The 57,671-nt window shown below is 44.9% G+C and carries 38 protein-coding genes and 1 pseudogene (1 of these 39 only partly in view); 16 read left to right on the forward strand and 23 right to left on the reverse strand.

What is annotated here, in order from left to right; translation table 11 throughout:
- The 9 genes and pseudogenes from D0T51_RS12300 to D0T51_RS07415 form a co-directional block, all read right to left on the reverse strand.
- Positions 1-168: pseudogene (locus tag D0T51_RS12300) on the reverse strand (glycosyltransferase family 2 protein); the annotation flags it as partial.
- 83 nt (positions 169-251) lie between these two features.
- On the reverse strand, positions 252-1,016 hold the full coding sequence (locus D0T51_RS07380) for a glycosyltransferase (protein WP_163727334.1): 765 nt from the start codon (positions 1,014-1,016) through the stop codon (positions 252-254).
- 54 nt (positions 1,017-1,070) lie between these two features.
- Positions 1,071-1,715 carry a viroplasmin family protein gene (locus tag D0T51_RS07385; RefSeq protein ID WP_163727337.1) on the reverse strand — a complete coding sequence of 215 codons (645 nt, stop codon included), beginning with the start codon at positions 1,713-1,715 and terminating at the stop codon, positions 1,071-1,073.
- A gap of 15 nt (positions 1,716-1,730) precedes the next feature.
- Positions 1,731-2,360 (reverse strand): DUF3256 family protein, encoded by a 630-nt coding sequence (locus D0T51_RS07390; RefSeq protein WP_163727340.1) that lies wholly within the window; start codon positions 2,358-2,360, stop codon positions 1,731-1,733.
- Between the two features lie 193 nt (positions 2,361-2,553).
- Entirely contained in the window at positions 2,554-3,705 is a 1,152-nt protein-coding gene (locus D0T51_RS07395) for an MFS transporter (RefSeq protein WP_163727343.1), read from the reverse strand.
- A gap of 12 nt (positions 3,706-3,717) precedes the next feature.
- Positions 3,718-4,581: a carbohydrate kinase gene (locus D0T51_RS07400; RefSeq protein WP_163727346.1), complete on the reverse strand. Its 864-nt coding sequence runs from the start codon at positions 4,579-4,581 to the stop codon at positions 3,718-3,720.
- A gap of 6 nt (positions 4,582-4,587) precedes the next feature.
- The gene (locus D0T51_RS07405; protein ID WP_203583342.1) at positions 4,588-6,150 is read right to left on the reverse strand and encodes a glycoside hydrolase family 32 protein; all 1,563 of its coding nucleotides are present in this window, start codon (positions 6,148-6,150) and stop codon (positions 4,588-4,590) included.
- Positions 6,151-6,177: 27 nt separating this feature from the next.
- Positions 6,178-7,905 (reverse strand): RagB/SusD family nutrient uptake outer membrane protein, encoded by a 1,728-nt coding sequence (locus tag D0T51_RS07410; protein WP_163727349.1) that lies wholly within the window; start codon positions 7,903-7,905, stop codon positions 6,178-6,180.
- Positions 7,906-7,930: 25 nt separating this feature from the next.
- Complete coding sequence (locus tag D0T51_RS07415) at positions 7,931-11,050, reverse strand: TonB-dependent receptor (RefSeq protein WP_163727352.1); 3,120 nt, start codon at positions 11,048-11,050, stop codon at positions 7,931-7,933.
- 198 nt (positions 11,051-11,248) lie between these two features.
- Here D0T51_RS07415 and D0T51_RS07420 point away from each other — a divergent pair, with 198 nt between their 5' ends.
- The gene (locus tag D0T51_RS07420) at positions 11,249-13,969 is read left to right on the forward strand and encodes a substrate-binding domain-containing protein (protein ID WP_203583343.1); all 2,721 of its coding nucleotides are present in this window, start codon (positions 11,249-11,251) and stop codon (positions 13,967-13,969) included.
- Between the two features lie 78 nt (positions 13,970-14,047).
- On the opposite strand, the gene D0T51_RS07425 is transcribed toward D0T51_RS07420, so the two are convergent.
- The 3 genes from D0T51_RS07425 to D0T51_RS07435 all read right to left on the reverse strand — a co-directional run bounded on the left by D0T51_RS07425 (position 14,048) and on the right by D0T51_RS07435 (position 18,177).
- The gene (locus D0T51_RS07425; RefSeq protein WP_163727355.1) at positions 14,048-14,944 is read right to left on the reverse strand and encodes a DMT family transporter; all 897 of its coding nucleotides are present in this window, start codon (positions 14,942-14,944) and stop codon (positions 14,048-14,050) included.
- Between the two features lie 17 nt (positions 14,945-14,961).
- Entirely contained in the window at positions 14,962-15,729 is a 768-nt protein-coding gene (gene truA, locus D0T51_RS07430) for a tRNA pseudouridine(38-40) synthase TruA (RefSeq protein ID WP_280778844.1), read from the reverse strand.
- A 120-nt stretch (positions 15,730-15,849) separates the two neighbouring features.
- The gene (locus D0T51_RS07435) at positions 15,850-18,177 is read right to left on the reverse strand and encodes an FtsX-like permease family protein (RefSeq protein ID WP_163727359.1); all 2,328 of its coding nucleotides are present in this window, start codon (positions 18,175-18,177) and stop codon (positions 15,850-15,852) included.
- A 186-nt stretch (positions 18,178-18,363) separates the two neighbouring features.
- Between D0T51_RS07435 and D0T51_RS07440 the strand changes: the two genes are divergently transcribed.
- Together D0T51_RS07440 and D0T51_RS07445 are read left to right on the forward strand one after the other, a co-directional pair.
- Complete coding sequence (locus tag D0T51_RS07440) at positions 18,364-20,505, forward strand: HRDC domain-containing protein (RefSeq protein WP_163727362.1); 2,142 nt, start codon at positions 18,364-18,366, stop codon at positions 20,503-20,505.
- A 136-nt stretch (positions 20,506-20,641) separates the two neighbouring features.
- Positions 20,642-21,007, forward strand: a complete 366-nt coding sequence (locus D0T51_RS07445; RefSeq protein WP_163727364.1) for a hypothetical protein — start codon at positions 20,642-20,644, stop codon at positions 21,005-21,007.
- 256 nt (positions 21,008-21,263) lie between these two features.
- Here the strand turns inward: D0T51_RS07445 and D0T51_RS07450 are convergent, their stop codons facing one another.
- A complete protein-coding gene (locus tag D0T51_RS07450) occupies positions 21,264-25,694 on the reverse strand; it encodes a translocation/assembly module TamB domain-containing protein (protein ID WP_163727366.1) in 4,431 nt (1,476 codons plus the stop codon).
- 137 nt (positions 25,695-25,831) lie between these two features.
- Between D0T51_RS07450 and tsaD the strand changes: the two genes are divergently transcribed.
- Both tsaD and D0T51_RS07460 read left to right on the forward strand, forming a co-directional pair.
- Positions 25,832-26,851 carry a tRNA (adenosine(37)-N6)-threonylcarbamoyltransferase complex transferase subunit TsaD gene (tsaD, locus tag D0T51_RS07455; protein ID WP_163727368.1) on the forward strand — a complete coding sequence of 340 codons (1,020 nt, stop codon included), beginning with the start codon at positions 25,832-25,834 and terminating at the stop codon, positions 26,849-26,851.
- A gap of 5 nt (positions 26,852-26,856) precedes the next feature.
- On the forward strand, positions 26,857-27,366 hold the full coding sequence (locus D0T51_RS07460) for a CinA family protein (RefSeq protein ID WP_163727370.1): 510 nt from the start codon (positions 26,857-26,859) through the stop codon (positions 27,364-27,366).
- A gap of 2 nt (positions 27,367-27,368) precedes the next feature.
- Here the strand turns inward: D0T51_RS07460 and galB are convergent, their stop codons facing one another.
- Positions 27,369-29,873, reverse strand: coding sequence for a beta-galactosidase GalB (gene galB / locus D0T51_RS07465; RefSeq protein WP_163727371.1), 2,505 nt, complete (start codon positions 29,871-29,873; stop codon positions 27,369-27,371).
- Between the two features lie 219 nt (positions 29,874-30,092).
- Between galB and D0T51_RS07470 the strand changes: the two genes are divergently transcribed.
- Positions 30,093-32,798, forward strand: coding sequence for a PAS domain-containing hybrid sensor histidine kinase/response regulator (locus tag D0T51_RS07470; RefSeq protein ID WP_163727374.1), 2,706 nt, complete (start codon positions 30,093-30,095; stop codon positions 32,796-32,798).
- 225 nt (positions 32,799-33,023) lie between these two features.
- Here the strand turns inward: D0T51_RS07470 and D0T51_RS07475 are convergent, their stop codons facing one another.
- Entirely contained in the window at positions 33,024-33,671 is a 648-nt protein-coding gene (locus D0T51_RS07475; RefSeq protein WP_163727377.1) for a DUF5715 family protein, read from the reverse strand.
- Between the two features lie 153 nt (positions 33,672-33,824).
- Between D0T51_RS07475 and D0T51_RS07480 the strand changes: the two genes are divergently transcribed.
- From D0T51_RS07480 to D0T51_RS07495, 4 genes are all read left to right on the forward strand, one after another.
- Complete coding sequence (locus D0T51_RS07480; RefSeq protein ID WP_163727380.1) at positions 33,825-34,658, forward strand: ATPase; 834 nt, start codon at positions 33,825-33,827, stop codon at positions 34,656-34,658.
- A gap of 9 nt (positions 34,659-34,667) precedes the next feature.
- Positions 34,668-35,498, forward strand: a complete 831-nt coding sequence (murQ, locus tag D0T51_RS07485; protein WP_163727383.1) for an N-acetylmuramic acid 6-phosphate etherase — start codon at positions 34,668-34,670, stop codon at positions 35,496-35,498.
- 67 nt (positions 35,499-35,565) lie between these two features.
- Entirely contained in the window at positions 35,566-36,204 is a 639-nt protein-coding gene (locus D0T51_RS07490; protein ID WP_163727385.1) for a hypothetical protein, read from the forward strand.
- Entirely contained in the window at positions 36,201-36,782 is a 582-nt protein-coding gene (locus tag D0T51_RS07495) for a uracil-DNA glycosylase family protein (RefSeq protein ID WP_163727387.1), read from the forward strand. The genes D0T51_RS07490 and D0T51_RS07495 overlap by 4 nt, the downstream gene beginning before the upstream one ends.
- 46 nt (positions 36,783-36,828) lie before the next feature.
- On the opposite strand, the gene D0T51_RS07500 is transcribed toward D0T51_RS07495, so the two are convergent.
- The 6 genes from D0T51_RS07500 to D0T51_RS07525 all read right to left on the reverse strand — a co-directional run bounded on the left by D0T51_RS07500 (position 36,829) and on the right by D0T51_RS07525 (position 46,987).
- Entirely contained in the window at positions 36,829-37,590 is a 762-nt protein-coding gene (locus D0T51_RS07500) for a glycerophosphodiester phosphodiesterase family protein (protein WP_163727390.1), read from the reverse strand.
- Positions 37,591-37,703: 113 nt separating this feature from the next.
- The gene (locus D0T51_RS07505; RefSeq protein ID WP_163727393.1) at positions 37,704-39,443 is read right to left on the reverse strand and encodes a RagB/SusD family nutrient uptake outer membrane protein; all 1,740 of its coding nucleotides are present in this window, start codon (positions 39,441-39,443) and stop codon (positions 37,704-37,706) included.
- A 47-nt stretch (positions 39,444-39,490) separates the two neighbouring features.
- Positions 39,491-42,826 carry a TonB-dependent receptor gene (locus D0T51_RS07510; RefSeq protein WP_163727395.1) on the reverse strand — a complete coding sequence of 1,112 codons (3,336 nt, stop codon included), beginning with the start codon at positions 42,824-42,826 and terminating at the stop codon, positions 39,491-39,493.
- Positions 42,827-43,118: 292 nt separating this feature from the next.
- Positions 43,119-43,814, reverse strand: coding sequence for an MIP/aquaporin family protein (locus tag D0T51_RS07515; protein ID WP_163727398.1), 696 nt, complete (start codon positions 43,812-43,814; stop codon positions 43,119-43,121).
- 66 nt (positions 43,815-43,880) lie between these two features.
- Complete coding sequence (glpK, locus tag D0T51_RS07520; protein ID WP_203583344.1) at positions 43,881-45,365, reverse strand: glycerol kinase GlpK; 1,485 nt, start codon at positions 45,363-45,365, stop codon at positions 43,881-43,883.
- Between the two features lie 29 nt (positions 45,366-45,394).
- On the reverse strand, positions 45,395-46,987 hold the full coding sequence (locus tag D0T51_RS07525) for a glycerol-3-phosphate dehydrogenase/oxidase (protein WP_163727401.1): 1,593 nt from the start codon (positions 46,985-46,987) through the stop codon (positions 45,395-45,397).
- Between the two features lie 240 nt (positions 46,988-47,227).
- Between D0T51_RS07525 and D0T51_RS07530 the strand changes: the two genes are divergently transcribed.
- Entirely contained in the window at positions 47,228-47,992 is a 765-nt protein-coding gene (locus D0T51_RS07530) for a DeoR/GlpR family DNA-binding transcription regulator (protein ID WP_163727404.1), read from the forward strand.
- 136 nt (positions 47,993-48,128) lie between these two features.
- Here D0T51_RS07530 and D0T51_RS07535 read toward each other — a convergent pair whose 3' ends face one another.
- Together D0T51_RS07535 and D0T51_RS07540 are read right to left on the reverse strand one after the other, a co-directional pair.
- Complete coding sequence (locus tag D0T51_RS07535) at positions 48,129-49,205, reverse strand: metallophosphoesterase (RefSeq protein WP_163727407.1); 1,077 nt, start codon at positions 49,203-49,205, stop codon at positions 48,129-48,131.
- A gap of 47 nt (positions 49,206-49,252) precedes the next feature.
- Entirely contained in the window at positions 49,253-49,867 is a 615-nt protein-coding gene (locus D0T51_RS07540; protein WP_163727409.1) for a Crp/Fnr family transcriptional regulator, read from the reverse strand.
- 1,019 nt (positions 49,868-50,886) lie between these two features.
- Here D0T51_RS07540 and D0T51_RS07545 point away from each other — a divergent pair.
- The 5 genes from D0T51_RS07545 to D0T51_RS07565 form a co-directional block, all read left to right on the forward strand.
- The gene (locus D0T51_RS07545; RefSeq protein ID WP_163727412.1) at positions 50,887-51,723 is read left to right on the forward strand and encodes an AraC family transcriptional regulator; all 837 of its coding nucleotides are present in this window, start codon (positions 50,887-50,889) and stop codon (positions 51,721-51,723) included.
- Between the two features lie 283 nt (positions 51,724-52,006).
- Complete coding sequence (locus tag D0T51_RS07550) at positions 52,007-52,573, forward strand: DUF3575 domain-containing protein (RefSeq protein WP_163727415.1); 567 nt, start codon at positions 52,007-52,009, stop codon at positions 52,571-52,573.
- Between the two features lie 21 nt (positions 52,574-52,594).
- The gene (locus D0T51_RS07555) at positions 52,595-54,052 is read left to right on the forward strand and encodes a DUF3868 domain-containing protein (RefSeq protein ID WP_163727420.1); all 1,458 of its coding nucleotides are present in this window, start codon (positions 52,595-52,597) and stop codon (positions 54,050-54,052) included.
- 58 nt (positions 54,053-54,110) lie between these two features.
- Positions 54,111-55,817 carry an Mfa1 family fimbria major subunit gene (locus tag D0T51_RS07560; RefSeq protein WP_163727422.1) on the forward strand — a complete coding sequence of 569 codons (1,707 nt, stop codon included), beginning with the start codon at positions 54,111-54,113 and terminating at the stop codon, positions 55,815-55,817.
- A 55-nt stretch (positions 55,818-55,872) separates the two neighbouring features.
- Positions 55,873-57,671 carry the 5' portion of an Mfa1 family fimbria major subunit gene (locus tag D0T51_RS07565; protein ID WP_163727425.1) on the forward strand. It continues 1 nt past the right edge of the window, so 1,799 of the gene's 1,800 nt are visible here — the first part of the coding sequence; the start codon lies at positions 55,873-55,875; its stop codon straddles the right edge of the window (only 2 of its three bases are visible, at positions 57,670-57,671).

Consider the following 57,671-nt stretch of genomic DNA (forward strand, 5'->3'; position numbering starts at 1 on the left):
TCTTTCGGATGCCTCTTTCAATATCTTTGTATTCTCCGGAGTGCTGTAATCGTTGTAAACAGTATATGTATAAGGAATGGTAAACCGGGACGATGTTACCGCCTCCAGGGTTTGTAAAGTCAATTCTATCGAATCTTTTACAGGGGTAATAATATGGATTTTTTTCATTCTATATCAATAGTAAATGACTATATATGTATATGTCGGACACAAAGATAGTATAATTATCTCTGACCTTAAATAGAAAGTTGTTACCCTTCTGTTTTTTCTTGTAATTGCGAAGTCCAGGCTGTGGCTTGTTTCGAATGGTTTATATAATAGGTCTCTTCTTCGGATAATTGTTTTGAATCCATATACCAGGGTAAATGCTCTGCCTGATAGGGATAGGCGGTTCGGTAAGCTTCTATGTATCGGCTTCTGCTCAATCCGGAAAAGGGACGGTAAAGAGCAAATGTCGTATCTATAGGGGCGCGATAGAGTCCATCCGGAGTCAACCTCTGGTAATATTTCCCCTCCCAATCAATCACTTTATCTTTGTGGATATAGGTGTCAGGTATATTATCTATTCTCAGCGAAAAACCGATTTTTCGGGCAAAGGGATGTTTTTTTAATTCTTTCAAGAAGTAGTCGATAAAATCATCTGGGCAGTAAGTGGCCGGAACAACATCCGAATCCGTGTAAATATAATAGTCTTTACAGAATCTTTTTTTTAATTCCGACTTCCAAAGTGCTTTGTATCCTAGATTTTCATTTAGTCTAAAAACGGTAAAGGGACATTTTTCATAATAGGCCAATAGAGGAGGGTAGGTGGACTTATTATCTATTATATAAATATTATTATACCCTCTATCGGTTAAAGCTTCGATTAACTGAAGCATGGTTGTCAAACGATTGAAGTTATTGATGATAATAGGGATCTCTTTTCCTGTTTTAATCGGAGAGATCAGTGTATTCCTCAGAATAAGATAATAAAAAGAGACAACGAAGGCTTGTAGTGATTTAAATATACGTTTCATCTGGATGCATTGTAAATTGTAAGAAGGTTGTTTTTTGTCCTATCCATAGTGTGTTTACTTTCTCCCGAAATCTGCGGGGATTTCTCCCCATGCAGTAGTCTGCCACTTGAGGATCTGGGTGGAATATGTATTTGTCTTTAACCATTTTTCCGCCCGTTCAATCAGATCAAATATGGGTTCATTCTCCGGGATACGTTCTAAAAGTGTTTTTGCTTTTTTCTTTTGTACCCATTTAATGGCATTGACACTGTCTGAATAGACTGGCAAGTCACTGCCTTTCTGTTTCAGAAAGGCCAGTCCATGCACCAACGCCAGGAATTCGCCTACGTTATTCGTCCCTTTCTTCAAGGGGCCGATATGGAATAACTCTTGTTTGGTGGCGGTATAAACTCCCCGATACTCCATGTCTCCAGGGTTTCCACTACAAGCAGCGTCTACTGAAATGCTGTTCCATACAGGTGTGGCAGTGCCGGTAGTAGGGGTGTCGATCGTCAGTTTATGGGTTGCTTTGGGCGAAGATGCTTTTTTTAGGTATTCGTGATAGCCTTTTTCCAATGCATCGTCCGCTTCTTCCCGGCTGTCGAAGGATTTGTATTTGGCTCCTTCATAACCGGCAACCTGTAATTTACAATCCGTCCAATTGTCATAAATGCCAGGGCTGACACCGTTCCAGACAACATAGTATTTCTTTTTAGCCATAGCTCTTCCCTTATTCTATCTGAAATGATATTTCTCCCAGTGGAAGATTTTAGGTTCCTCTTTAATAAAAGGCATTACCTTTTCTCTTTCTTCTTCGGAGAGATATTGGGGAGTGGTGAAAGTTGCTGTCAAAGTGTGTGTGTCCGGATGAAGTTGGTAGTGTATCAACTCCATATCCAACCGGGAAATAATATCGAGGTATTCATCCGTTTTCTCTACATTGTCTTTGATAAACCAGGAAGAAGGTAATGGACTAAAAAGATCGGAAGAGGTTAGTGGTTCCCAGGCTGTGGAGTAGAATGCAACCTGGCTATCCGGCGCAGGGCCGTATACTGTGGTGGAAACACAAACGATATAGGTGTTATTTATCAAGGGCAGTAGTTTCATTTCTACTGTACTCCGGTCTGTGGTCTGTAACAAAAGATAATCGGGGGTAAGCTTTTTCAAGACGGAATATCCGTTCATCATATTTTGTAACCGGGCTTCTTTCCCGGAATTGTATAGGTCAACCAGGTCTTTTCGCCAGGCATTTTCCAATTGGGGTAAATATTGATCGGGGATATTGATAAAAACAGTAGCCATATCCTGGGCTTTGCCACTCCAAAGGATAAGGCTAAGTAGTAATGTGATAATATAGTGTCTCATTTGTTCTTCTTCTTTTATTAACGAGGGGCAATCTGAGCAATCCTCCAGATGGAAAGCCCAATGAATGCTTTTTCATGAACAAAGATAGTATAATAACTATTATCGTGTGCTTTAACAAATGAATATCCTCCCTAAAAACATTAAAAAGTGCCTGAATGGGCACTTCTTAATGTGTTACAAACCCTCTTGACTTTTATCTATTTTTCAATTGAAGAGTGAACGCTAAAAGATAGAACACCCCTATCACCATCACAGAAAGCGCACCCAATTGGCTTTGCATGGCATCGGAAGCCACTCCCATGATCAATGGGAATACCGTTCCTCCGAAAAGTCCCATAATCAATAAGCCGGACACTTCGTTCTTTTTATCCGGACGGTGCAATAATGCCTGCGACATAATCACTGGGAAGATATTCGAATTTCCGAAACCGATCAGACCGATACTGATATAGATCGAAGTTAGATCATGCAGGAAAAATAACCCACCGAATCCAAGGATCATACAGACCACACTGACCAGGAAGAACATTTTCGAGGAATATTTAGCCAGAATAAAAGTACCCAGTAGGCAACCGATCGTTCGGAAGAGAAAATACACGCTGGTGGCATACCCCGCTTCGGAAAGATCCATTCCCAGCCGTTCGATCAGTATCTTCGGCGCTGTCACATTCACCCCGACATCGATTCCCACATGACACATAATGCCCAGAAAAGAGAGTAGGATAATCTTATCACCCAACAGGGCAAAACATTGGGCGAAGGTCGAAGTTTCGCCTTCTTCTTTCGGTTCCTGGATCTGCGTAAAACCCAGGCTGAGAACCGCCAGTACGGCCACTACCATAAAGATGGGGAAAAGATATTTCCAGTCGCCCAGCGAAGCCGCCGCCCAAGCAGCAATGATCGGTGCCAGGAAAGAGGCAATGGCTTTGACAAACTGTCCGAAAGTCATGGTGCTTGCCAATCGCTCATTGCTGACGATATTGGAGATCAACGGGTTTAAGGATGTTTGCATCAACGCATTCCCAATGCCCAATAAAGAGAAGGAGATCAGCATGGACACGAATGAATAACTAAGCATCGGCAACAGGAGGGAAACCGTCGTTACCGCCAAGCTAAGTAAAACCGTTTTCCGCCGGCCGATCTTATTCATCAACATACCCGTCGGCACCGAAAAGATCAGAAACCAAAAGAACACCATCGACGGAAAGATATTCGCCAGTGTATCGGAGAGATTAAAATCCGCTTTCACATAATTGGTGGCGATGCCGACCAGATCCACAAACCCCATCGCGAAGAAAGCGAGCATGATGGGGAGGAGTTTTAGGAGTATGTTTTTCTCTTTCATTCTTTTATATTTTTAGAAATTATAAGCCGGCCAGGCCCCTTGCCGGGTACAGACAAAAGCAGCCACTTCGACCGCCTTTTGATGAGCTTCCCGGAGCGATTTCCCGGTCAGGATCGAATAAACAAATGCACCGGAAAAAGAATCACCGGCACCCACCGTATCGACAACCGTCACACGGGGAGTTGGAATGGTTGATACCTCTTCCGGACTATAAATCGTACTGAATTTGCTTCCGCCGGTCAGAATCAGATAACGAAGGTTGTATTTACGGATAAACCACTGACAGACTTCCTCATCCGTACCTTCCAATTGAAACATAGGGCGAAGCAGCTCCAGTTCTTCATCATTCAGTTTAAAGATATTCGCTTTCTCCAGCGATGCTTCGATCAATTCTTTATGGTAGTAATGCTGACGGATATTAATATCGAAGAAACGTAAAGTCTCTTCTTTGGCATGAGAAAGCAATGTGGAGATGGTCTGGTGGGCTACGGGTGAGCGCTGCGCCAGCGTGCCGAAACAAATGGCATCCGCTTTTTCTACCAGTTCGATCGCCTGTTGAGTCAGTGGCAGATAGTCCCAGGCTACGCCTTCGACGATCGTGTACGTCGGACTTCCGTTGTTGAGCTCGACCAGTACGCTACTGGTCGGATAGGCTACTTTCTCAATATAATTATTGATATGGTTCTTTTCGAGTTCCATAATGATCTCCGTTCCGGACACATCATTCCCAACCGCACTGATGGCACAACCTTCGGCGCCCATCTGTGTGGCATGATACACGAAATTGATCGGAGCGCCACCCGCCTTTTTCTGATCCGGGAATACATCCCAGAGCAACTCGCCGATCCCGACAACTAATGGTTTCTTTGGTGTCATGGTATTCTATTTTAATTCTGTCACTTCAATGGATTGTACCTCTATTTGCCCGTTTTGGGTGAATAGTTCGATGGTATGGAACGGTTCCGACGGATAAAAGAGGTCGGTCATTGCAATCCGGTATCCGGCGGCAAAGAACTCAACCGAGCTGACATCGATGATCAGGTGCCAGTCGACCTGAGGTGTGTTGATAATATAAGGTACCCCATGCAAGCTGGAAAATTTATCCGAGAAAATCTCTCCCGTCGCGTTGGTCCGGTCGACATAGAATATCTTCTCCATATTGTCGTAACCGATCAACATATACTCGCCTTTATCGTTTTTTAGGCTGATACCGTATTTCGCCGGGAAGTTCATTTGGGTGTTGTTCTTCTGATCGAACGCCAGCTTGATCTCTATCGGTGCCTTTTCGAAGGAGAATTGTTCGGATAACAGATAACTGTCGGACACCTTTACCGTTCCCAGCTTGGCACTTTCGCCTTTCAACCATTCGATTTCTTTCACCGGTGTAGAGGTCAATAGATAGAGGTTACCATCTTTCACCAATCCCATCTCCCGGGGGAAGGTAGCCGCACCACTCCAAGGCGCTGTCGGTTCTTTTCCCGCATATTGCCAGTTGTTCATCCAGCCAATCAGGATCCGGCGGTTATCCGGCGCATCCGACCAGGTCACCCCGGCGTAATTGTCTTTCCCGTAATCCATCCACAGGGTTTCTTTCTGATCGGACGTGAACTTTTTACCGTCGAAATCACCCACGAAATACTGCGCTGCCGAACCTCCTGCCGGTCCTCCGGGATTGATATTCACGATCAATACCCATTTCTCTTCTTCCGAATCTTTCACTTTCAAAGGAAACAGGTCCGGACATTCCCACACACCGTCGTGACTGCCTTTGCCTTCGCCGAACTCGCTCAGGTAATTCCAATCCAAACAGTTTTTCGAACCATAAAAACGGATCACTTGCCCGGAGGCAATACTCATAATCCATTGCCCGGAAGCTTCATGCCAGTACACCTTGGGATCACGGAAATCCCGTATACCCGGATTCTTAACGATCGGGTTCTGTTCATATTTTGTCCAATTTCGTCCTTTGTCCGTGCTGAAAGCGATGGCCTGCGATTCGATATCGATCTCACCGGCTTTCTCTTTTTTCATATCATGATACGTAAAAAAGGCGATCAGCGGTGGATTGTCGGCACTGCCTAAACCAGAGGTGTTATTCCAATCGACCACAGCGCTCCCGGAAAAGATATATCCTTTATCATCCGGATAGATCGCTATCGATTGGTGTTGCCAGTGAACGAGGTCTTTGCTAGTAGCATGCCCCCAGTGCATAGGCCCCCATTGAGTATCTTCGGGGTAATGTTGATAAAACAGATGATATTCCCCTTCGTAGTAGACCATCCCGTTGGGATCGTTCATCCAGCCGCTGGCCGGAGAGAAATGTACCTGTGGGCGGTACATTTCCTGAAATTCTTTTGTCTCTTCCTGTGCATCTTTTTGACTACTCTTCCCACTGCAAGCGCAAAGAACACAACAAGCCAATATATATATGTATGATCTCATCATTTACAATTAACAATTTATAATTAACAATTAATCCCACCCATAATTTTGTTCATACAACTTCTTGCTAAAGTTGATCTGCGCTTTCGGAATGGGGAAATACTCATCCCGGTTTTTGGTAAATTTCGCTTCTTGTATAAAAGCACCACGCCGGGTCTTTTCGACTGCAAAATAAGTATTTACTGTTTCAGCTGCAATGCCCCAGCGTACCAGGTCGAAGAAACGATGTCCTTCCTGAGAGAATTCCAGGCGACGCTCGAAACGCAATGCCTTCCGGGCGAAATCCTGTGTCCAAGCCGGACAGTTCACTCCGGGACGATACACATCGACATTGAATTTACCGATCGGATCGCCTTGCACATCCACCAGACGTCCGGTACTGTTCGCCGCGCGTTCGCGGATCGCATTGATCAACGCCAATGCTTCATCCTGACGTCCGAGTTCGATCAATGCTTCGGCTTGCCACAAAACCACATCGTCGTAACGGATCACATCCCGGTTTTTGGAGCTCGACATAAAAGGATCCGCTTTGGCAAAACAAGGACAATCGGGCAATACCGTTTCTTTCATCGACATGAACGGACCGTATGTTTGCGGGCTGCGGTTCCAGTCTTCCTGGAAGATAAATTCCGGATTGTATTTATACGGCAATCCAGGGATGGCAACGGTGTGATTCAGGCGAGGGTCGATATTGTTCATTTGTAAATCATCCGGTGTAGTGATGCTCTTGTCATTAAACGTATCCAACAAAGGTAATCCTTTTTCATCCGTACGGAAGGCGTTTACCATGTTTTGTGTCGGTTGGTGGAAACCGCAACAGCCATATTCCGGATTCATCGGATAATTCAGCATGGCTCCCCAGTCCAAACGACCGCGCAGCGTACCGTCGCTATGAGAATGTTGGATGGCAAAGATCGATTCGCTGCCATTTTCTGTTTCGCAAAGGAAGTTTTCCGCAAAATCTTTGGCCAACGAATAGCGGCCGTCCAGGTTTTTGCAGAGAGTGACCACTTCTTCCAATTTAGTACGGTTGATATTAGTAACATTATGTTTCTCATCCTGTTCGTAAGCCGAATACAACAACGCTTTCGCCAGATAGGCTGTTGCCATTCCTTTATTCGCTCTCCCGGTATCTTCGTTATTATCGGGCAGGTTTTCCATGGCGAAACGGAATTCGGATACGATCTTATCCCATAATTGCGCGTCGGAATATTCAACGTTCGAGATATTGATATACTCTTCGGTCGGGATTGTCTCGTCGACATAAGGCACCTGTTTGTATAAGATCTTCAATTCGAAATAGTAGTGAGCGCGCAGAAAACGCATCTCCGCTTCCCGGATCTTTTTCTTCGGATATTCACTTTCCGAGATCTCGACGATACGCGCTAATGCATCGTTCGCCCGGGCGATATTGATGTATTGTCCGTACCATTTCTGATCCAGGTAACCCAGGTCGTCGCGCATATATACGAAGGTCTCAAACGTATTGAAGTCGCCCATATCGCCCGGGCCGTCACCCCCTTTGTGGGAGTCGCCGCTGCGAAGGTCGCCATAAGGCCAAAGAGCATTCATCCCACGTTGATAATTATCATTGCCAAGTGAAGAGTAAGCGGCAATAACCATTTTCTCAATTTCAGCCGGAGTATTTAACGTTTCCGAGCCGGCCACCCCTTTGGGTGATTCATCCAGGAACGAGTCGCAAGCGGTTGCGGAAAGCAACAAGGCGCAAGATATTGTGATATATTTAAGTGTTTTCATTTCGATTATAAATTTGAATGATCAATTAAAAAGATACATTGATTCCCACCGTGAAAGAGCGGGGCACCGGATAAGCAAACCGGGGAGTTTCCGGATCGACTCCGGTGAAAGCATCTTTACCCCATCCTTTTTTGAATGTCAGCAGATTTTGTCCGGAGATGTATATCCGGGCACTTTCCATACGAGCCGCTTTCAGGAGGTTATCCGGCAGGCGGTATCCCAATTCGAAGTTGGCCAGTTTGAGGAAAGAGGTGTTTTCCACAAAATAATCAGAGGTACGGATCTCGTTGTTCACATCGCTACCGGATACGGCCGGGATGCTGGTGTTGGTGTTGTCCGAACGCCAGCCGTCCAACAGGCGGGTACCGTAGTTCTGTCCTCCGAAGAAACCGAAAAAGTCGGTAAACTCTTTCAGTGAGTTATAGGTATATGAACCCACTTGTCCGTTCCAGAACATAGAGAAATCAAAGTTTTTCCAGGATGCCGAAACATTGAGTCCATACAGGAAGTCCGGATCTTCAACACCTAACCAGGTACGGTCTTCGTCGTTGATTTTTCCGTCGTTGTTCAGGTCTTTATAGCGGATGCGTCCCAGTCCTTTACCCGGCTGTTCGGCATGCGCGTCGATCTCTGCCTGCGAATTGAAAAGGCCGTCGGTGACATAACCAAAGATTGATTTCCAGGGGCGCCCCAGAATCGTCTGGTCATTTCCGTTACCCGGATAAGAATTGATTACGTCTTCGGGCAGTTTGGTGATTTTATTGCGGTAGCTGGCGATATTTCCGGTGATAGAAAGATCCACTTCCCCAATCTTCTGATTGTAAGTCAGGGCAAATTCCAATCCCCAGTTCTCCATGCTGGCACCGTTCACATAACTGTCGCCGCCGAATCCGATAGTCGCGATATAAGGTGGTTTCACCAGGATATCATCCGTCTTTTTCAGGAAGTAATCGATCGATCCGATAAATTTCTGATCGAGAAGGCCAAAGTCGATACCCGCGTTGTGTTGCGTCGTAGCTTCCCATTTGAGGTTCGCGTTGGGGCGTTGTGTGCGGAGGAATCCGGAAGGGAGGGTGCCTTGATTATTACCATAAATATCATAGGCTGTACCCTGATCGCGCTCCCAGGTCGGGTCGGTGTAATAGCGTGCCTGATACAATCCGTAAGCGGCATAGTTGTCGATTTCCTGGTTACCGGTCATCCCCCATCCATAGCGGAGTTTGAGGTCGGATACTACATTCTTCGCACTTTCGAAGAAGGCTTCTTCACTCACTCGCCAGCCTAAAGAGAAAGCAGGGAATGTCCCCCAGCGGTTATTCGTACCGAAACGGGAAGAACCGTCCCGGCGCAGGGTGAAAGAAGCGAGGTATTTATTGTCGTATGCATAGTTGATTTTGCCGAAAAATGAAGAGAGGGCGTATGAGGTGGCGCCACCGCTATTGCGGAAATTCACCTCCCCGGCCGAGAGATACATATAATCCGGTGTTTCTAAGACGAAGCCATCGCGGCCGGCCGACATTTCTTCGAAACGGTATTTCAACATTTCCTGTCCGACCAATAAGTCGAAATTGTGTTTACCCAGATCGAATTTATAATTCAGGGTATTACTCAATATCCAGTTGCCCCCGTAGTTCGCATGCGTATCCAGACGGGCTGTTTCGTCGGAAAGGAATCCCGACTGATAACTTTTTTGCATATTCCGCTGCCAGAAAGCGGTGTAATCGATACCCAGTTTCGAACGGAAGTTCAGTCCTTTCAGGATCTCCACATCGAGGCTGACATCACCGAATAAACGAAATACATCTTTGTAATTATCCTTGTTGTCTTCGATCATACGGATCGGGTTTTGCCGGTCGCTCATATTGCTTGCCGGTCCACCCCAGCCACCTTCCATATCATGGACGGGAACCAAAGGCTGGATCAGGCGGGCGCGATCCTGTAGGTTGGCGGCATCGAGCGCCGATTCGCGTGTTTTCGATAACGAAAGATTTTCGCTGATCGTCACCCGGTCGTTGAATAATTTGTAGTCGCTGTTCAGACGGGCTACGATCCGGTTGAAATAAGAACCTTTGATTGTTCCTTTGTTTCCATAATAATCCGCGGAGAACAGGACACGACCTTTTTCATTCCCGTTGGTAACCGTCAGGTTGTAATTTTGGATAAATCCGGTACGACTGATTTCTTTCACCCAATCGGTATCGGTCGCTTCCATCGCTGCAACACCGCCCACGTAAAGGTATTGAGGCAGATTCACCTTGTCTAACACCTTATGACCATTACTGTCGGCATGCCACTCGAAGGTGTAATTCCCATAGTTCGGGTCGTTGCCATCGGTCATAGCAGCCAGCCATTGGGCTTGTCCGCGCTGTTCCGAATTTAATAAGTCGACCGAACGTTGCCATTGGGCAGCGGTCAATGAAGTACGGAAATCGACATGCGTGCCGCCGGCTTTCCCTTTTTTAGTGGTGACGATCACCACCCCGTTGGCCGCGCGTGATCCGTAGATACTGGCGGCGGATGCGTCTTTCAATACCTGGATCGATTCGATATCGGAGGTAGCAATCTCATTCATAGAACGGCTGCTAGGCACACCGTCGATGATATACAACGGCTTACTATTCCCCAACGTCGAAACACCGCGCACCTTCACATCCACATCACCCGTCGGATTTCCCGTATTGGTGATATGTACGCCCGGCACACGTCCCTGCAAGGACTGCATCGCGTTGCTGGTATTGATGGTTTTGATCTCGTCCATCTTCACCACGGAAACCGCTCCGGTCAGGTCGGCTTTCTTTTGGGAAGAATACCCCGTGACAATCACATCGCCCAGCGTCTGCACATCTTCTTTTAATACAATGTGCAGCGGAGAGCCGCTCTCGATCAATACCTCTTGTGTGATGAAACCAATGTAACTGATCTGGATCGTTGCCCCTTTGGGTACGGAGAGCGAAAAATGCCCGTCCAGATCGGTAACGACACCATTGGTGCTTCCTTTCTCAATAACCGAAGCACCAATAACCGGAAAATCATCTGTTCCGGATAGAACTGTCCCTTTGACAGACAGTTGTTGCGAATAAACTACCTGTGTAATAAAAAGCATCAATGCCCATATACACAATTTACTGATAGGTGATGTTTTCATAAAATAACTATAAAATGTTTGACATGATATTTTGAAACAAAATTAAGGGAGGACGGTAGAACGAAGTATAACAAATCAACTTTGGTCTATGACAAATGTCACATAGGTGACAAATGTGATCGTAATGTGACAAATGTGATCGTTTTAGCCCTTTCGTTTCCGGTATTTTTGTATGTTTGTAATTGACAGTTGTATGATATGCGCTATATTCAGGTTTTACTCTTGTTAATCTTTGGAAGTGTTATACTGATAACCACCTCCTGTCGTTCGCCACGGTCCGGCAAGAAAGAATATGTGATCGGACTATCACAATGTATGCTCGACGACGCTTGGCGGCAGACGATGATCCGCGAGGTGGAGATTGAGGCTTCCATGTACGATGACGTGCGTTTGGAGATACGCAATGCGGACACCAATAATCAACAACAAATTGAACAAATACGGGAGTTGATACGTATGGGCGTGGATGTACTTATCATCTCCCCGAATGAATCTGATCCCCTGACCGCTGTTGCCGAAGAGGCTTATCGCGCCGGCATACCAACGATTATTACCGACCGGAAAATCAACAGTGAGCTTTACACCACTTTCGTCGGTGCGAATAATTACACGATTGGCAAAGATGCCGGTCTCTATGCCGCCAGCCATTTGTCGAAAGGTTCCGTTATCCTGGAAATATGGGGGTTGTCAACCTCTTCTCCTGCGCAGGAACGGCATATCGGATTTACAGATGCCCTGATGGGACGCTCTGACCTCTCTTTTATCAAATTGGATGGAGAGTGGCGCTACGATACGACCTCGATCCGAATCGCCCGGATACCGTTACCTGAAAAGATTGATTTTGTTTATGCCCACAACGATATGATGGCTATCGCCGCCCGGGAGTTTTTTGTGCAGAAGGATTCGGTTGAAGGGAAAAAGCTGCATATCATTGGGGTCGATGCCGTACCGGGTGCCGGTCTCCAGGCTGTTGCCGATGGATTGATCACGACCTCTTTCCTCTATCCTACCGGTGGTGCACAGGTGATCAAAGCTGCCATGCAAATACTGCGGGGCGATAGTATTCCCAAATATATACCTTTATCCATTTCGCAGGTGAATGCCAATGCTGCCCGCACCTCTCTGTTGCAGTCGGAGCGAATAGAGAACTACCAGCAACAGATCGAGGCGCAACGCTCCCGCTTGGATGGTCTGTTCACCCAATACCGTTTTTTGCAGAACTCCCTATGGATCATCTCTGTATTGATGATCGGTTTTGTTGTGCTCACCCTCTATGTGTTTTTTATCAACCGGAAAGTGCGGCTGACCAACCGAGCGCTTCGGGAGACCAACCGCAAAGAAGAGGAGCAACGAAAGAAACTCATTGCCCTCAATGCGGAGATCAAAGAGGTGACGGCGCAAAAGTTGCAATTCTTTACCAACGTATCCCATGAGGTGCGTACGCCATTGACATTGATCCTGGCACCACTGGACCGATTGATCGGGCTGATGCAGGAGTCGCCTTACTTCTCCGATCTGCAGTTGATCCGGAAGAACGCCGATCGCCTGTTGCGTGTGATCAATCAGATACTCGATTTCCGAAAAATAGAAAACGATCAGGAAGAACTGAAGATACGGGAGGTCGATATGGTAAATTTCACCCGTGAAGTGATGAGCTATTTCGATAGTATGGCGCAGGTCCGGCAGATCCGTTATCGTTTTCTCTCCGAAAGCAAAGATTGCCGTATCTGGATTGATACGGACCAGATGGAAAAGGTCTTGGTCAACCTGTTATCGAATGCCTTTAAGTTCACCCCGGAGAATGGGGTGATAGAGGTGGCTTTACAGGAGGAAGAGGACCGGGTGTATCTGCTGGTACGTGACAATGGCGTGGGTATCAAACCGGAGAGTCAGGCGTATCTCTTCGATCGTTTTTATACGGAACACCGGACAACCGGCACAGGTATCGGCTTGCATTTGGCAAAGCAATATGTACAGATGCACCACGGCGAGATATCCGTGCAGAGCCAGACCGGCGAAGGTACTATCTTCACCGTGTTATTAAAGAAAGGAAAGGAGCATTTTTCGGAGGAAGTGATGCAAGAAATGTTGATCTCCCCTTATGCCTACGAGGCGTCCCAACTGGATGACACGGAAGCGCAGGAGCTGTTAAGCCAGTCGTACACTTATCCGATCCTGATCGTAGAGGACGATGAGGAGGTACGTGCATATCTAGAGAAAGAGTTGCAGGAGCAGTTCCCAGTTTTTGCTGTTGCCAACGGAGTAGAAGCCCTAGCAGTACTTGAAAAGGAAGAAGCCGTCTCGTTGGTGTTGAGCGATGTCATGATGCCGGAGATGAATGGGTTCGAACTCTGCCGTGCGATCAAAACCAACCTTTCCTATAGCCATATCCCGGTGATCCTGCTCACGGCATTGACCGATGAGAGGCAACGCCTCTACGGAGTCGCCCGAGGAGCAGACGGGTATATCCAGAAGCCGTTTGATATTCGTTATGTGAAGGTGAAGATCATCCGTTTACTTGAAGAGCAGAAACGACTGCGCGAGCAATTACTCCGTAAGCTACAGGAAAACCAGCTGTTGATTGCCGAACCGGAGAAAGCGGAGAATATCGACGACCAATTCCTGCGTCGCCTATTGGCGCGGCTGGAAGAGGTGTATACCGATTCCGAGTTCAATGTGGAACGTCTGAGTGATACGCTCGGTCTCTCCCGTGGACATTTACACCGGAAAGTGAAAGAATTGACAGGTATCTCACCTGTCGACTTTCTGCGTAACTTCCGCTTGGCTAAAGCAGCCGAATTGCTTCGCGGTCATGCCTTGTCTGTCAGCGAGGTGGCCTACCAGACCGGCTTCTCTTCACCCGCCTATTTCACCAAATGTTTCAAGGCAGTCTACGGCGTTATTCCCAAAGAATATTAATGCGGTAAATCATTTTCCACGTAAAAGAGATACGGATTCTTGGGGTGTAAGAACAATTGAAGAACCTGTTTAATATGGTCATCGTGTGCCCCAATAGATGAATAGCATCCCTAATAATACCAAGAAGAGGTCGAGCACCTTGTTCTTTAAGTTTTTTTCATGGAAGAACAAAGCTCCCGCTGCAAAGGTAACCAGTACATTGCTGCGACGAATCATGGATACGATGGATATCATTGAATCGGGGAAACTTAAGGCATAAAAGTAAATCCAGTCGGCTATGATAAGGAATACCGATATGAAGATAATGTTCCAATGCCACACAAAAGGAGTTGTTTTCTTTCGCCTCGGATACCACAGAAACAACAGGATCAAGGTCATCATAATGCATTGATACACATTAAACCATACCTGCACGGTCATTACATCCAGACTTTTCATCAAATGTTTGTCATATAAACCGCTCATCGACCCGGTTATAACCGACAGGACGGTATAGAATATCCATTTGTTATGTGAAAAGTGTATGCCTTCTTTTTTGCCGGAAGAGGATAAAAGATAAAACGACGCAATAGCCAGTATAACCCCGATCCATTGATACATATTCAGGCGTTCTCCGAAAATAAGCATTGCCCCCATCAGAGTAAGGACCGGTTGGGTGGCTTTGATAGGGCCGGTGATTGTTAACGGTAAATGTTTGATGCCGAAATAGCCGAATAACCAAGAGGCCAATACAATAACTGCTTTGATAAATACGGCGATATGTGTTTCCCAGGAGACCTGAGGCACATAGAACATAGTCCCGTCCAGCAAGGGGGTAAAGAAAGAAAGACATACGAAAGGTAACAAGATCAGACTGCTGATCAATGTGTTTAAGAATAAGACGGGTATGACCGCGTTATTCGTTAAAGATACCTTTTTGTTTACATCATAACATCCCAGCAGAAAGGCTGAGAGAAAAGCTAAAGCAACCCACATAATTGTTTAATTGATAATTAACTCTGTTCTGGTTCCAGAATAAATACGGTGTCGGGATAGGTGACGTTCTCAAGGAATAAGGCATGTCCCGGAGCCGAGGTTCCCGCGTTGCCCCGGTTTTTGGACTCGATAACCTGACGAAAACCTTCGAGGCTTAACTTTCCACGCCCTACTTCTAACAGGGTACCGACAATCGCACGTACCATATTTCGTAGAAACCTATCGGCTGTGATGGCGAATACCCATACATCGCCCTCCTGTTCCCATTTGGCATAAGTGATACGGCAGTTGTTGGTTTTTACATCCGTATGGAGTTTACTGAAGCTGGTGAAGTCGATGTATTCGTACAAGATAGAACAAGCCTGGTTCATCGCTTCGAAATCGATTTTGCCATGAATCCGGTAAACCTGTTCGTAATGGAACGGGTCTTTCTTTTCCGTCAGGTAATATTTGTAGGTGCGGGAGGTAGCATCAAATCGGGCATGGGCTTCGGGTTTGACACGAACCACCCGGTAAACCACAATATCTTTCGGTAGGATCCGATTGAGTTTATCCGCCAGGAAATCCAGATCTGCAAACGGTTCTTCCCAATCGAAATGAGCAGCCATCAGGTGGGCATGCACTCCTGCATCCGTACGTCCGGCACCGGTCACCGGCACTTCCCGTCGCAAATAAGTGGCTAAAGCCTCTTCCAATGTTTGTTGCACGGTCACCCCATTGGGTTGCACCTGCCACCCGCAATAGTTTTCCCCGTTATAGGCCAGATAAATAAAGTATCGGTTCACTCTCTTTATTTGTTTTGAACGGGGCAAAGATAGTGAAAGCCGAGCACAGAAGCAAGCTTGCTTGATTATGTTGAGGCGCATCCTGTCTTCGACTGCACAATCAAAGGTCGTGTTTTTTTATTACTCCGCCTTCACGCTATCGACCGGATTGGCATTGGCGGCACGGTAGCTTTGGTAGTAGACGGTCAAGAAAGAGATCAAGAGGCAGAATAATCCCGCACCGATAAAGATCAAGGGGGAGAGACTGATCCGGTAGGAATAGTCCATCAGCCAGCGTCGCATGATATACCACACCAAGGGAGTGGCGATTACAAAGGCGATCCCAACATAGTTGAGGAAGGTAAAGATCAGACGTTTCAATACCTGGCCCTCACTCGAACCGAACACCTTACGGACCGCGATCTCCCGTGAACGTTGTTGAATGAAATAAGTAGACATGGCGAGTAACCCTAACAAGGAAATCAGGATCGCAATCACGCAGAAGATCATCACGATCTTCGCCGTACGGCGCTGCGAAGAGAAGGAGTTCTCGACCTGGTCTTCCATAAAGTATCCTGGCATTTCAAGATCCATCATCTTCTCGTATACCTCTTTGACCTGTTCAAAGGCGCTCTTCGGATCGCCATTAATCTCGATGAGGATATCCCAGATCCATAGCCTATCACCACTTCTTACCATCACCTGCGTCGGTGGCAGATCAGCCAAGATATTGCCCATCCGGAAATCTTTCAATTTGCCGGCGATAGGTCTATCCAAGTCACGATATTTAAAACTGGGCGTATCATCACTGATCATCAATTCCCGGTACGCCTGTTCGTTCAGGTAAACGCCATCTGCCGAAGCCAATTGGTTATCCTGTAATACCTCAAAGCCAAACAGCGAGAAATAGGTGCTGTCGCCCATCAGCGTTTGGAAAGAGATATTCCGGTCTTCGTAACGCATCGTGTTGTTATTACCCCGGCTGAAAGGGGTGCCGGCGCCATACGCCACCCGGTTGACCGAAGCCAATTGGCTCACCTCGTTGCCAAAAGCATAGATCCGCTCCCGCGATTGGAAATGATGGGAAGAGATATCAATGATGTTCTTCATATTGTAGCCCAACGGCGCATTGATCATGTGATTGATCTGCAAGACCATCGTCATCGAAGCAGCGATCATCATAATCGTAATCACATTCTGAAACGTAATGAATATCTTAGAGAACACCATCTTTGTCTTTGTCCGGAAACCGCCGCGCACAATATCGATTGGCTTCGAATTGGAGATGATCCAGGCAGGCAATAAGCCGGAGGTAAGGCCCAATACGACAATCACTCCGATGGCAATCAACGCATTCACAGGCGTAAGGGTTTCCGTCAGATCGATACGCGTCTGCAACAGATCGTTAGCAAAAGGCAGTACCGCCAACGCCAGCAGAAAACCCAATACAAAAGAGAAAAGCGACAGCAGGGTCGACTCCATAATCAGACGGCTGAACAGTTCCCCGCGTGAGGAGCCCAACAGTCGCCGCGTTGCCATCTCTTTGGCACGCTTCCCGGTCTGTGCTACTGTCAGGTTGATATAATTGATCACGGCAAACAATAGGATCAGGATACCTACCGACATCAGGATCATCACAAAGTCCCAGTCGCCTCTCCGTATATTCGTCCAGGAACCGACCTCTGAGAAATAAATCTCCTCCCACGGATAGAGTATCACCTGCTTCTCCGGATAATTCTTATACCACCAGAAGATCTTCGAAAAAAACGCCTTCACATCGGGTAGCTTCGCGTGCAGGTCTGCCCCTTCTTTGACTAACACAAACAGATTCGCTCCCGTAGCGTTATTAAACTCTTCGGAAGCAAGGGAAGAGTTGAAAAAACGAATGTTTTCTATACTCAATAATATATCCGCTTCCGGAAAAATCGAGTTCTTGATGTCTTTCATAATGCCATTGACCGTCACGACCACCGAGTCGTTGACATGGATCATCTGCCCCAGCGGGTCTTCACTGCCAAAGGCTTTGCGGGCAAACGACTCCGAGACCACTGCATAATTGGGCACTTCGATCACCCGTCGGGTATCACCGATCAAGAGCGGGTAAGAGAATACATCAAAAAAGGAAGTATCTGAGAAAAGCAAACCTGCCTTCATTGTCATATCTTTGATCTGTATCGGCTGATCCTGAAAAGACGAGACAACCGGGACGATCTCCTCGATCTCTGGATAGCGGCTTATCAGATGTTTCTTCAGTCGCCAATGCGAACCAATCGTCTCCTCACTGCCCAGGGCATACACCCGGTCCGCCTTTTCCTGGCCTTGATTGACAGACAGCTCCTGCTGGGTATAGACCGCAATCAGGATCACAAACATCAACGAAACGGATAAGCCGAAGATATCGATGGCCGTATAGCCTTTATTTTTCCGGAGAAACTTAAAGAAAGACTTAAAATTCAACAGGTTGTTCATGAAAGGAACTATAAAATATTAATATTATCTATCTATATGCAAAGAGTGTGCCAAAAAGGATAAATAGATGAAAAATAAATAATTAAGAAAAAAGCTGTATGATGTTGATGTCTAATAATTGGACACTATTGTAAAAATATTTGACATTTATCGCTACTTTTGTTTTCAATCTTAAAGAATCAACAAATGCAGATGGATGCACAATCAGGCCTGGCTTTGAAGTTTATACAAAACACCGGGACACATCTTTTCCTTACGGGAAAAGCAGGTACCGGTAAAACGACTTTCCTGAAAAAACTGAAAGCTCTTTCTCCCAAACGGATGATTGTGACAGCTCCTACCGGTGTGGCGGCTATCAATGCGGGTGGGGTGACCATCCATTCGTTTTTTCAATTGCCTTTTGGTCCTTATCTCCCGGCAGCCGGTGATCTATCTGACAGGCAGAACCGTTCTTTTACCCATAAGTTTAGTCGCGATAAGATCAATATCATCAAAAGTATGGATTTGTTGGTTATTGATGAGATCAGTATGGTGCGTGCCGATTTGTTGGATGCCATCAGCGATGTATTGCGTCGCTACCGGGATAAAAACAAACCCTTCGGAGGAGTACAGTTATTATTGATCGGGGATCTGCAGCAATTGGCTCCCGTAGCCAAAGAAGAAGAATGGAGCCTTTTGAAACAGTATTATGCCTCTCCTTATTTTTTTGACAGCAAAGCATTGATGGAAAGCAATTATTTCAGTATCGAACTGACACATGTGTACCGGCAGAACGATGGAGACTTTCTGCAATTGTTGAATAAGATACGCGACAATCAACCGGATGAAGAGACTATACAGCGGTTGAACGAACGGTATATCCCCGATTTTGCGCCGGATGATAAAGAGGGATATATCACCCTTACAACGCATAACTACCAGGCACAACACCTGAACACGCACAAACTGACTGCACTTCCGGGGGAAACCTATACCTTTATGGCGGACATTGTCAATGACTTTCCCGCTTATTCTTATCCAACGGATGAAAAACTTGTACTCAAAACAGGGGCACAAGTGATGTTTGTGAAAAATGATTCTTCCGGCGAACGCAAATACTACAATGGGAAAATTGGGAAAATCGTTTTTATTAATTCCCAGAAGATCATTGTCTCGGATGAATTCGGGCAGGATATCACTGTCAATAAAGAAACCTGGCAGAATGTCAAATATACGATCAACGAAGAAACCAAAGAGATTACGGAGACCATTATCGGCTCCTTTTCCCAATATCCCCTGAAAACGGCCTGGGCTATCACCATTCATAAAAGCCAGGGTTTAACCTTTGAACGGGCGATTATTGACGCGGCATCGGCTTTCTCACACGGACAGGTGTATGTGGCCTTAAGCCGTTGCAAGACGCTGGATGGCTTGGTGTTAAACAGTCGGTTGACGCGCAATGCCTTGGTTTCGGATAACCGGATTGAACAATATACTTCTTCGTTGGAACAGCGGAAGGCCAAGGACGATTATTTATTGCAGGCACAACAACAGTATTACCTGAAGTTGGTGATCGAACTGTTTGATTTCGAGATGATTCAGCAGCGGTTGCAATATGCTGCCCATCTGGTGTATACCCATCTGAACCGCTTGTATCCCGAATGGGCCGGCCGCTATGTCAACTGTCGGGATAACTTCCGGTCGGAGATCACGGAGATTGGCGTGCGTTTCCAGCAACAACTCAAACGTATGATCCTGGAATCAGCCGACTATGAATTGGATACGCATATAAAGGATCGTATCGAGAAAGGGACTGCCTACTTCCTGGAGAAGATGGAAGACTATGCGGCTACCCTGATGAAAGGCACCCATGCGGAGATAGACAATAAGGAAAACCGTAAACTGATCACCCTTGCTGTTAAGAATCTCTCCGAGGAGTTGATGCTTAAGCTGTTGACCCTTCGTGCCTGTCGCAAAGGTTTTTCGGTCTCTACTTATCTTTCTGCCAAAGCCAAGGCGCATATAGAGCCCGATACGCCTGTAAAGAAAAAAACAGGTGCAAAAACAACCCGTGCGCCCAAGGCAACGAAAGAACAGGATGTGCCGGCAGATTCTTACGACGATATCAAGAATCCCCAATTGTATGAAGCACTCCGCCAATGGCGCAACGAGCAAGCCCGTCAAAAAGGACTGCCTGTGTATACCATCCTCCAACAGAAAGCCCTGATAGGTATAAGCAATCTAATGCCTCGCACCAGCCGGGAGTTTTTATGCATATCCGGTGTCGGTAAAAAAGTATGGGAAAACTATGGCGAAGAACTACAAGCCCTTGTGGAAAAGTATAAATAGGTAGAAAAGATTCCCCCTTACTTATTTCTTTGATAAAAAAAGTATACAAAAATACCCCTGTAGATTAAACGATTGCCATCCGCTTGCGTCTATATAAACAGACTTTTTTATGTTTAATCTAAAATGAATAAAAGAAATGAAGAAGGTTTTATTTGTATGCTTGATGGTGCTTATGAGCTCCGTCGCCCTGGTTGCGCAAAACAATAACAATATGCAGGAACGCATGAAAGAGCGCATGGAGAATTATATCAAAGAGTTGAAACTGGACGAGAAAAAAGCAACGGATTTTCGTAAGGTCTATACGGATGCTTCTGAAAAAATGCAAAAGGAAATGGCAGGCATGCGTGATGCAGGCAATCAGGACCGCGAAACGATGCGCACTAAAATGACTAAACTGACGGAAGAACGGGATGCGGAAATTAAAAAAATCCTCTCTGAAGACGAGTTTAAGAAGTTCAAAGAATTGATCAGTAAAGAACCTCGCCGCAGACCGCGTAACTGAAATGCCGGAAAATAGGTAGGTGTTCACAAGACTATTTTCCCCTGAAAAATAAAAATGCCGACAATCATCAGCAAAATTGCTGACAATTGTCGGCATTTGTGCTGATATATATCGGCACAAGTGTCGACATATATCAGCACAAGTGTCGACGGTTATCGACACTTTTATTCCCCCGGAGTTTGACTTATCTTAAAAAGGGTTCTCACTTTTTGTCCTTTTACCCATGACCGGCACACTCACTACTCATCACTCATCTCTACGGATTGTCAATCGTTAATTTCTGTGGAGTGGGAGGGGTAAGAATAATCTTTTTTTTGCGTCGGAAGAAATCGGAAAGATAGGTAAAGTCTTTCTTGAACATAATGCCCACGCCCTGGGTTGTCAGGGATTGTCTTAGGTAATGATACATATCATTGGCATGGTTATAGGCTTTCAGGCGGATTTCGCCGCTGGGCGTTAATTTGTATTCCAGGTCGAACTCTCCGATGAACACATTCTTTTCCAGTGCCTGGCTGTTGCGGTAGCCGAAGTTTCCGTTGAATATCAGTCGGTTGTCTAATAACTGGCTGGAGAGCAACATCTCAACCTCCGTATCATCTTTTGTCCAATCCTGGGCCGTACGGATATTGGTTCCTATCTGTACTTTGTCGGTAAAAGTGTTCATCAGGTTTGTCAATTGGGTGGATATAGCGGACGAGGCGACTGCGTTCAGGTCGTTTGTACGGTAGGTATTCGTGGAGTATTCGGGCGTATAAAATTTGTTCAGGACCAAGAGGTAGACAATCTGCAAACTCATCACATCTTCCGTGTCAATGAAGCTTCTCACCTGGCGTTCCAATTCTTCGTTCGAGTTGGGTAGTTCGATGTCAAAAGAGATGGTTGGGTTGCGCAACATACCATCGAGTTTGAGTATGCAGTTCACTGGTACGTTGGTCCGGTCCGACTCTTTGGCGATGACTTCATCCAGATCCGACAGGTTGGCTGTCAGGCTGTAGATGGCATCTACATTCATCTGGGCGTTGTAAGGGTCGCCTTGAAAATTAATCGTGCTTCCATCCCGTATCTTGAAATCTTTATGAATGATCTGTTGCAAGCTGAAGTTATAGGCCCCTTCTACAATGTTTACTCCGCCATACATCCTGTAGTCTGTTTTTGTACCGTATTGAACTTGTAAACTGCCACTGGCTTTTCCTTTGATCTTGTCTCCTGCGGAGGGGTCCATGATTAGTTCTATTGTTGCGTCCGGTGTGACGTCGACAAGAAAATTCATCCGGATCTCGGCACCGCTGTCGGCGGGCAGGAGATGCCTTGTCTTGAGGGAGTCGGTCGACAAAGAATCGGTATGTGCACTTAATTGGCTTTTGTCTATAAAGGTAATAAAGTCATATTCGGAGGAGGCCGAGCTGGTCATAAAGTTAAAACCTACGGAAGTTTTCGGACCACTCCTTACGTTCATGTCAAAGTCGATGACATTCTCATTGCCGACGATTGATCCGGTACCACTGCCGAATACTGTTCCATATATCATCGGGCTGTTCTTTTCCGACTGGTCATATACCAACAGGTTCGTGGCTTGAATGTCAGCCCGGAAATCGTAATCATGAAAGTAGGTATGGTTGAATGCCAGGCTTACCTTTCCTTTGTTTCCGAATTTGTCATAGACGGAGACATCTGTCAGTCGGATAGTGGCCGGCTCCAGGTAGACGGAATCGGAGAAGGTATAATAGGTGTTGAGGAAATCGATGCCCAGTCCTCCGTCTTCCACATAAGCATTTCCTTCTGCTGTTAACTCTTTAAATGGGCCGTACAGGTGTACATGTCCGAATCCCCGTCCCCGAATGTCTTTCGCTACATTGTTAAGGAAAGGATGTAAAAAGGAGATATCGATATCGTTGGCATCGAAATGCAAAGAAAGGCCTTCATTGGGTTTCACCGGAAAGATATGTCCATTCACATCTGTCCAGGTGCTATCGTTTTTATAAATGGAACCTACCAAGAGGATGCCCCGTTGTTCGTCGTCCCATTCACTGTACAAGCTTAACCTGCCTAAGTCTACCTGGTTGAAGGAGAAGTCCTGCACAACAAATTCTTCCGTATTCATGATGCGGCTGTGGTATAAATCATTGAGGACAAAAGTACCAGTCGCTTCTCCACCAAACTGTAAGACCGGGATAGCGAGGGTTTCAAAGATATAACTCAGCTCTATCTGTTGCATATCGAGAATGAGCGTATCCTGTACTTCGGGAGAGATGGCTCCGTCAATATGTAAGTATTGTTCATCATGGGCGACAATGAAATTGTCAATGTCTATTTTCCCTTTTTGAATGGTGATGGAGGCTGGTTCTACGTTCCATAGAGAGTCGTTGATGACGACAGGGCTTTGGTGGATGGATATCTCTGTCCGCAGTGTCGGTTTCTTGCCTTCTGTTTTCTCTTCGATAAACAAGGCAGAGGCAGATAGATCGGCTTTGAACTCTTGCTCCTTATTATTGGCCCATTGGATAAAAGTATTGAGCTGGTCTTGGCCGGCATCTGCTTTCAGGTTAAAGCGGTTTCGTAATCCTTTGTCGTTATAAAGCACGGCGGCAAGCTCCAGATTGACTTTCTCTTTGGGGTTTTCTATAGAGATATATCCGGATTCCAAAGCCGACTGTCCGACTTTGAACTGAGGAAGCCAGGCCTGTAGCCTGAATTTATCGTAGCGGTTGTTGTAATGTCCCGTGATACGTGCTTGGTTGATAATCGTAAAGGGCAGTTTCAACGTATTAGAAAGCGACTCCGTATTTTCTATGGCAAAGAGCACGGAGAAGTTATTCTCTTTGGTTGGCTTCTTCTTTTGGGTTGTTTTAATCAGGGAAGGAAGATAAGCTTCAAAGGTATTGACCATACTTGGCAGAATGGTTTCGAAGGAATAGGCACCGGCAACTTCTCCGTTCAGTATATCGGAAGTGATTGTCAAGCGACGGTCTGTATGATGTCCCGAAGCGGCTATTTCCAGTTTGTTCAGGAAAAACGCATTGGGCAGCGTTTGAAACGAAAGACTGTCTAAGTGTATACTCCCTGCCAGGTTATCGATATTATCTCCGGTGAAATCGGCTTTGAGAGAGAAAGAGATGTCGGGGGATTCGTATGTATCTGTCAGGTTGAGCCTATCCGGGCGAAGGTGCTGCACATCGGCTGTAAAGTTAAAGACTGAATTGGCTCCTTCGTGTTTGAACATTCCTTCCATTTGCAGTTTCCCGTTCGGGTCGTCCATCTGTATGATGCCGTCAAACCCACTCTTCTGCACATTGCCTGCTAACAGGATATTCTCATATTTATATCCTTTGAAATCGATCTCGTCGATATTCCCCTTAATGTTTCCAGAGAAATCTCCTTTTACCGGGCGGATAGCATCTAAGGTCAACGAGAAGCGGGCATTGCCAAAGAGGGTATCTTGAGGAAATAATTCGTTGATGCGTAAGTTGGAGGTGGAGACATGGCCTTTGAGGTAGGCGTCGATATTCTTTTCTTTGTTCCTTCCGAATATCATATCGGTCTGTATATTACCGATAGAAGAAGAGAGTTCACCGAAGGCCACCAGGTTGTCAAAGAATCCGGAAATCTCTCCACTAAAGTTGATTGTACCCAAATGAGCAAGCTGTTCCGGCAGCTTGCGTGTTTGTTCATTGAAGTTATTAATCAGATTTTCCAGTCCTTCGGAGGTGATAAACATACGATTTACCTGTCCGAATATATAGGTCTCACCAGGCTGTGTGATGCCTTTGAGTTCCATTCGCCCGTTAAACTGCATCTGGTTTTTTTGTTGTACCGTTAATCTTTTCAGATGAATGCTGTTGATATATCCGGAGGCTTCGGCGGAGAGTTCAACTGTTTCAGTAAAATGGCTAAACGCCGGAATGAAAGGTGCGAGGTCTTTTAATCCGATTTGCGAAGGAGCGATAGATAATTCCACGGCAGCATCATTGAGGAAACTTGTGAGTCCCTCAACCTTTGACAGGTTCATAGTGGCTCGGTCTATTTTCAGCTTAGTCTGAGGCAGTTGTATTTCAAAATGATCGATAGATGCACTGTCTCTGCTTCCGACAATGTTCATGGACAGTTTCTCCAGAGTAAAACCGGAGGCTTCGTCGAAGCTTAGTTTTTTGATATGGGCATTCAGGCTGTCTTTGTTGAATGCTTTGAGAGAGATGTTGGCATTCAGGTTATCAATATGGATATGTTTGGCGTTGAATTTGCCCGGGCTCGTTCGTTCGCTCGTCACATTATACCGGAGTTCGCCTTTTCTCAGGAGGATAGAGTTGAACCGCAGGTCGAGGTTGGGCGTTTTTTTGTCCAATGTGTCTTTCTGGGAGAAGGCATCTATCAGGAATTGCAGGTTTAGGTCGGCTTTCGGATTTTCCTTTTTCAGGTTCAAGGAAAAACCAAATAGCCGGACAGTCGAGAAAACCAACTTGCCTTTCAGAAAAGGTATGAACTCAAAGCCGGCGGAGATATGGCTGGCTTCCAATAAAGGCTCTCCGGTGGGATCGTCCAGGTGTACGCCTTCAAGGACCAGGCGGTTGAACCATTTGAGCCCGATATGTTCTATTTGAACGGGTACACCCAGGTATTCGGATAATTCATCGGTAGTGATCTGCGTCATTTTATGCTGAACATACGGGATATTCACCAAAATAGCAGGCAAGGCATAAACTATCCAAAATACAGTAAGCAGAGTAATGATTATGTATTTGAGTCCTCTAATGGCTTTCGAATTTTATATACAAAACTACAACATTATCGCAATAGATTTCGTTAATTTGCAGAAAAAAAGGAGAATATATGCATATTACGATATTAGGGATAGAGTCTTCCTGTGATGATACATCCGCATCTGTTATCCGGGATGGGGTGATGTTGTCGAATGTGATCGCCGGACAGGCTGTGCATGAGGCTTACGGAGGGGTCGTGCCCGAGTTGGCCTCACGGGCGCACCAGCAGAATATCATCCCTGTTGTAGCGGAAGCCATCAAACAGGCGGGGATAGATAAGTCGGAATTGACAGCCGTAGCATTCACCCGCGGACCGGGGTTGATGGGTTCTCTTTTGGTGGGCACTTCTTTTGCTAAAGGATTGGCCCTTTCCCTGGATATACCTATGATCGATGTGAATCATTTGCAGGCACATGTATTGGCACATTTTATCAAAGAAAGCCCGGATGATACTACGCATCCTTCTTTCCCTTTCCTTTGCCTGCTTGTTTCGGGTGGAAACTCTCAGATCATAAAAGTGAAGAGCTACAATGAGATGGAAGTCATCGGGCAGACCATCGATGATGCAGCCGGGGAGGCTTTCGACAAATGTGCCAAGGTGATGGGATTGGGATATCCCGGTGGTCCGGTCGTAAACCGGCTGGCCAATGAAGGGGATCCGACAGCCTTTACCTTCAGCAAACCCCAAGTAGCAGGTTATGATTATAGTTTTAGCGGATTAAAGACTTCTTTTTTATATACGTTGAGAGATCGTTTGAAAGAAGATCCGGATTTTATAGAGAAGAACCAAAAAGATCTTTGTGCCTCTTTGCAGGCTACGGTGGTAGATATCCTGATGCATAAACTGCGTAAGGCGGCAAAAGACCTAGGCATCAAAGAGGTCGCGGTAGCAGGTGGTGTCTCGGCAAACTCCGGCTTGCGGGATGCTTTCCAGGATCATGCCAGACGATATGGTTGGAAGGTGTATATACCGAAGTTTGCCTTTACTACCGATAATGCGGCGATGGTTGCTATCACAGGTTATTATAAATACCTGGATAAGGATTTTTGTCCGATAGATGCTGTTCCCTTTTCACGTGTTGTTATTTGAAAAATATGAACAATTCGAACACTTCCGGTGCACCGCTTCCTTCCCTGGAGGAACAAATAGGGCAGCTCTTACTGGCCAAGGGATATATGTTAGGCACAGCTGAGAGTTGCACGGGCGGGCGTATCGCAAGTATGATCACTTCGCTTCCGGGCAGCTCCCGTTATTTTGCCGGGGGTATAGTCTCCTACAGTAATGCGGTCAAAAGCCATGTCCTGGGTGTTTCTATCCGGGATTTGGACCGATTCGGTGCCGTGAGTCATCCGGTTGTCGAACAGATGGTGTCGGGCGCCCTATCGGTGTTGGGCTGCGATTGTGCAGTAGCTACTTCGGGCATTGCCGGTCCGGGTGGAGGAACACCCGGAAAGCCGGTAGGCACCGTTTACATTGCCGCCGCTACCCCTGACAAGGTAAAGGTTCTATCTTGTCATTTTGAGGGAGACCGGGCAGAAGTCATCCGGCAATCTGCCGAGAAAGCCCTCACACTGTTGGGCGACTTGCTCTCTTCAAACAGTTGATATCACTCTTCGTTTATCAATTCAATCTTCGCGCTCCTTACGCCGGGTGCAGACGCTTCAAATAGAATAACTCCCGGTTTCTCGGAGGTTTGCACAATCGCAGTCAGTTCTCCTTTGAACAGAGACATTTGCGGCAGATGGAAAAGCTCCAGGTTTGTCGGATCCCCATTGGCAGCCGCCCGGAAAGAGCCTGCTCCGCGTACCTGGAATTTTATTTTGTGTGCCGCATCCGGGCAGAGGTTTCCTTGTTTATCCACGACCCGCACATGGATAAAAGAAAGGTCTTTGCCGTCAGCCTGTAAGCGGGTACGATCCGCTGTCAACTCAATATGGTGCGGCTTGCCGGCTGTATGAATTTCTTCTTCTGCTACGGCATTACCCTCTTTGTCGTAGGCTACTACTTTTAACGTGCCCGGTTCATAGACTGTTTCCATCCACATCAGGCGATACCGCTTTTGTCGTTCCAGGGAAGCCAGTGCTTCTTTGCTGCCGCTGGCATCTAATTGAACAGACAAATCCTTGGTACGTTTTCCCTGGCTTTTCCCATTGATAAACAATTCGGCTGTCGGCCAGTTGGTATAAACGAAGACGGGTGTAGTCTCTCCCTCACGTCCCGGCCAGGTCCAATGCGGTAGTATATGCAATGTGCGTTCGGTTTTATTCCAATGGCTGCGATACAGGTAATACCGATCTTTGGGTATACCCGCCAGGTCGATAATGCCAAAGAGGGAGCTGTGGCTGGGCCAGTCGGTATAATAAGGTGTCGGTTCTCCCAGGTAGTCAAAGCCTGTCCACACAAATTCCCCGATACAGTAAGGTAGGTCTTCCTGGTGGATAAAATCATCCTCGGGCAGGTTAGACCAACTGCAATGTTCCAGGTCGTATCCGCTGCTTTGGTGGTCGTCGTATTTGACCATAGCTTTTCTTTCGATAGGGAATTTGTATACACCTCTTGAACTCACTGTAGAAACCGTTTCGCTTCCCAAAAGTATCTGTTGAGGCAGTTTTTTATATGCTTCCTGGTATACAGGCAGGCGGTAGTTGAAGCCGACAACATCCATGGTGGCAGCGAAGTTGTTGTTTATGACCGTTTGTCCCTGATCCAGTCCGTTTGTTACCGGACGGGTAGGGTCTTCCCGGTGGCATATATCCTGTAGGTAACGGGCCAGTTTATTTCCTCCTTCGGTATATTGGTCGGGTACTTCATTGCCGATACACCACATCACCACACTGGGATTGTTACGGAAATGATGGAGCAAATGGACCATGTCTTTTTCAGCCCATTCGTCAAAGAAAAGGTTATATCCGTTTTTACATTTGGGCGTTTTCCATTCATCAAAACTCTCTACCATCACCATCATCCCCATCTCGTCGCAAGCTCTGACAAGCTCGGGTGCCGGCATATTATGCGAGGTACGGATGGCATTACAACCCATTTCTTTGAGGATACGGATCTGGCGCCGGATAGCCGCCTCGTTGACTGCCGCACCCAAAGGACCCAGGTCATGGTGGTTACATACCCCTTTAAACATTATTTTTTCTCCATTGAGGAAGAAGCCTTTATCCGGTACAATCTCGATGGAACGAATGCCAAAGGTAGTACTGTATTCATCTTTCAATGTCTCTCCATCGTACAAACGTGAAACCGCCTTGTACAACTCGGGATAACGAGGCGACCACAGGCGTGGCGTCTGAATGATGGCTTCCTGCGAGAAACAGTCCGCATCGAAAGAGGATAACTGGGAGCGTGTTTCAAGAATACGTGTCCCGTTGGGATTCCATATCTCGGTTACGAGGCTGTATTGCGCGGCCTCGGTATTGTCCGGACGATGGATTTTTGTTTTAAGGTTCACCCGTGCAAACGCCGTATTCACCTGCGGGGTGGTGATCTGTGTGCCCCAGACGGGAATATGCGCCTCTTCCGTAAGGATCAGATGCACATGGCGATAGAGTCCGGCTCCCGGATACCAACGGGAGGACTCCGGCAGATTCTCTAAACGTACAGCCAAGAGATTTTCTTTTCCCGGTTTGACATAGGCTGTGATGTCAAAATGAAAGGCATTGTAGCCATAAGGCCAATATCCTACTTTCTGTCCGTTCACATAGACATTGGCCTGGCTCATCGCTCCGTCAAAGAGAAGGCTTACCCGCTTGCCAGCAGTAAACTCTGATAAGTCTAAAGTCGTGCGATACCAGCCGACACCGACAAAAGGCAGTCCGCCCGTGCGTCCGGCATGTGCCTGGGCTTGGGTTTGTCCGTCTTGTTGGATGGCCACTTCCTGCAAATCATTATAAGGACTGAAAGGACCATAGATCGCCCAGTCGTGGGGAACCGTTACCGATTCCCAGTCCTTGTCATTGTAAGTAGCAAGAGTAAATTCCGGTTGATCCTCCCGGGTGAATTTCCAGTTTTTCTCTAAAGAAAACACCTGGCGGACTTGTGCAAAAGAAAATAAAGGACACAATGCGAATAGGATTGTGAGTAGATAAAGAACCGTTTTTTTCATATTTTTCTATTTTAGACAAAGAGATTATACGACAGAATCAACAAAAATAATTAAATTGCATGATAATGAAATGTTTTGGCCGAACAATTTACCTGTTTGTTTGTTTCTGTATATAAGCTGAAAATGTTTATGTTTGCCTATATAGACAAGTCATTTATTTGTCAGGATAGCGTCGTAAGTCTTTAGTTTTAATGCCATAGTTTGTTTATAATGAAGTGTGTGAACCTGATTCTATATAAGGGGTATTCTCTGTTTATTGCTTTAATGACCCTGTTCCCTTTCGCTCTGTCTGCCAATGAATCGGTGGATGGTGCCCCGTCCTCCGATTATATATTGATGCTTAACCCGGATGCAGAAACCTGCGCCTGGGGGCATATGCTTATTCCTCCTTTAAGTGAAGAGTTGAGTCGCAGGCATCCCGACCTGGAGGTGCGGGTAGAATATATGTATGGCCTGGGCATGACGACGGAAGAAGAAATAACGGCATTCAAAAAGAAGCTGTTTACCCAATATGCCAAGGCACCGGCTTACCTGATGCTCTTCGAATCTGATATGTATGGCTTTTTAGAGAAAGACATAGATGCCTATTGGGGACAGGACATACCTACGTTGGTATTAGCCCGGCAGGAATATACAGGCCCGGCTCATTATTACCTGGAACGCAAAGCCATACCGGAAAAAGAACGCATCTCTTTCGCCTCCCTTACTGCTACCCGTAAAAACCTGCATGTTGTATTAAATCCTTTTGATATTCAAGGAACGCTTGCTCTTATGAAAGAAATGCTTCCGCAGATGAATAAATTGGTGTTTGTGGCGGATGCCCGTTATATAAGTGCCCAAAACCAAGAGGATATACAGGAAATAGTGAAAAAGAACTACCCGGAATGGGAGATGGAAACGCTGTTGCCGGATAATCTGACGACCGACGCCTTGATCCGTAAATTCCGCCAAGCCCACCCTAAGGATGGTTTTCTCTATTTTACCTGGTTCAATAATGATTTAACAGGAGACAAAGATCTTTACCTGCAAACCAATGCGTACCGTATATTCAGTTTGTATGTGAATTCTCCCATCTTTACGATAAATGATGTCGGCCTGAAAGAGAGTGGTATGCTGGGAGGCAGTTATACACGTGCGGAACAGGTGATGGAGACCACTTTGCAGGCCATGGAAAAGATTATTAACGGGGAACAAACCCCTGGGATCATTCATACCCCCGAACCGATTCCGACCTTCAACTACCTGGCGATGTTAAACCATCATATTCCCTTGGCTGTCATCCCTTCGAATACCTATCTGTACAACCGTCCCCTGAGTTTTCTGGAAAGAAATAAGAAGCTTATCCTGGGCTTGGCTATCATCCTGTTCCTGAGCATTCTTTTTACTCGCCTTATTTTGCTTTTTAAAACGCGTAAGATGCAGGACAAAGAACTTAAATTATTGGAGAAATATGGTGATTTGTTTAACAATATGCCCATTGGTTACCAACAAGAACAATTAGTATTCGATGAAGCAGGGGAGCCTGTCGATTACATCGTTACTGATATTAATCCCAGCTTTGAAGAACAATGGGTGCCTCGCGAACAAATCGTGGGCAAAAGAGGCAGCGAGACCTATCCGGAGATACTTCCCGATCTGGTGGAGATTTATAAAACCTTATTGAAAGATAAGAATGAAAAGGGTAACTTCTCTTATTATAATAAAGATTCGGACCGCTATTTCAGTGTGATTATTTCCGCCTCCAGCACCCCCGGTTGCATGGATGTCTTTTTCGCTGATACGACGGAATTATATAAAACGCAACGTCTTCTGCAAACGGTAAACAATAAACTCTCCATGTCTCTGGATATTGCCAATATCACTCCCTGGAAATGGGATCTGCAGACGCAAATGATTTTGTGTGATGTGAATGACCGTCTTCAAGCGATCGCTGGAGAAATAAAAGAAGAAAAACACATACTGATGCCGCAGGAAGACTACCTGTCTCGCATTCATGAAGAGGATAAAAAGCTTGTGGCAGAACGATACAAAGACCTGATAACCGGTAAGGTCGATGTCGTGAAGAATGAATATAGGATTGCTACTGTGAGCGAGGGGCAGCCGACGTGGGACTGGGTAGAGGTGCATGCCACGGTGGAGAAAAAAGATGAAAAAGGCCGTCCGCTTTCCCTGGTCGGTTCTTCACTCAATATTACCGACAGGAAAAATATCGAACAGGAACTGCGCGATGCCAAACACAAAGCCGAAGAATCAAACCGACTGAAATCGGCTTTCCTGGCCAATATGAGTCATGAGATCCGTACCCCGTTGAATGCCATTGTTGGCTTCTCCAATATCCTGATTTCGACAGAGGACGAGAATGAAAAACAGGAGTATATCCGTATCATAGAGAAGAATAACACCCTTTTGTTGCAATTGGTCAGTGACATTTTAGACCTTTCCAAGATGGAAGCCGGCACGATGGAATATCAGTATACGGATGTGGATATAAATGCGTTGTTGAATGAACAGTTGGAGGCGATCCGCGACAGGGCGGCTTCCGGCGTGAAGGTGGTGTTCGACAACTGGCTTCCGGACTGTTCTATACATACGGAGAAGACCCGCTTGAATCAGGTGTTTTCCAATCTTTTATCCAATGCGGTTAAGTTTACCTCGCAAGGAAGCATTCGTTTCGGTTATAAACAGGAAAAGGAAGGCGAGTTGTATTTTTATGTCTCTGATACGGGCAGTGGTATCTCGCCGGAGCAATTGGAAAAAGTCTTTGGCCGTTTTGTGCAACTGAATCCTTTCTCTCAAGGAACAGGATTGGGCTTATCGCTTTGCAAAGTCATTGTGCAGCAATTGGGAGGCGAGATCGGTGCCGAATCGAAAGAAGGCGAAGGAACCACCTTCTGGTTCACCCTGCCTTGTCAAACTTGTATATAATACTTCTTTTTTTACGGATAATTCCCTTGTTTCACGGGGATAAATAAAATTGCCGACGTATGTCAGCACAATTGCCGATATATATCGGCACAAGTGTCGACAATTATCAGCACAAGTGTCGACGACTATCGACACTTTTATTTCTCCGCATCTTGAGATACACCAAACACTGTTTTTCCTTCCACTTACAGAGATATTCTGTAGGGTTTGTCTGTTTGTGTTTTTTTACCGGGCGGTGATATGGAAACAACCTTGTTTGCGTTCGTGTTTGATATAACACCGGTCAGCCTTGCGTAGGTCGCGCAATACCATGGCTAGTACCATTTTAAGTTGGTCTTCTTGGATATGCAAGGTGTCTTTTTCGTCTATCTTGGTGTAACGAACCCAGGAAATATCGAAGGTCGTACCATAGAGATGTGCCGAATGGGTGGTAGAGTTGACATTCCGTTTCTTCAGATTGTGGATGTCGTCTGCCGTACGGGTGACGCTTGTTACTTTTATTTTATAGAGGGAGGCATTGTGGTTGTAGAGTGAATCCTGGAAGTTTTTGCCAATATCCTCTAAGAGGGTTGCAGCCTGTGGCACGAGGAAAGGGATGGAATGTTTTAATTCTTCTACTTCGTACAAGTCATTGGTTTTTATCTCCACCATCTTTTGAGAGGCTCGTTTGGCCTCTTCGCGGGAGGAGACCGGCCGGATTCCGATTGTTGTGGCAGCGCCTATATGCAGGTCGTTCAGGTCATTGAAATCCCGGTTGTAACTGCCCGTATACCAGATCCGTTTGAGTTCGCCTCGCTTTTCTTTGCATGAGGCAAAAGAAATCATAACCACTAATACGATACATATAACTTTGTTTGTGTGCGCTCTTCCCATCTCTTTTTTTCTATTCCGGTGACAAAAGTAAGAATTTAAATAAATGCTTCAAACAGCACGGCGTTCCTTGGTAGAATAATATTACTTTTGTAGGAACGAATAAACATGTATCCTTTGGGAATACCCGGGGAGGTCGCTTTAATCTTTCAATGTATGATATTAATTGCAGATAGTGGTTCTACGAAAACCCATTGGTGTCTGGCAGAACAAGGAGTTGGGATTCGACAGATAGTCACCGCCGGAGCCAATCCTTATTTCCAGACAATAGAAGAAATAATAGAAGAGTTGAGTGTTTCTCTTTTTCCTCAGATAAAAGAAGAACGGTTGGATGCGGTATACTTTTATGGAGCGGGATGTGCATTTCCGGAGAAGAATCAGATCCTTTCTCAGTTTCTTTCAGAGGCATTACATGCTCCGGTAGAGGTATATAGCGATTTGATGGGAGCAGCCCGGGCATTGTGTGGCAAGTATCCCGGTATTGCTTGTATCTTAGGGACAGGCTCGAACTCTTGTTTGTATGACGGTGTTGAGATCGTTGAACATACCCCTGCTTTGGGATTTATCCTGGGTGATGAAGGCAGTGGGGCTGTTTTGGGCAAACAGTTGGTCAGTGATTGTCTGAAAAAACAATTGCCGGAACATATCATTGAGAAGTTTATGGAGCAATATGGATTGACTACCGAAACGATCTTGGAGCGGGTATACCGTCAGCCTTTCCCGAATCGTTTCCTGGCGGTGCTTTCCGGCTTTTTGTTGGAGAATATAACCGAGCCCTCTTTGCATGCCCTTGTCTACAATGGCTTTAAGGCTTTTTTGCAGCGGAATGTAAAACCATACAAAGGATCCGATAAATACCCTATTCATTTCATCGGTTCTATTGCTCATTTTTACCAGGCTGTATTGCGGGAGGCCATTCTTTCGGAAGACATGCTTCCCGGTATCATCGTGCAATCTCCCATAGAGGGGCTGATCAATTATCATGTATAATCACGGAGGATGGAATATCAGAAAATAACAGAAAGTGCCTCTTTGTACGATAGACTGGAGGAGATGTCGGTGCAAGAACTTTTGCAGAATATCAACCGGGAGGATCAGAAAGTAGCCTTCGCCGTACAAAAAGAAATCCCCCAAATCGAACGTTTGGTAAAAGGCATTGTCGAACGCATGAAACAGGGCGGGCGGCTGTTTTATGTAGGGGCGGGGACAAGCGGTCGCTTGGGTGTTTTGGATGCCTCGGAAATACCTCCTACCTTCGGCGTTGCCAATACCTTTGTCATCGGATGTATTGCCGGTGGGGACAAAGCCTTGCGTAACCCGGTCGAATCCGCAGAAGACGATATGGAAAAGGCCTGGCAAGAACTTGAATCTTACCATATTAGTCCGAAGGACGTTGTGGTGGGTATTGCCGCTTCGGGTACGACCCCGTATGTGATAGGAGTGCTTCGGACAGCGCGCAAACAAGGCATCCTGACAGCATCTATTGCTTGCAATCCTTCTTCACCGATGGCCCGGGAAGCCGATATAGCGATTGAACCGGTCGTGGGACCGGAGTTTGTCACCGGGAGCACACGGATGAAAAGCGGCACCGCACAAAAGATGGTCTTAAATATGATCTCTACTGCAACGATGATACAATTGGGACGTGTCAAAGGAAACCGGATGGTGAATATGCAACTCACCAATCAGAAATTGATCGACCGGGGAGCCCGTATGTTGATGGAGGAGCTGCAGCTCGACTATGAGCAGGCCAGGCAGCTCTTATTGTTGCATGGATCGGTACAGGAAGCGATCGACTCTTTCCCGCGTCAATGGCGATTAAATCAGTAAACCCTATCCGAGAGCAATTAAGTTTTATTATCTTTGTCTCCCTGAAATCATAATAAAACAAAGAAAGATGAATCTATTTTCCAAATTATTCGGAAAAAAGGAGAGGGAGGAATCAATAGGTGCCGACCAACGATCCGTGGAAGAGTTTGTGTCGTTGATACGCGTGTATTATCAAGCTGTTATGGCTGTCAACCTGGGTATAACCAACCTGAATATGTTGCCTGACCTGGGTCTTTTCAAACGCATGTTGAAAATCCCGACCCAAAACAATAAACCCGGACTGGCGGAGAAGTCGCGGGTACGTAAAGTATTGATGCAGGATTATGGCTTGTCTGAAACATTCTTCAAAGAGATCGATGCTTCGATAAAGAAAAACTGTAAATCACAGCAACAGGTACAATCTTATTTCTTTCAATTCCAGGGCTTCTGTAGCAGTTTGTTCTCACTGTTGGAAAATCTGATGAAATGGAAGTTCCGTTTTTCTATGTTGGTGAAGAAGTTGTTGTATAGCCAAACAGAAAAAACGATTCATGAGATCATGAGTAAATCGGAATGGAAAGAAGTCAGCGATCAAAAGGCCGCCTGGAGCATCCGTAAATATGCAGAGACCTTAGGTTATTCTGAACAATGGATCATCGACTTTGTATACAACGTGGTCTTATTGGCCAAAGAAGATGCCAAACGAGACCGAAAAGCGGATAAATGAGTGAGTCGATAGAAAAACATCCGTTGGGTTTCTTTTTGCCCCCTTGCACAAAACTATTGATGTTGGGTAGTTTTCCTCCGCCCCGGCAGCGCTGGTCGATGGATTTTTATTATCCGAATATCATCAATGATATGTGGAAGATATTCGGTTTACTTTTTTATATGGATAAAGATTATTTCCTGCAGTCGCCCAAAGCCTATAGTAAAGAGAAGGCAGTCGCTTTTTGTATGGAAAAAGGAATCGGACTGGGAGATACTGCCGTGGAGGTTATCCGTCAGAAAGCGAATGCCTCCGACAAATTCCTGGAGGTGGTAACCCCTTTCGATCCCTTGGCCGTTTTACAGCAAATTCCTGTTTGTGAGGCTATCGTTGTGACCGGGCAGAAGGCCATGGATACCCTTTTGTCGGTCGTACCCCAGGCAGAAGAGCCAGTGATCGGTTCTTTCACCGAATGTATATTGGCCGGTCGTACGATTAAACTTTTCAGGATGCCTTCTTCTTCCCGCGCTTATCCTTTGGCATTGGATAAAAAGGCGTCTGTCTACCGTACGATGTTTGAGACATTGAAGATGATATAAGCCTCTTGGCGTAAAGAGTGAAGAAGAAGGGCTGTTCCTGTAGGAGTTATTTTTTCTCTAATAAGGATTTGAGGAGTGCGGGATTGTCGGTAGTGATAAAATCGACTCCTTCGTTAATGAAGAAAGACATCATCTCTTCCGTGTTTACAGTCCATACGTTTGTTGTCAACCCCAATTCTTTGGCCTCTTTTATCCATCCGGGGTTCTTCTGGAGTACGTTGAACCGGTAATCCAATCCGCTGAAGCCGGCCTCTTTTAATTCTTGAGGACTAAGGTCTCCGTTCAGATAAACGACAGTCGCCTGCGGACAGAGATGTTTCAATTCTTTGCATACGTTCATGCTGAATGCGATATAATCGACCCGCTCTTCGAGGTCGAACAATTTTACCATGTCGACCACTTTGCGTACCAGGCGGTCTTCGTCGAAAAGGCGTCGGTGGCTTTTGATCTCCAGGACTAATTGCGTCTGAGGTAGCTTTTTCCCTAATTTCAGGTATTCTTCCAGTGTTGGTATCTTCTCCCCATTGGCAAGTGTTACGGTGCGCAGTTGTGCCAGGGTCGATTTTTGTACATTGAAACCCGGTATCGAATCGTCGTGGTTCACGACAGGTACTCCGTCGGCAGTCAGCCAGACATCAAATTCGGAACCATATATTCCTATCTCATGGGCTTTTTGTAAAGCCGCCAAGGTGTTTTGGGCAGAGCCTTCGGTTTTCCAGAATCCCCGGTGAGCAATGGCTTGGGTTTGTGCTTTTCCGTGACTGAGATAAATGCTAAAAAGGAGGAGTAAAAGAATTGTCTTTTTCATATGTGTACGTGTTTATGTGATAAAGCGATAAATATAGGGAAGAATTACCTGAATTCTAAAAGAAGTAAGGAGTTTTTGCTCCTTACTTCTTTGGGTTTAGATCTATTCTCTGTTTACATTTCCCAACCCGGGTTTTGTGCCAGGTCCGGATTCATGATGACTTCGGTGATAGGTATAGGGAATAAATAATCTCTGTTCTCATTCCACTTTTTCTTGATATTCGGATTGATCACGATATTTCCATAATTTCCCTTTTCGAGAATGATGTTGGTGCCGATCTCTAATACTTGGGATGCTCCCTGTAAGTCGGATGGTTTCTTCCCTTTTTCATGTATGCAGAGGTCGTTTTTACCGTCTCCATCCATATCATAGAATCCGGGGCCGGGGATATAGATACCCTTAAACTGACGTTCGAATTGTTTGCCGGCTTTCCAACGCATCATATCGTAATAACGGAGATTTTCCATTACCAGTTCGACTCGGCGTTCCCGTCTGATCTCCAGGATGACCCCTTTGTTGGCTCCCGAAACAAGCGGATATTGTGCTTCCATAAAAGGATCGGGTTTGGCATTGGCCTCTGCCATATTCAGGTTGGGCATACCTACGCGGTCGCGCAAGAGTTTGATCGTAATGTCAATGTCACCTTGTGTCAGTGTTCCTTTTTCAGCTTTGGCCTCGGCCAGGTTTAATAATACTTCTGCATACCGATAAATGATAAGGTCGTTTTCGTTCTTGTTATACATATCGTATTCTTTGGCACATACATATTTAATCGGTTGGTAGCCCGTTACGGTATATCCGAATTGAGGCACTTCGGGAGTGGTGCTGTTTACGCGTGTATAACCCGGTCCGCGTACTGTTTGGTACAAGCGGGGATCTCTGTTCTTCATTTCGTCGGCATAGAACATCTTATCATAATCTTTGATGTCTGTAAAACGACTGCCGTCGGCCATCAGATAGGATTCGATTAATTGTTTCTCCAGTCCGGGTTGTCCGTAAGAAGAGGTAAGTGTATAATAATTGCAGTTATGGAAAATCTGTAATTCGGCACTGTACCCACGGGCGGTAATGACTTCCTGCGCATTGGCGTTGATGCTTGCAAACAAATCCCGGTAAGCCACCTCTTTTCCACCTGTTGTATAGATGGAATAGGCTTTCCCTGCAACGAGAGCTTCACTGGCGGAGATCGATTCGTCTATGAATTTTTCCCATCCGGAGATGCCATGATACTTGCGATAAGTGCCTTCAAACAGGCAGAAGCGGCTTTTCAATGCTAATGCGGTCCATTTGGTTACTTCGTTTAACTTTTTGGTTGTTCCCAGATTTGCGATTGCATAGTTTATATCCACCAACATGGAATCCATCACCAGGATACGAGAGTCCCGTTTTTTATAAAGTTGTTCCTGGTCTGTTTCTCCAAAAACGTGTGAATACCAAGGCACATCGCCGAAGCGTTTCACCATATCGAAATAGAAATAAGCACGGAAGAAACGAGCAATACCGTCGTATTTCGCACGCACTTTGGCATCCGGACATTTATAAGAATTGTCCAGAAAGAAGTTTACCTTGCGCAGGTTGGTCCATGTCCATCCGGATCCGGTTGAGGCATCCCGTATTCCGGCAATTTCGTCTTCTAATCCTTGTTTGACAATGTTGTCGGCTCCTTCTGTATATAGGCTGGTTGCCGGAAAGAGGAACAACAAGGAATTGGTATATAACTTCAGTTCATTCTCGGTAGAGAAGAAAGTCTCCGGTGAAACTTTGTCTTTCGGATATTGATCCAACATATCGTCACAAGACTGGAAAGAGAAGGACGTTATGAGTAACGATATTAAAAATATATATTTTTTCATCTTATTCTAATTTTTATATAAATCATGTTGTATAAAATAGCTCCTGTTTAAAGCGTGATGTTAAGACCGAAAGAGATCGTTTTAGACAGCGGATATATACGTCCGTTGTCATTGGCATGAGCTTGTTCCGGATCTATATATTTGCCTCTGAAAGGGGTCCAATAGAGTAAGTTCTCACCACTGGCATATATACGCACCCTCTCGATCTTGATCTTGTTTGTGATATTGGATGGTATGGTGTAGCCAATAACCAGGTTCTTTAAACGTAAATACCCCAGGTCTTGCAGGTAACGGTCGTTCTTAACCGATAGCTGGCAGTTGCCGTCTAATGCGACATAGGCTCTGGGTTGTGGGAAATAAGCGTTTTTATTGTCTTCCGACCATACGTCTTTGTCGAAATCTTTAGGTATGAAGCTGTAATAAGGACGAGAATAGGGTCCCCAGAAACGGTCCATATTGGTTCCCGGATACATATCCCGGTGCATTACACCCTGGAAAAATATCGAGAAGTCGATCCCGTGCCAGCTGGCGTTTGCATTGAATCCGTAATTGTAGCGCGGAGTCGTATTACCAATGATTTCCAAGTCTCCATGATCTTCCAATGTGCTGGCTCCCGGATGTATTTTACCGTTACCATCTAAATCCCGGAACTTCACATCCCCACCTCTGGGTTTGCCCCATTCGCCCGGAGCTTTGTAGATACGGTTATTCACATAACGTTGGTTGACAACTTTATTCCACTCTGTTGCCTCTTCGTCAGACTGGAATAAACCATCTGTTCTGTATCCCCATATTTCCCCCATCTTTTTACCTTTGTAGTGATTGGAGATTAATCCTTTTTCGTTCGCATCGTATTGGGTGATTTCTGTTGTTGCGTCTCCGATAGAGAAAGACACTCCGTAATCAAGGGGTTTGCCACCTAGATTGACCTGGTCATTCCAGTTTAAGGTGATTTCGAATCCTTTGGTGCGTTGATCGCCTGCATTTTGTTGAGGAGAGCTGGCGCCAAATACATTGGGAACAGACAGACCGTTCACTAACATTCCTGTCGTATTACGTACATAATAATCTCCGGTGAAGCTCAGGCGGTTATTTAATACGGTGAAATCCAAACCGACATTCGTCGTGGTAGCCTTTTCCCATGTCAGGTTGTCTGAGATAGGAGCGGGGATCCCTACGTTATATGATTTTTGTCCATCGATTAACCAATCAGAAAGCGTGGCAGACATGGAGGAGATGTATGGGTAATAGTTGCTTTTGGTAACCTGATTCCCCAAGCTACCATAAGAAGCGCGTACTTTTAGGTTGTCAATAATTTTTTTAGCCGGAGCAAACCAGGCTTCTTCACTCATTCTCCATCCTGCGGAAACAGAAGGGAAGAAACCATATCGTTTGCCTGATTTGAATCGGGAAGTACCATCGTAGCGTCCGTTCACTTCTAAGAGATAGCGACTCTTATAGTCGTAGTTTAAACGGAAGAAAGCACCGAAGAGTTCATACTCATACTGATCGCCTGTGGCCAAGGCATCCCCTGTTCCCAGGTTCAGGTCGTTTAGCGTTGTAGAGATGAGATCGTATTTCTGTCCCATCAGGCGGTGGTGTTTTTTGTCTTCATAGTTGATACCGGCAGTAGCTCCGAAAGAATGATCTTTTATTATTTTGTTGTAGGTCAAATAGGCATTGGCAACATGCATTGGGTCATACCAAACTGTTTTTTTGTAATAGTCCGTATTGAAGTTCGGTATCTCTTGCATAACACCCGGTTTCACAGAATAATATTCTTTTCCCCGGCGATACCAGTCGTCTGCCATGTAGAATTGGAAAGAATAGTCTGCCTTGAATATAAGGTCTTTTGTGATGGTTGCCTCTAAAGCGATCATCTCTTTCAATTCATGTTGTCCTTTTTTCCCTTTAGAGACATCACTCAACAGGTTGGCAGCCCGGCCGTCAGCAATAGAATAGCTGTTTTTCATTGTGTTGTATGAGAATGTCCCGTCCGGGTTGACTGGTGCGTAACAAGGTAGAGCGTGTACGTTGGTGTTTTGCCAGTTTTCATTTGTCTCTCCTTCCATACCGGGGTAGGTGAACTTTCTATCATAGTATTGCACACTGTTTGTGATTTTCAACCAGGATGTAAGTTGTGCGCTTACTTTGGTAGAGATTGTGAATACTTCATTCTTTTCTGTATTCTTTCTTAGGAAACCCTCTTTTTGACTGTAACTAGCGGAGATCATATAGTTTACTTTGTCATTTCCTCCGGACAGGTTGATGCTGTGTGATTGTTGCGGAGCCCAGTCTTTGTACAGGTAATCCCACCAATCGTAGTTTCCATAATAATTATAGATATCCGTACCTTTATAAGGAGCCACGACTACCCAGGGGCGGTCTGGGTGTTCTGTTTTGTCATACCGGCGAGCTAATAGTTCGGCCATGTCTTGTTCCGTATAACCGGTATAGGTTCTTCCTGTGGCATTGCTAAAGGCTGCATCGTTTAATACTACGTAGTCATAACCGGTGGTCATGAAATCGGTAGAGACGGTAGGTTGGGAGTAGGCGGCATATCCGTCATAGGATATTTTCATTTTCCCACTTCTGGCTTGTTTGGTGGTGACAAGAATCACCCCGAAAGCACCTCGCGCTCCATAAATGGCGGAAGAGGCAGCGTCTTTTAATACGGATATCGATTCTACGTCTGCGGGGTTTAGGCGGTTTAGGCTACCGGGTACTCCGTCTACCAATACAAGCGGGTCACCTCCGTTGAGGGAACCTTCCCCGCGGATTTTCACACTTCCTCCCTGTCCCGGAGCTCCGGAAGAAGTGGTGATCTGCACATTAGGCATTACCCCTTGTAACATTTGTGTGACGGTGGTTACCGGGCGGTTTTCCAAATCTTTGGATGTAACCTGGCTTACTGCTCCGGTCAGGTTGACTTTCTTTTGGGTACCGTAACCAACGACCACCAGTTCTTCTAACATAAAAGAATCTTCTTTTAATTCGATATGTAGGGTAGAAGCATTTCCTACTTTGATCTCCTGGGCAGCATATCCAATGTATGTTACCTGAAGTATGGACGTGGCATTGACATTGATAGAAAAGGCTCCGTTGATATCGGTGATAGCTCCGTTGGTGGTTCCTTTTTCCATCACGTTCGCTCCAATGACAGGCTCTCCGTTTACATCGACTACTACGCCGGTTATTTTTTTGTTGTTTTGTTGACTGATTTCAGTCACAGGGCCGATGCGGTTGTTCTTGTTGTTGTCAACCGCCGATGCATACGATTGTAAGCCGAACAAACTGCTAAATGCTAAACAGACAGATGTGTAGGCAAAACGTGTAAATACATACCTTGGGATGAAGGTCTGTGTGTAAAGTTTTTTTACCATGATTAGATTAAATTAAATTTAAAAAATTAAATATCACTCGATTAATAAAGCTGGAAACGAAATGAGGGATCTGTTAAAATAGTTTTTGTTATAATTCTTTTTTATGTTTTCATTCCTGCTTTTTTTACGCTGCGAATGTAGGCAGGTGAAATTACAGAGGACAGACGATGTTGTTACGTTTCCGTTAAAGGCTCGAACAGGCATATCGTCTGTTGTGTGGCTGAATAGGACATGTGGTTTTCATAGAATCACTTTACAGAGAATCCCTTCCCTGTAAAGCGACGTATTGATTTTATTGGATGCCGATATACAGCCAAGCCGCCAATAAAGCTCCACAGACAGGGGCTATTACCGGGATCCAGGCATACGCCCAGTTGCTGTCTCTCTTCCCCTTGATGGGTAAGAGGGCATGTGCAATCCGGGGTCCCAGGTCACGGGCCGGGTTAATGGCATAACCTGTCGTTCCTCCCAATGACATGCCGATGGCTACAATGAGAATACCGACAGGCAGGGGACCGGCTATTTCGGCTCCCGAAACCATCAGAATACCAAAGACCAAGACGAAGGTTCCGATAACCTCGCTGATGAAGTTAGAGAAAAAGGCCTGAATAGCCGGACCGGTACAGAAGACACCCAGTTTGGCATCCGGATTTTCTTCCTTGTCGAAATGCGGTTTGTACATTGCGAAAACCAGGCAGGCTCCTGTTATCGCTCCTAAAAGCTGCGCGATAATATAACCCGCTATGTTTCCTTTGAACACCCCGGTCGCTGCCAAACCGATTGTGACGGCCGGATTCAGGTGGGCACCCGAATAGGGGGCGGAAATAAAAGCGGCAACAAATACAGCAAATCCCCAACCGAAAGAGATGACCCCCCAGCCTGCATTCTGGCCTAATGTTTTTGCCAACGACACATTGGCGCATACCCCGCTGCCTAAAAGGATGAGGATCGCTGTGCCGATAAATTCAAATAAAAGATCTTGCATCATAAGTTTAATAGTATTAGGAATGATAAGAGTTTGTTCAAGTATTTCAGATATAAGATGGGTTTTATTCTATTTAATCCATGCTTGTGACCGGTGTACGGCCTCCGACCATTTTTTCTTTTCCAAATGTGTGTCGAAGGAGGTGTCGGGATCGAACCGTGCTTCTACATACCATTGATCCTGCAGGTCTGCCATATTCCAGAATCCGACAGCCAGTCCCGCCAGATAAGCCGCACCCAACGCAGTCGTTTCTGTTATTTGAGGACGGATAACCGATTCTCCCAGGATGTTGCTCTGGAACTGCATCAACAGATTGTTTTGAGCTGCTCCTCCGTCTACCCGTAGTTCTTTCAAGCCGACGCCGGCATCCAATATCATGGCATGAACGACGTCCATCGTTTGATAAGCTATGCCTTCCAATGCGGCACGAGCTATATGTGCAGCCGTCGTACCGCGGGAAAGACCCACGATGGTTCCTCTGGCATATTGATCCCAGTAAGGAGCGCCTAAGCCGGTTAAGGCGGGTACAAAATAAACACCTCCGTTATCCTCTACTTCCAAGGCTAGTTTTTCTATCTCCGAAGAAGAATGTATAATTTTGAGTCCGTCTCTCAGCCATTGCACGATGGCTCCGGCAACGAATATGCTTCCTTCGAGGGCGTACGTGGTTTGACCGTTTATCTGCCAGGCCACTGTGCTTACCAGGTTGTTTTTCGACGACACCGGTTTGTTGCCTGTGTTCATCAGGATAAAACAGCCGGTCCCATAGGTGTTTTTGACCATGCCTTCTTCTACGCACATTTGTCCGAAGAGTGCAGCCTGTTGGTCTCCTACCAGGCTGGCGATAGGTACCTTGGTGGCAAAAAGAGTACTTTGGGTATGGCCGTATACTTCACTGGATTGGCGTACTTCCGGCAGTATGGCTTGGGGGATATCGAATAGTTCCAGTAACTCTTTGTCCCATTCCAAGGTGTGGATGTTGAACAACAAGGTACGTGAGGCGTTGGATACATCTGTTACATGTATTTCTCCTTTTGTCAACTGCCAGCTTAACCAGGTGTCAACTGTGCCGAAGGCAAGTTCTCCTTTTTCAGCCTTCTCCCGGGCACCTTTGACATTGTCCAGTATCCATTTTATTTTTGTTGCGCTGAAATACGCATCAATAATCAAACCTGTTTTCTCTTTTATATAAGGGAGGAGGCCTTTGTTTTTTAGTGAATCGCAATAATCGGAAGTTCTTCTGTCCTGCCACACGATCGCATTGTATACCGGTTCACCTGTTTTTCGATCCCAAATGATCGTCGTTTCCCGTTGATTGGTAATGCCTATCGCAGCAATATTGCTTCCGTTAATACCGATTTTGGTAATAGCTTCGGCAGCTACTGCGGCTTGTGAAGACCAGATCTCATGGGGATCATGTTCTACCCATCCCTCCTTGGGAAAGTATTGGGTGAACTCTTTTTGGGCGACTGATCGGATGATTCCGTGGCAATCAAATAGAATTGCCCGGGAGCTTGTCGTGCCGGCATCGAAAGATAAAATGTATTTTTTCATGATAACAGAGTTAATGAGATAAGAGTCAACTATTCATTCGTTTGTTTATAAGGTACTAATAAATAATTCTGTGCTAAAAGAGTGAATTCTTTTATTTGATTTTCTTCCCAAGAAGCGTCTTTGTCCATCTCGGTTGCCATTAAGGAAGCCACCTTTGGGGCGATGTCTATGGCGGCACGTGTGTCCAAGAAGAGTAGGCGCAGCCTCCGTGCCAGGACATCTTCTATGGTCATGGCCATCTCTTCGCGTACGGCCCAGATCACTTCTGCAGCGATATATTCGTATTCCGGGTGAAGAGGCTGACTCCATGTCTGGTCTTCATGCAACAGATCTAGTATTTTGTCAAAATCTGTGCCATAGACATATTGAAACTGCTTGCGGTCTACCTCTTTTTTGTATCCATGGACAGGTAGATCCCGGGTGATACATTTTCTGTATGTCAAGTTGCTGATAGAGATCGCTTTGTCAATGACTTCTTCGGCCATCTCCCGGTAGGTGGTCCATTTCCCTCCCGTGATTGTTATCAAGCCACTTGCAGAGGTTATTATTTTGTGTGATCTTGAAATTTCTTTAGTCTTCTTTTTGTCGCTGTCCTTTTTAGGTGCCGCCAAGGGTCTGAGTCCGGCAAAAACAGAAAGCACATCTTCTCTTTGCGGTTTCTTCTTCAGGTAATTGCCTGCTGTCTGAAGGATAAAGTCTATTTCCTCTTCCAATGCTTTGGGTTCCAGAGTGGACGCATTCAGGGGGGTGTCGGTGGTTCCCAATACGACTTTGTTATGCCAGGGCACGGCGAACATGACGCGCCCATCGTTTGTTTTAGGGATCATTAATGCCGTATCACCTCCTAAGAAGGAGTTGTCGACGACTAAATGTACCCCTTGGCTGGGGCGTACAATATCGCTTTTTCCGGGAGAGTCCAGGCGCATTATCTCATCCACAAAGACACCGGTTGCATTTATGATCGATTTCCCATAAAGAGTGAATGTCTGGCCGTTTAATTCGTCGCGCAGTTTTACTCCCGTTATTTTATGCGATTCATTTTTGATCAAGTCGATGACTTTGACGTAGTTGACTACGGTAGCCCCGTGTTCTGTGGCTGTTTGTAATAAGTTGATAGCCAGTCGGGAATCGTCGAATTGTCCGTCGTGATATACGACCCCGCCTTTTAATTCCTTCTCGCGGATCTGGGGGATATCCTGGATCACTTTTTGTTTGCGCAAAGGAAAAGAACGACCCAGCCCCCGTTTGCCGGCAAGCATATCGTACATTATCAGTCCGATCGTGTAAAAAGGTTTTTCCCACCATTTGTAATTGCCAATGATAAAACGTTGGTCTTTTACCAGGTGAGGAGCGTTTTTCCGCATGAAGCCTCGTTCACGCAAAGCGTCTGTTACCAGTCCGATATCTCCTTGGGCTAAATAGCGAACGCCACCGTGCACCAGTTTGGTACTTTTGCTGGAGGTCGACTTGGTGAAGTCTGCTTGTTCCAATAAGACTGTTTTGTATCCCCGGGATGCAGCGTCTACTGCGCAGCCTATGCCCGTGGCGCCACCGCCGATAATAATCGTGTCCCACGAGAGACTGTGGTCTGTGAGTGTTTGTATGTTTTGCTCCCGTTTCATTAGAAAGAATGGATAGATGGATTAAGTTAGTTTTGGACAAAAATAGAGATATAAATCATAAAACCAAAATATATCGAAACATTTTTTTTATTTAAAATGTAATTATTCGAAAGGTATCGAAGCTGTTTTCTTGTGTTTAAGCGGGATAAACCACCTATTTGTATGGTTTTTTTCCTTTTTTTCTTTTGTTTTCTTAAATAAATGGTTCTGTTTCATTATCTTTGTAAATAAATTAAGGTTATGGGTAGTATAGCAGAAAGACATAATTATATACTTGAACAGCTGAAACAAAAAGGCTATGTCAAAGTGCAGGAGTTAAGTAAAGAGCTCCAGGTTTCGGAAGTTACGATTCGAAAGGATTTGAAATATTTGGAAACGAAAAAGGTACTTGAGCGAAATCATGGAAGTGCGAGCAACCTGAAATCTCTCATTATCGATAAGCATATTGATGTCAAGGAAAAGTTACAGATGGAAGAGAAAAGCCGTATTGCTCAGGCAGCGAACGGTTTTATTGAACCCAATGATAAGATCATCATAGCATCCGGTACTACTTTATTAGCCTTTGCCAACGCCATCCATATAACCGATAATATAACCGTTATCACTTCTTCGGTCCGGGTTTCTTTGTCGTTATGTTACAATCCTTTCATTGAAATTGTTCAACTGGGGGGTATTATCCGGAAAAACTCAGTATCGGTAATCGGGCATTATGCAGAAAATACATTGAACAACCTGACCTGTAATAAACTGTTTATAGGAGTAGACGGGATTGATCTGGAATATGGGTTGACCACCAGTGATATGAATGAAGCAATCATCAACCAAAAGATGATCGATGTTTCGCAAAAGGTGATTGTGTTGACCGACTCTTCTAAATTTGGAAGAAGAGGATTCTGTAAGATCTGTGACCTGCATAAGGTACACCATATAATCACGGATACGAACGTCTCTGCCCATACGGTTGAAATGATCCGCGACAGGGGCATAGAGGTTACGCTGGTATAAAAGACCTGACAAAACAGAAAAACCGGTAGCCGTTCGCCTTGGGGCCAACGGCTACCGGTTTTTTCTGTTTCCATTTCTTACCTGTTTCGGTTTTTTTTAGGAGGGAGTATTTCCTTTTATTGTCACAACAACATATTCAGACCGGGTTCCGATCCGGAATTTCCCGCCCCAGATGCCTAAGCCGGAGCTTATGTAGAAATGGCTGTCTCCTTTTCAGGTATCCATGCGCTTTCTCAAATAAAGCCTGGGTGACCCAATTGATTGGCCATACTTGCCCGTTATGGGTATGGCCGGAGAATTGAAAATCTATTTTATATTTCTCCGCCTCTTCCAGGTGATAGGGTTGATGATCGAGTAATAATATCGGTAGGGAAGGATCCAGGGAGGCGGTCAGGGCCTCCATTGTTTTCCGTTGCGAATTGCTGCGGTCGTCTCTTCCGATGATATAAAAACGATGATCCACGCAAGCCACAGAGTCTCTTAATAAGGTCACGCCGGCGCTTTCTAAAAAGGCGCTGGCATTGACAGGATCTGCAATATATTCATGATTTCCCAATATGGCATATGTTCCGTATTTGCTTTTGATCTCTTTAAACACAGCTGCCATATCCTGTTCGTACAAGGGTTTGATGTTGTTGTCGGTAATATCCCCGGCAATAAGAACAAGGTCCGGGTTTTCCTGGTTTATAAGATCTACCCATCCTTTGAATTCCTCTTTGCCGATACTATAGCCCAGGTGGAGGTCGCTGATAGCTACGATCTTTAGTTCTCCTTGGGTGGTCATCGTTTTATTCAGGGGAAGTGTCAGTTCCACCCTGTCTTTGTGTAAGTACCGGTAATAGCCGCTGCCCAGAAGCAGGCAAGCGCAGATGAGTATAACACCCAATCCGCTCCCGTTGGCATACATGAATTTCTCAATCGGAAATAAGTGAGTCACCCGGATCAGATCACAAAATAGGAAAAAGAGTAAAAGATACATGAAAAGAATCAGCCAGGAAGTTCCTATTTTATAAAGGAAGGAAGTGATACCTGTAGGCAGATGTCCCCCCAGCCCCATACTTATAAAAGGAGAACTTATCAGAATGCATGCGATTACGATAAAAAGAAAACGTCCTATCAGGGAGTAAGGCATGAGGTGCCATAAGCGATAAAACACATACAAATTACCCCCGAATATTCCGGCGAGTATCAACATTATTGGAATGAATCTCATTAGGTGCGAATTAAATGTTAAAATTATAGAATAAGAGGCTCTGTTCTTTATATATCATCCTCTTCCTTTTTTCTGTAAGAAGGCCTTCTTCTCTTGACCAATTCGTCCCGGATGCGTTTCAACGCTTGTTGGGTCATGCCCATATAGGCTGCAATATCTTTTAAAGGTACATATTGCAGGATCTCAGGCGCTTTTCGGAGTAACACCTTATAGCGTTCGATACTGGATGGATGGGAGAAATAAGCCAGGTCCTGATAGGTGGTGAATGAAAGATTCTCAAATAACTTCCGTCCCCACACCGAAAGAGAAGCACTCGATAAGAATAGAAGTTCCAGTCTCTCTTTGGAAAAACGCAGGAGGCTTACCGGGCTGGAAGCACTTATCGATATCAAAGAAGGGCTTTCCTGGTGGTATCCCCAAGGCGAATAAAATGCCTCTCCTGCCGTAGCAAAACCAATGGTCGTTTCTTTATTGTCGTTTATCCCCCAATAAGTACGTACGACTCCTTTTTTGATTAAATAGAGCGAAGGATCTATCTCCCCTTCGGCAAGAATAACGGTGCGTTGATCGATTTCCATTTCTTGAGCGAACGCAAGGAGCCGGGCCAGGTCTTCCTCCGGAAGCGGATGGATATGATGTATCAATTGACTAAAATCTTCCATATGTTTTACCTTCTTTGCAAATAGACTGATTCCGATTTAAAGGAGGGATTGGTTCGTATATATTTTCAAGACAAGTACCCGAAATCCCTCCCGGCAAAGATAGGATAAAAAAACAATTAACGACACCCTTTTCTATTGCCGATGGGCTTCGACAGTATTGCCGATGCTGTTCAGCAATATTGCCGATGCGCATCAACAATATTGCCGATGTGCATCGGCAACAGAATACTCCCTCGTGAACCGCATTGGGTAGTACGTATAATGGGTTGAAATAAAGTGAAATAAGTTATATAGAGAATGCCAGAAGGGGAGAAGCCTTGCGGATGATCGAAGGTTTTGTGGGCTTGTTCTTTGTTGTTATTGCTTTTAATAATGAAAAAACGCGTTGTTGATAATGATTATTCGCGTTTTGAAATTCAAATGGTTATACGCTGTTTTATATTTTTTAATAAAAAATTCTCGGTGTTTTTGTGGTTTTTTTGATGATTAATTCTTTATCTTTGCGTGATGTTTCTTAATTTGACGCCAAACGAAAGAAGGGATATACTCTGAGAGAATGTGCTTTTGCAATCTCTAAGAGGATGGCTTTGTTAACGAATAGAAAGAAGTTGTGTTTTGAATGGCATATTTTATGAATGAATAAAGTATGTAGATATAATTGTGACGGTATTGTTAAGAATGATTTTTGCGTAACTGTTTTTAATTCTGTTTTCTCGTCTTTGTTCTGTCTTCAGAAACGATACGACATATTTAAACGGATTCATGCATTGATATGTTTTGTGAAAACAGAACATCAATAAATGAAAATGGAGAACAAACAGGCTATTTTCATGAATTACGAATGCTGTATTATGAATATGTTTGCAGTCCTTTGTTCCTTATTCTATTTTGCAATGATACTATGATAGAATTTAGATGAACTCTACTTATGTAATTCTTATATGTATACACTTAAACGTAGGTTTGATTTATGTTGAATTGTTGTTGTTTTTATTATTAATTTTTTTGCAGTAAAAATTATGAATATAACTGAGCATGTCGTATGTGGTAATTATGAAAAAGGGAATAGCCCTTTGATTGAAACTATAACATTTAAAAAAGGAGAAACGCTAAAACGAAATATTGTTGAATCAGAAATGCTTTTTGTTCGAAACGGAAGTTTCCATATATCTTATCAAAAAGTAAGTAGGCAGTTTGTTTATAAAGGACAAATCATGTTGCTCCCGCCTGCCTGTCATTTCTACATAGAGGTGGAAGAAGATGCATCTATTATGGTTTTTAGGATAAACTCTTCTATACAGTTGTGCAATTCTTTTGCCATTGAGAATTTATTTAAGCAAGGGGAGGAAACAAAGGATGAGATAAGCCTTTTGGAGGTAAATGAACGGTTGGATTATTTCCTGAATTTATTGTCTCATTGCATAAAAGACGGGCTTAAGTGTACGTACTATTATAAGTTAAAAATACAGGAATTGATGTATTATCTGCGTGTCTATTACTCGAAAGAAGAACTCAAAGGATTCTTCTCTTCGGTCTTGACCAAAGATTCTGTTTTTGCCAACTTCGTTTATAAGAATTATGCGAAGGTAAAGACGGTGCAACAGTTTTCGGACTTATATGGATATAGTCAGTCGAGCTTTGATAAACAATTCAAGAAGGTTTTTGGAATCTCTGCTTATCAATGGATGATTGATCAAAAGTCGAAGCAGATCTATCATAAATTGATATGCTCAGACAATAGCCTGGCAGAGATTGCATTCGAATATGACTTCTCTTCTCTTTCTCAGTTTAGCGATTTTTGTAAGCATTATCTGGGGGATCCTCCGGGCAGAATAAGAAGGCGAAAAGGTCGTTAATGCTAAAAAATACGGCAATATTGTGAAATCCCGAAAAGATAGGATGAAATCCGGAATAATGTTCTATTTGCATTGTCTAATTTTGCCTCGTTATTTATTCTGGATGAGTGAACTTTGTGTTCAATTATTGAATAGGATGATTTTGTATGAGAGTGAATAAGTCAATGATAAACGAATGTGCCGTTGAACGAAAAGAATATAAATTCAGCCGGTTTGCTAAAAGAAAGTGTAAATATAGTTCCTGTATTATTCAATGTGTGAAGGGACAAATACTATAAAGTGAATGAAAAAAATGCTACTTTTATGTATCGTATTAATAAGTACGATATCTCTATCAGCGCAACGTATAGCCGTAAAAAATAATATCCTATACGATCTTACTTTGACTCCCAATTTAGGCTTTGAATTCGGGATCGGGAAAAAGAGTACATTGGATATGTCGGTAGGATATAATCCTTTTAATCTTACCGATTATAAACGGTTTAAACATTGGCTTGTACAACCGGAATACCGCTACTGGTTTTGTGAAAAATTCAATGGTACATTTGTGGGTGCACATTTACATGGTGGTGAATTCAGTGTTGCTGACTTGAAATTGCCTTTTGGTTTTATGTCCCAACTGGATGACCATCGCTATGAAGGTTTGTTTTATGGAGGGGGAGTGAGTGTCGGTCACCAATGGATCATGCATCCGCGTTGGAGCTTTGAAGCTGTTTTGGGCATCGGTTATGCGCGTATAACCTATGATAAGTATCCTTGTGTGGAATGTGGTGACAAACTGAAATCTAAAACGTACAACTACTTTGGCCCCACAAAGGCAGCCCTTTCAATTATTTATTTCTTTCGATAAAGAATTTTGCATACTACCGTTATGAAGAAGAAAAATATATATATACTATGCGCCCTCTTTTATTTCTTAATCCCTGTCAGCGGATGGGCACAAAAGACTTACTCCGGCACATTCGGGTTTACTGACCTGCAAATAGACAAACAGGGGGAGAAGTTAGTACTTCAACTAAACCTGGATATGAGTTCGGTTTATTTACCCAGTCAGACAATGGTGGAACTAACCCCTGTATTGCGCTTGGAAGATGAGACGAAAAGCCATTATTTCCCTTCTGTATTTGTGGCGGGCAAAACACGTAACAAGGTGTTGCAACGTGCGGTTGCTCTTCATTCTTTTACGGATGAAAAAGAGGAACAACCGTTTTTGCGCCGATTAAATAAGACGAAACAATCTCTGCCTCTCTCTTTCAGCCTTCCTTTTGAAGAATGGATGCGGGATGCCGAATGGGTTTTACTTGAAGAGGTGAGCGGATGTGCCAACTGTGCCTTGGCAGGAAAAGAATATGTATTGGTCGATCGCCTTCTTCCTTCTTCTTTTGAGCCCTCCTATGCGTTGCAATATGTAATGCCGGCAGCCGAACCTCTTAAACAACGCAGTGAAACCTATGATGCGCGTTTGAATTATAAAGTGGGTAAATACGATTTGCTTCGTGATTTCGGAAGGAATGAACAGGTTTTGAGGGAGGTCGACCAGATTGTCGGTGAGATTAGAAAAGATGACAACCTGACTATCCAGACTTTGGCTATAACAGGGTATGCTTCTCCGGAAGGAAATTATACCAGCAATATGGAGTTGTCGAAAAACCGTGCTTACTCCTTTGTCAATTATCTGGTGCGAAACCACAACCTGAGAGAGTCGATGATGAAGACCGACTGGCGGGGGGAAGACTGGGAAGGCCTGCGAAAAAATGTACTTTCGTCTTCTTTGACAGATCGGCATGCGGTTGTTCGCATAATAGATGAAAATGACGATATCGCTCAGAGAAAGCAACGTCTTCAGAGTTTGAACGGAGGAGCTACTTACCGTCTTTTATTAAATGAATTTTATCCTATTCTTCGACGCAATGAATATACCATTACCTATGTGGCGCGTTCATTTAGTATAGAAGAAGCCAAGAAGATCATGAAGACAAAACCTCAACATTTGAGCCTGAACGAAATGTTTCTGGTGGCTAACACCTATCCCGAGGGAAGCCCGGAGTTCAAGGAGGTTTTTGAAATCGCTGTATACTTATATCCCGAAGACAACGTGGCTAAACTGAATGCCGCAGCCCAGGATATTGAAGCTGGGAATTATGACCGGGCGGTAGAGCGCCTGAAAGGGATTGATCTTGTTGAAGCTTTGAATAATATGGGGGTAGCCTATGCTAAAATGGGAGATAATGAATCAGCCATCTCTCTTTTCAAGCAAGCGGCTGATAGAGGAAATACCGTGGCCCGCACAAACGCCGAACAGTTGGAAAAAGCCCGTATAAACAAATAGAAGAGGGCGGGATGCGCGTATCTAAAACAAGAGTGTGACTAACTAGATTTTAAAAAAAATGAGGGTGAAACTAATTCATGTACTCTGTACATTAGCCATAGGTATGTCCTTTTTTTCGTGCGAGAGTGACCTGTTAAGGGAAAAGCAACAGCCGGAGGAATCGTCTGATGCAGAGCGAAATGCCTATATCTCGTTTGACCTAGCTGTAGGAGCGGATCGGATTACCCGTGCAGAAACAGAAGAAGGCCTTGTGAAAGAACAAAAGGTCAGTTCCGTTTATCTCTTATTGTTTGGCGGAGCGGGGCCGGAAGCGCCTCTTCACTACTGTTTTAAATTGAAGGCTTCAACAGATGGTTCGACGGATTTTGCGGGAGAAGATGTCTTGGTGGCGGAAACAACCTATACCGGACCCGGAAAGGGCAGTTTCCGATCGAAAGCCAAGCCGATCCGAAAGGCGGATTACCAGTTGGTTGTTCTCGCCAATTTGCAACCGGGCAAAATAAAGCCGGTATTACCCGGGGCGGGAGTCGATTTGAAAACACTTTTGGATGATATTGCTTCTGCCAATGAAGGCGAAGTGGGCGAAAGTATTTTGTCGGATAATGCACTTGTCGAAAGATATAAAATCAGTAATCTGATAACAAATGCCGTTTCCGGGAATACCCCTTCGGACTTTTTCAACGCTTCTTCGGAGAGTGAGTTTATGATGACCAATGCCAATGGCATTCTTTTTATTGAGGGAGAGCAGTTGCAAACATCTTCCGTACATGCAGAGGCAGCTCCCTTTTATATCCATCTCGACCGGGTGGTTGCCAAAGTATTGGTGCGTAGGGGGGGGAACTATCAGACGAAGAAAGGAACCTTGGATGAGATCCATGGGCTTACCTGGGGGGTGGTGAGAACGAACCGTTTGACTTATTTAGTACGAAACCTGAATTACCTTTCCGATCCATTCGGTGCAGCTAATAACTATCAGAGTATAGACAAAGAGACAATCTCCTCCGGTTTGAATCCTGCCTTATCGGGTAATGCGTTGCCAGCCAGGAAGTACACCTATGCGATAGATCCCAATTATGATGCAGAGGTGTCGGGAGCATCCGATTATGACTCTTATCCGGCAACTATGTATTCGTGGAACTTAAGCCCTACCTGTATCGGACAGAATGCAGGAGATACCTACCAGTATATCTTCGAAAATACAATCTCTTTACATCGTCAATCGGCGGATAACTGGAGGGATTATGTGACACAAATAGAGGTAAATGCCTTTATAACCCATCCGGGAGGGCTGACTGCAACAGATTATTATTCCTTTAAAACACCAGGGGGAGAAGCGCGGGTATTTACGCATACTCAGGCAAATATGTGGTGGATATATGATATGTTTCCTGCGGAAATGGACGGTTTGTCAATCGCTATCGCTAAAGACGAGGCACTCCCTGTAGGAGAACGTCAGTTTGATTTCTATGCTTCCCAACCATCCGGCGCTTTTCGTAATTCCTTTGGCATCACCTATCATCCCGGAGGATTGAATAAGTACAGGATCCCGATTAAACATTTTTATGTGCCGGATATAACGGATGCGGAGACAGCACGTAAAACGGTCTATGGCCATTACGGGGTGGTGCGTAATAATGTATATGCCATAACAATCCATAGTATCACAGGACCCGGAGATGGACTGACGGATCAGTATATATCTGCGGATGTAACAGTGAATCCATGGTGGGTACGTACCTGGGATGAAGAGGTGAAATACGAATGATATTTAGTATGAACTATCTATAAATTATAAACTTAAGTATTTTAAAATGAACATTATGAAAAAGAAGTGGAAAAGTTTATCACTTGCGTTTATTATAGGCGCAGGTTTGACTATGGCATCCTGTAGTGATGACATAAAAAAGGGACCGGAAGTTGTTGACGAACCGGATGGAAATCTGACCTACGGTTTTCTTTCGACTCAGTTGGGAGCGGAAGCAGGTATTGGAACGAAGGCCTATGGTGATGAAGATAAAGGGCTTCCTCAGGAGCAATACGTAAAGAAAATTCGTTTGGTGTATTATGATGCCAAGACAAAGATCGCAGAATATGCTTTTACGTATGATGTGGCCGGAATCCATTCCGGTGCAGGGCAGGATTTTACAGGACCCAGTATGTTGGATCCCAATGATTATCCGACAGACCCACTGGGATATGTTCCCGGATTTAATCCGGTAACCAATAGTACTGTATTTGTGCCGAAAGCGGAAAAAGTACAGGTGAAAGATTATAAACTATTGGTATTGATCAATCCGAGTGCAGATGTGATCACACGCACAAAGGCTATATGGGAAAAAGACGGTCTCAGAGACGCCGACGGTAACCGACCGGCAGGTAATGAGGTGAAAAATGAATACGCAACCAACCTGGATAATTTCTACAATTACAAGGCGCAGATTTCAGCAAACAATCTGACAAACTTCATTGGAACAGCGAACTTCAAAGATGCACCGGAAGACTTCTTTATGTCGAATGCAAAAGGGATCGTTGATGTACCTGTTGCCAATATTTTCCATACAGAACTGGAAGCCTATCAGGGACGTGTGAAAGTGGCAGTAGACCGTGCGGTGGCCAAAGTAAGTATGAAAGCAGACCTTAAGCCTTCAACGATAAACGCAGCTTGGACTGATACGGATAATGCCGTCTGGAAACTGGATGTAACGAATCTCTCAACCTACTATCTCAGACACCCGGCGAAAACTTCATTCGGAACGATGGAAGCTTTAGCTACTCCGAGAAAGAATCTGTATGCAGAAGATACCAATGGGGATAAATACAGTTGGGAAAGATATCTATTCATGGGCTTACCTACTCCTTCAGATCTGGTAACTACATCCAAAGCGAATATTCAAACTTATTTTAATTATATCGATGCCAGCCTTTTTGATAATTCGGCCAACACCTATAAAGTAGGCAAATTGACACAAGACTGGTTGGACGAATGTGATTCGGAATATGCTCTTGAAAATACGATGGAAGCAGATGAGCAATATGAAGATGTCACAACAGCGGTTATCCTGAAAACAAAATATGTTCCGAGAAAAAGTGCGGTTGGTACTGCCATGACAGAGACTACCCCTTATTATGTGTGGAATGGAAAAGTATTTACAGCCGACGATTTGAATGATGTTAAAAGCTTTGATGCGTCTACTGCTACGGATGCTGAGAAAGAAAAAATGGAGATGTTTTTCACCTTGCAGAAATATCTTATTGACAATGCAACAGCAGGAGACGAACTGGAAGTGAGTGGAAACTTTGGTACTGATTACAGTTACTCCGGGGATTCGAAGAAAGTGGGTGCTTTAACCTTCAATAAAGACGGTATGAACTACTACCGTATCCTGATACGTCACTTTAATGATGATCTGCAACCGGAAACGATGGCCTATGGTCGTTATGGTATCGTTCGTAACAACTGGTATCGATTGACATTGAGAGAACTTCTCGGTCCCGGTGATATCGCTGTTCCCGAACCTAAAGGTCCGGATGACAAAGAGAATTGGTGGACAGCCGTTGATATTGAAGTATTACCTTGGGTACTGCGTGATCAAGACGTTATTGGTGGCGGTTATTATTA

This window comes from Parabacteroides sp. 52, from assembly GCF_010500925.1.
In the GTDB taxonomy this organism is placed as follows: domain Bacteria; phylum Bacteroidota; class Bacteroidia; order Bacteroidales; family Tannerellaceae; genus QVMG01.

Bases quoted from the DNA above. Each gene is read 5' to 3' on its own strand.
- D0T51_RS07460 (WP_163727370.1), top strand. From the start codon at position 26,857: ATGAACAATTCGAACACTTCCGGTGCACCGCTTCCTTCCCTGGAGGAA.
- D0T51_RS07545 (WP_163727412.1), top strand. From the start codon at position 50,887: ATGAATATAACTGAGCATGTCGTATGTGGTAATTATGAAAAAGGGAAT.
- D0T51_RS07390 (WP_163727340.1), bottom strand. From the start codon at position 2,360: ATGAGACACTATATTATCACATTACTACTTAGCCTTATCCTTTGGAGT.
- D0T51_RS07385 (WP_163727337.1), bottom strand. From the start codon at position 1,715: ATGGCTAAAAAGAAATACTATGTTGTCTGGAACGGTGTCAGCCCTGGC.
- D0T51_RS07505 (WP_163727393.1), bottom strand. From the start codon at position 39,443: ATGAAAAAATATATATTTTTAATATCGTTACTCATAACGTCCTTCTCT.
- D0T51_RS07420 (WP_203583343.1), top strand. From the start codon at position 11,249: ATGCGCTATATTCAGGTTTTACTCTTGTTAATCTTTGGAAGTGTTATA.
- D0T51_RS07480 (WP_163727380.1), top strand. From the start codon at position 33,825: ATGATATTAATTGCAGATAGTGGTTCTACGAAAACCCATTGGTGTCTG.
- D0T51_RS07435 (WP_163727359.1), bottom strand. From the start codon at position 18,177: ATGAACAACCTGTTGAATTTTAAGTCTTTCTTTAAGTTTCTCCGGAAA.
- D0T51_RS07440 (WP_163727362.1), top strand. From the start codon at position 18,364: ATGCAGATGGATGCACAATCAGGCCTGGCTTTGAAGTTTATACAAAAC.
- D0T51_RS07510 (WP_163727395.1), bottom strand. From the start codon at position 42,826: ATGGTAAAAAAACTTTACACACAGACCTTCATCCCAAGGTATGTATTT.
- D0T51_RS07425 (WP_163727355.1), bottom strand. From the start codon at position 14,944: ATGTGGGTTGCTTTAGCTTTTCTCTCAGCCTTTCTGCTGGGATGTTAT.
- galB (WP_163727371.1), bottom strand. From the start codon at position 29,873: ATGAAAAAAACGGTTCTTTATCTACTCACAATCCTATTCGCATTGTGT.
- D0T51_RS07380 (WP_163727334.1), bottom strand. From the start codon at position 1,016: ATGAAACGTATATTTAAATCACTACAAGCCTTCGTTGTCTCTTTTTAT.
- D0T51_RS07475 (WP_163727377.1), bottom strand. From the start codon at position 33,671: ATGGGAAGAGCGCACACAAACAAAGTTATATGTATCGTATTAGTGGTT.
- D0T51_RS07560 (WP_163727422.1), top strand. From the start codon at position 54,111: ATGAGGGTGAAACTAATTCATGTACTCTGTACATTAGCCATAGGTATG.
- D0T51_RS07550 (WP_163727415.1), top strand. From the start codon at position 52,007: ATGAAAAAAATGCTACTTTTATGTATCGTATTAATAAGTACGATATCT.
- D0T51_RS07405 (WP_203583342.1), bottom strand. From the start codon at position 6,150: ATGATGAGATCATACATATATATATTGGCTTGTTGTGTTCTTTGCGCT.
- D0T51_RS07530 (WP_163727404.1), top strand. From the start codon at position 47,228: ATGGGTAGTATAGCAGAAAGACATAATTATATACTTGAACAGCTGAAA.
- D0T51_RS07540 (WP_163727409.1), bottom strand. From the start codon at position 49,867: ATGGAAGATTTTAGTCAATTGATACATCATATCCATCCGCTTCCGGAG.
- D0T51_RS07445 (WP_163727364.1), top strand. From the start codon at position 20,642: ATGAAGAAGGTTTTATTTGTATGCTTGATGGTGCTTATGAGCTCCGTC.
- D0T51_RS07495 (WP_163727387.1), top strand. From the start codon at position 36,201: ATGAGTGAGTCGATAGAAAAACATCCGTTGGGTTTCTTTTTGCCCCCT.
- tsaD (WP_163727368.1), top strand. From the start codon at position 25,832: ATGCATATTACGATATTAGGGATAGAGTCTTCCTGTGATGATACATCC.
- D0T51_RS07400 (WP_163727346.1), bottom strand. From the start codon at position 4,581: ATGACACCAAAGAAACCATTAGTTGTCGGGATCGGCGAGTTGCTCTGG.
- D0T51_RS07500 (WP_163727390.1), bottom strand. From the start codon at position 37,590: ATGAAAAAGACAATTCTTTTACTCCTCCTTTTTAGCATTTATCTCAGT.
- D0T51_RS07515 (WP_163727398.1), bottom strand. From the start codon at position 43,814: ATGATGCAAGATCTTTTATTTGAATTTATCGGCACAGCGATCCTCATC.
- D0T51_RS07410 (WP_163727349.1), bottom strand. From the start codon at position 7,905: ATGAAAACACTTAAATATATCACAATATCTTGCGCCTTGTTGCTTTCC.
- D0T51_RS07525 (WP_163727401.1), bottom strand. From the start codon at position 46,987: ATGAAACGGGAGCAAAACATACAAACACTCACAGACCACAGTCTCTCG.
- D0T51_RS07395 (WP_163727343.1), bottom strand. From the start codon at position 3,705: ATGAAAGAGAAAAACATACTCCTAAAACTCCTCCCCATCATGCTCGCT.
- murQ (WP_163727383.1), top strand. From the start codon at position 34,668: ATGGAATATCAGAAAATAACAGAAAGTGCCTCTTTGTACGATAGACTG.
- D0T51_RS07555 (WP_163727420.1), top strand. From the start codon at position 52,595: ATGAAGAAGAAAAATATATATATACTATGCGCCCTCTTTTATTTCTTA.
- D0T51_RS07490 (WP_163727385.1), top strand. From the start codon at position 35,566: ATGAATCTATTTTCCAAATTATTCGGAAAAAAGGAGAGGGAGGAATCA.
- D0T51_RS07415 (WP_163727352.1), bottom strand. From the start codon at position 11,050: ATGAAAACATCACCTATCAGTAAATTGTGTATATGGGCATTGATGCTT.
- glpK (WP_203583344.1), bottom strand. From the start codon at position 45,365: ATGAAAAAATACATTTTATCTTTCGATGCCGGCACGACAAGCTCCCGG.
- D0T51_RS07535 (WP_163727407.1), bottom strand. From the start codon at position 49,205: ATGAGATTCATTCCAATAATGTTGATACTCGCCGGAATATTCGGGGGT.